52 protein-coding genes, 1 tRNA gene and 1 other RNA gene (2 of these 54 cut by a window edge) are annotated in these 55,750 nt (G+C 72.1%); 31 read left to right on the top strand and 23 right to left on the bottom strand.

Annotated elements, in window-relative coordinates; genetic code table 11:
- Positions 1 to 557 carry the 5' portion of a TOPRIM nucleotidyl transferase/hydrolase domain-containing protein gene (locus OG349_RS25810; protein WP_327236854.1) on the bottom strand. It extends 61 nt beyond the left edge of the window, so the window shows 557 of its 618 coding nt (coding positions 1–557); it begins with the start codon at positions 555 to 557; its stop codon lies off the left edge, out of view.
- Positions 558 to 737: 180 nt separating this feature from the next.
- An RNA gene (gene rnpB / locus OG349_RS25805) (RNase P RNA component class A) lies at positions 738 to 1,141 on the bottom strand.
- Positions 1,142 to 1,236: 95 nt separating this feature from the next.
- Here rnpB and OG349_RS25800 point away from each other — a divergent pair.
- The 4 genes from OG349_RS25800 to OG349_RS25785 all read left to right on the top strand — a co-directional run bounded on the left by OG349_RS25800 (position 1,237) and on the right by OG349_RS25785 (position 4,359).
- Positions 1,237 to 2,040 (top strand): MerR family transcriptional regulator, encoded by an 804-nt coding sequence (locus OG349_RS25800; RefSeq protein ID WP_327236853.1) that lies wholly within the window; start codon positions 1,237 to 1,239, stop codon positions 2,038 to 2,040.
- Between the two features lie 14 nt (positions 2,041 to 2,054).
- Positions 2,055 to 2,720 carry a hypothetical protein gene (locus OG349_RS25795; RefSeq protein WP_327236852.1) on the top strand — a complete coding sequence of 222 codons (666 nt, stop codon included), beginning with the start codon at positions 2,055 to 2,057 and terminating at the stop codon, positions 2,718 to 2,720.
- Positions 2,721 to 2,838: 118 nt separating this feature from the next.
- Positions 2,839 to 3,645, top strand: a complete 807-nt coding sequence (gene yaaA / locus OG349_RS25790; RefSeq protein WP_327236851.1) for a peroxide stress protein YaaA — start codon at positions 2,839 to 2,841, stop codon at positions 3,643 to 3,645.
- Between the two features lie 84 nt (positions 3,646 to 3,729).
- Positions 3,730 to 4,359 (top strand): bifunctional 4-hydroxy-2-oxoglutarate aldolase/2-dehydro-3-deoxy-phosphogluconate aldolase, encoded by a 630-nt coding sequence (locus OG349_RS25785; RefSeq protein WP_327236850.1) that lies wholly within the window; start codon positions 3,730 to 3,732, stop codon positions 4,357 to 4,359.
- Between the two features lie 89 nt (positions 4,360 to 4,448).
- On the opposite strand, the gene OG349_RS25780 is transcribed toward OG349_RS25785, so the two are convergent.
- The 6 genes from OG349_RS25780 to OG349_RS25755 form a co-directional block, all read right to left on the bottom strand.
- Positions 4,449 to 5,354 carry a GNAT family N-acetyltransferase gene (locus OG349_RS25780; RefSeq protein WP_327236849.1) on the bottom strand — a complete coding sequence of 302 codons (906 nt, stop codon included), beginning with the start codon at positions 5,352 to 5,354 and terminating at the stop codon, positions 4,449 to 4,451.
- 110 nt (positions 5,355 to 5,464) lie between these two features.
- A complete protein-coding gene (locus tag OG349_RS25775) occupies positions 5,465 to 6,196 on the bottom strand; it encodes an SDR family NAD(P)-dependent oxidoreductase (protein WP_327236848.1) in 732 nt (243 codons plus the stop codon).
- A gap of 136 nt (positions 6,197 to 6,332) precedes the next feature.
- Positions 6,333 to 7,607 carry a bifunctional RNase H/acid phosphatase gene (locus OG349_RS25770; protein ID WP_327236847.1) on the bottom strand — a complete coding sequence of 425 codons (1,275 nt, stop codon included), beginning with the start codon at positions 7,605 to 7,607 and terminating at the stop codon, positions 6,333 to 6,335.
- A gap of 3 nt (positions 7,608 to 7,610) precedes the next feature.
- Positions 7,611 to 8,354: a zinc ribbon domain-containing protein gene (locus tag OG349_RS25765; RefSeq protein WP_327238726.1), complete on the bottom strand. Its 744-nt coding sequence runs from the start codon at positions 8,352 to 8,354 to the stop codon at positions 7,611 to 7,613.
- A complete protein-coding gene (locus OG349_RS25760) occupies positions 8,351 to 9,187 on the bottom strand; it encodes a Nif3-like dinuclear metal center hexameric protein (protein WP_327236846.1) in 837 nt (278 codons plus the stop codon). Before OG349_RS25760 ends, OG349_RS25765 begins: the two co-directional genes overlap by 4 nt.
- A 293-nt stretch (positions 9,188 to 9,480) precedes the next feature.
- On the bottom strand, positions 9,481 to 10,533 hold the full coding sequence (locus OG349_RS25755) for an ABC transporter substrate-binding protein (RefSeq protein ID WP_327238725.1): 1,053 nt from the start codon (positions 10,531 to 10,533) through the stop codon (positions 9,481 to 9,483).
- A gap of 176 nt (positions 10,534 to 10,709) precedes the next feature.
- On the opposite strand from OG349_RS25755, the gene OG349_RS25750 reads away from it, so the two are divergent.
- The 6 genes from OG349_RS25750 (at position 10,710) to OG349_RS25725 (ending at position 16,143) form a co-directional block, all read left to right on the top strand.
- A complete protein-coding gene (locus OG349_RS25750; protein ID WP_327236845.1) occupies positions 10,710 to 11,936 on the top strand; it encodes a hypothetical protein in 1,227 nt (408 codons plus the stop codon).
- A gap of 220 nt (positions 11,937 to 12,156) precedes the next feature.
- Positions 12,157 to 12,336, top strand: a complete 180-nt coding sequence (locus OG349_RS25745) for a hypothetical protein (RefSeq protein ID WP_327236844.1) — start codon at positions 12,157 to 12,159, stop codon at positions 12,334 to 12,336.
- A gap of 163 nt (positions 12,337 to 12,499) precedes the next feature.
- A complete protein-coding gene (locus OG349_RS25740) occupies positions 12,500 to 13,471 on the top strand; it encodes an ABC transporter ATP-binding protein (protein WP_327236843.1) in 972 nt (323 codons plus the stop codon).
- Positions 13,471 to 14,199, top strand: a complete 729-nt coding sequence (locus tag OG349_RS25735) for an ABC transporter permease (protein WP_327236842.1) — start codon at positions 13,471 to 13,473, stop codon at positions 14,197 to 14,199. Before OG349_RS25740 ends, OG349_RS25735 begins: the two co-directional genes overlap by 1 nt.
- On the top strand, positions 14,196 to 15,470 hold the full coding sequence (locus OG349_RS25730) for a sensor histidine kinase (RefSeq protein WP_327236841.1): 1,275 nt from the start codon (positions 14,196 to 14,198) through the stop codon (positions 15,468 to 15,470). Before OG349_RS25735 ends, OG349_RS25730 begins: the two co-directional genes overlap by 4 nt.
- 40 nt (positions 15,471 to 15,510) lie before the next feature.
- Complete coding sequence (locus tag OG349_RS25725; protein ID WP_442806419.1) at positions 15,511 to 16,143, top strand: response regulator; 633 nt, start codon at positions 15,511 to 15,513, stop codon at positions 16,141 to 16,143.
- A gap of 19 nt (positions 16,144 to 16,162) precedes the next feature.
- Here the strand turns inward: OG349_RS25725 and OG349_RS25720 are convergent, their stop codons facing one another.
- On the bottom strand, positions 16,163 to 17,602 hold the full coding sequence (locus OG349_RS25720) for an MFS transporter (RefSeq protein WP_442806312.1): 1,440 nt from the start codon (positions 17,600 to 17,602) through the stop codon (positions 16,163 to 16,165).
- Positions 17,603 to 17,854: 252 nt separating this feature from the next.
- Between OG349_RS25720 and OG349_RS25715 the strand changes: the two genes are divergently transcribed.
- The 5 genes from OG349_RS25715 to OG349_RS25695 all read left to right on the top strand — a co-directional run bounded on the left by OG349_RS25715 (position 17,855) and on the right by OG349_RS25695 (position 22,866).
- Positions 17,855 to 19,627: an MFS transporter gene (locus tag OG349_RS25715; protein WP_327236838.1), complete on the top strand. Its 1,773-nt coding sequence runs from the start codon at positions 17,855 to 17,857 to the stop codon at positions 19,625 to 19,627.
- A gap of 118 nt (positions 19,628 to 19,745) precedes the next feature.
- Positions 19,746 to 20,405 (top strand): class I SAM-dependent methyltransferase, encoded by a 660-nt coding sequence (locus OG349_RS25710; RefSeq protein WP_327236837.1) that lies wholly within the window; start codon positions 19,746 to 19,748, stop codon positions 20,403 to 20,405.
- Between the two features lie 22 nt (positions 20,406 to 20,427).
- Complete coding sequence (locus OG349_RS25705) at positions 20,428 to 21,348, top strand: N-acetylmuramoyl-L-alanine amidase (protein WP_327236836.1); 921 nt, start codon at positions 20,428 to 20,430, stop codon at positions 21,346 to 21,348.
- Positions 21,349 to 21,544: 196 nt separating this feature from the next.
- Entirely contained in the window at positions 21,545 to 22,447 is a 903-nt protein-coding gene (locus tag OG349_RS25700) for a hypothetical protein (protein WP_327236835.1), read from the top strand.
- 125 nt (positions 22,448 to 22,572) lie between these two features.
- Entirely contained in the window at positions 22,573 to 22,866 is a 294-nt protein-coding gene (locus OG349_RS25695) for a hypothetical protein (protein WP_327236834.1), read from the top strand.
- A gap of 70 nt (positions 22,867 to 22,936) precedes the next feature.
- Here the strand turns inward: OG349_RS25695 and OG349_RS25690 are convergent, their stop codons facing one another.
- From OG349_RS25690 to OG349_RS25680, 3 genes are read right to left on the bottom strand one after another with little or no spacing between them, the layout of a single operon-like run.
- Entirely contained in the window at positions 22,937 to 24,034 is a 1,098-nt protein-coding gene (locus tag OG349_RS25690; RefSeq protein ID WP_327236833.1) for a prenyltransferase/squalene oxidase repeat-containing protein, read from the bottom strand.
- Positions 24,031 to 24,780, bottom strand: coding sequence for a class I SAM-dependent methyltransferase (locus OG349_RS25685; protein WP_327236832.1), 750 nt, complete (start codon positions 24,778 to 24,780; stop codon positions 24,031 to 24,033). Before OG349_RS25685 ends, OG349_RS25690 begins: the two co-directional genes overlap by 4 nt.
- A 58-nt stretch (positions 24,781 to 24,838) precedes the next feature.
- Positions 24,839 to 26,182, bottom strand: a complete 1,344-nt coding sequence (locus OG349_RS25680) for a glycosyltransferase family 4 protein (protein WP_327236831.1) — start codon at positions 26,180 to 26,182, stop codon at positions 24,839 to 24,841.
- Between the two features lie 276 nt (positions 26,183 to 26,458).
- On the opposite strand from OG349_RS25680, the gene OG349_RS25675 reads away from it, so the two are divergent.
- Positions 26,459 to 26,899, top strand: a complete 441-nt coding sequence (locus OG349_RS25675) for a carboxymuconolactone decarboxylase family protein (protein WP_327236830.1) — start codon at positions 26,459 to 26,461, stop codon at positions 26,897 to 26,899.
- A gap of 739 nt (positions 26,900 to 27,638) precedes the next feature.
- Here the strand turns inward: OG349_RS25675 and OG349_RS25670 are convergent.
- On the bottom strand, positions 27,639 to 30,053 hold the full coding sequence (locus tag OG349_RS25670; protein ID WP_442806418.1) for an endonuclease/exonuclease/phosphatase family protein: 2,415 nt from the start codon (positions 30,051 to 30,053) through the stop codon (positions 27,639 to 27,641).
- A 484-nt stretch (positions 30,054 to 30,537) separates the two neighbouring features.
- Between OG349_RS25670 and OG349_RS25665 the strand changes: the two genes are divergently transcribed.
- Entirely contained in the window at positions 30,538 to 31,974 is a 1,437-nt protein-coding gene (locus OG349_RS25665) for a prenyltransferase/squalene oxidase repeat-containing protein (RefSeq protein ID WP_327236829.1), read from the top strand.
- A gap of 30 nt (positions 31,975 to 32,004) precedes the next feature.
- Here OG349_RS25665 and OG349_RS25660 read toward each other — a convergent pair whose 3' ends face one another.
- The 3 genes from OG349_RS25660 to OG349_RS25650 form a co-directional block, all read right to left on the bottom strand.
- Entirely contained in the window at positions 32,005 to 34,062 is a 2,058-nt protein-coding gene (locus OG349_RS25660; protein ID WP_327238723.1) for a bifunctional glycosyltransferase 87/phosphatase PAP2 family protein, read from the bottom strand.
- 411 nt (positions 34,063 to 34,473) lie between these two features.
- Entirely contained in the window at positions 34,474 to 35,181 is a 708-nt protein-coding gene (locus tag OG349_RS25655) for a hypothetical protein (protein WP_327236828.1), read from the bottom strand.
- Complete coding sequence (locus OG349_RS25650) at positions 35,181 to 35,801, bottom strand: hypothetical protein (protein ID WP_327236827.1); 621 nt, start codon at positions 35,799 to 35,801, stop codon at positions 35,181 to 35,183. The genes OG349_RS25655 and OG349_RS25650 overlap by 1 nt, the downstream gene beginning before the upstream one ends.
- Positions 35,802 to 35,921: 120 nt before the next feature.
- Between OG349_RS25650 and OG349_RS25645 the strand changes: the two genes are divergently transcribed.
- The gene (locus tag OG349_RS25645) at positions 35,922 to 36,446 is read left to right on the top strand and encodes a GNAT family N-acetyltransferase (protein ID WP_327236826.1); all 525 of its coding nucleotides are present in this window, start codon (positions 35,922 to 35,924) and stop codon (positions 36,444 to 36,446) included.
- Positions 36,447 to 36,476: 30 nt separating this feature from the next.
- Here the strand turns inward: OG349_RS25645 and OG349_RS25640 are convergent, their stop codons facing one another.
- Positions 36,477 to 38,528, bottom strand: coding sequence for an MDR family MFS transporter (locus OG349_RS25640; RefSeq protein ID WP_327236825.1), 2,052 nt, complete (start codon positions 38,526 to 38,528; stop codon positions 36,477 to 36,479).
- Between the two features lie 422 nt (positions 38,529 to 38,950).
- Between OG349_RS25640 and OG349_RS25635 the strand changes: the two genes are divergently transcribed.
- From OG349_RS25635 to OG349_RS25605, 7 genes are all read left to right on the top strand, one after another.
- Positions 38,951 to 40,210: a peptidoglycan-binding protein gene (locus OG349_RS25635; RefSeq protein WP_327236824.1), complete on the top strand. Its 1,260-nt coding sequence runs from the start codon at positions 38,951 to 38,953 to the stop codon at positions 40,208 to 40,210.
- Between the two features lie 97 nt (positions 40,211 to 40,307).
- Positions 40,308 to 40,985: an HAD-IA family hydrolase gene (locus OG349_RS25630; protein WP_327236823.1), complete on the top strand. Its 678-nt coding sequence runs from the start codon at positions 40,308 to 40,310 to the stop codon at positions 40,983 to 40,985.
- A gap of 296 nt (positions 40,986 to 41,281) precedes the next feature.
- Positions 41,282 to 41,935 carry an HNH endonuclease family protein gene (locus OG349_RS25625; protein WP_327236822.1) on the top strand — a complete coding sequence of 218 codons (654 nt, stop codon included), beginning with the start codon at positions 41,282 to 41,284 and terminating at the stop codon, positions 41,933 to 41,935.
- 142 nt (positions 41,936 to 42,077) lie between these two features.
- Positions 42,078 to 43,790: an alkaline phosphatase D family protein gene (locus OG349_RS25620; RefSeq protein WP_327236821.1), complete on the top strand. Its 1,713-nt coding sequence runs from the start codon at positions 42,078 to 42,080 to the stop codon at positions 43,788 to 43,790.
- Positions 43,791 to 43,983: 193 nt separating this feature from the next.
- The gene (locus OG349_RS25615) at positions 43,984 to 46,128 is read left to right on the top strand and encodes an FAD/NAD(P)-binding protein (protein WP_442806417.1); all 2,145 of its coding nucleotides are present in this window, start codon (positions 43,984 to 43,986) and stop codon (positions 46,126 to 46,128) included.
- Positions 46,129 to 46,189: 61 nt separating this feature from the next.
- Positions 46,190 to 46,645 (top strand): DoxX family protein, encoded by a 456-nt coding sequence (locus OG349_RS25610; protein WP_327236819.1) that lies wholly within the window; start codon positions 46,190 to 46,192, stop codon positions 46,643 to 46,645.
- A 283-nt stretch (positions 46,646 to 46,928) separates the two neighbouring features.
- Positions 46,929 to 47,672 carry a DedA family protein gene (locus OG349_RS25605; protein ID WP_327236818.1) on the top strand — a complete coding sequence of 248 codons (744 nt, stop codon included), beginning with the start codon at positions 46,929 to 46,931 and terminating at the stop codon, positions 47,670 to 47,672.
- A 29-nt stretch (positions 47,673 to 47,701) separates the two neighbouring features.
- On the opposite strand, the gene OG349_RS25600 is transcribed toward OG349_RS25605, so the two are convergent.
- Positions 47,702 to 47,971 carry a DUF2277 domain-containing protein gene (locus OG349_RS25600; protein ID WP_327236817.1) on the bottom strand — a complete coding sequence of 90 codons (270 nt, stop codon included), beginning with the start codon at positions 47,969 to 47,971 and terminating at the stop codon, positions 47,702 to 47,704.
- 74 nt (positions 47,972 to 48,045) lie between these two features.
- Here OG349_RS25600 and OG349_RS25595 point away from each other — a divergent pair, with 74 nt between their 5' ends.
- Positions 48,046 to 48,537 (top strand): PaaI family thioesterase, encoded by a 492-nt coding sequence (locus OG349_RS25595; RefSeq protein WP_327236816.1) that lies wholly within the window; start codon positions 48,046 to 48,048, stop codon positions 48,535 to 48,537.
- Between the two features lie 33 nt (positions 48,538 to 48,570).
- On the opposite strand, the gene OG349_RS25590 is transcribed toward OG349_RS25595, so the two are convergent.
- Positions 48,571 to 49,014 carry a winged helix-turn-helix transcriptional regulator gene (locus OG349_RS25590; RefSeq protein ID WP_327236815.1) on the bottom strand — a complete coding sequence of 148 codons (444 nt, stop codon included), beginning with the start codon at positions 49,012 to 49,014 and terminating at the stop codon, positions 48,571 to 48,573.
- Between the two features lie 114 nt (positions 49,015 to 49,128).
- Here OG349_RS25590 and sigJ point away from each other — a divergent pair, with 114 nt between their 5' ends.
- Positions 49,129 to 50,157, top strand: a complete 1,029-nt coding sequence (sigJ, locus tag OG349_RS25585; RefSeq protein ID WP_327236814.1) for an RNA polymerase sigma factor SigJ — start codon at positions 49,129 to 49,131, stop codon at positions 50,155 to 50,157.
- Here sigJ and OG349_RS25580 read toward each other — a convergent pair.
- Both OG349_RS25580 and OG349_RS25575 read right to left on the bottom strand, forming a co-directional pair.
- Positions 50,154 to 50,426: a DUF4873 domain-containing protein gene (locus OG349_RS25580; RefSeq protein WP_327236813.1), complete on the bottom strand. Its 273-nt coding sequence runs from the start codon at positions 50,424 to 50,426 to the stop codon at positions 50,154 to 50,156. The genes sigJ and OG349_RS25580 overlap by 4 nt on opposite strands.
- A gap of 89 nt (positions 50,427 to 50,515) precedes the next feature.
- A tRNA-Val gene (locus tag OG349_RS25575) sits at positions 50,516 to 50,587 on the bottom strand.
- A gap of 207 nt (positions 50,588 to 50,794) precedes the next feature.
- Between OG349_RS25575 and OG349_RS25570 the strand changes: the two genes are divergently transcribed.
- The 4 genes from OG349_RS25570 (at position 50,795) to OG349_RS25555 (ending at position 54,154) form a co-directional block, all read left to right on the top strand.
- The gene (locus OG349_RS25570; RefSeq protein ID WP_327236812.1) at positions 50,795 to 51,595 is read left to right on the top strand and encodes a DUF4097 family beta strand repeat-containing protein; all 801 of its coding nucleotides are present in this window, start codon (positions 50,795 to 50,797) and stop codon (positions 51,593 to 51,595) included.
- A gap of 73 nt (positions 51,596 to 51,668) precedes the next feature.
- Positions 51,669 to 53,033 carry a hypothetical protein gene (locus OG349_RS25565; RefSeq protein WP_327236811.1) on the top strand — a complete coding sequence of 455 codons (1,365 nt, stop codon included), beginning with the start codon at positions 51,669 to 51,671 and terminating at the stop codon, positions 53,031 to 53,033.
- A gap of 365 nt (positions 53,034 to 53,398) precedes the next feature.
- Positions 53,399 to 53,914 carry a DUF4383 domain-containing protein gene (locus OG349_RS25560; RefSeq protein WP_327238722.1) on the top strand — a complete coding sequence of 172 codons (516 nt, stop codon included), beginning with the start codon at positions 53,399 to 53,401 and terminating at the stop codon, positions 53,912 to 53,914.
- Positions 53,915 to 53,932: 18 nt separating this feature from the next.
- Positions 53,933 to 54,154: an FmdB family zinc ribbon protein gene (locus OG349_RS25555; RefSeq protein ID WP_327236810.1), complete on the top strand. Its 222-nt coding sequence runs from the start codon at positions 53,933 to 53,935 to the stop codon at positions 54,152 to 54,154.
- Positions 54,155 to 54,223: 69 nt separating this feature from the next.
- Here the strand turns inward: OG349_RS25555 and OG349_RS25550 are convergent, their stop codons facing one another.
- Together OG349_RS25550 and OG349_RS25545 are read right to left on the bottom strand one after the other, a co-directional pair.
- Positions 54,224 to 54,994 carry an HAD family hydrolase gene (locus tag OG349_RS25550; protein WP_442806416.1) on the bottom strand — a complete coding sequence of 257 codons (771 nt, stop codon included), beginning with the start codon at positions 54,992 to 54,994 and terminating at the stop codon, positions 54,224 to 54,226.
- Positions 54,995 to 55,101: 107 nt separating this feature from the next.
- Positions 55,102 to 55,750, bottom strand: partial view of a phosphoribosyltransferase gene (locus OG349_RS25545; RefSeq protein WP_327236808.1) — the 3' end only. It continues 1,910 nt past the right edge of the window; only the last 649 of its 2,559 coding nucleotides appear in the window; its start codon lies beyond the right edge, outside the window; its stop codon occupies positions 55,102 to 55,104.

Here is a 55,750-nt window from a genome sequence, read left to right as displayed (position 1 = left end):
ACCAGAACCCGCCCATAATGGATCTTGCGCCCCTTCTTCGTACCGAGGAAGCGCCGCAACTGCTGCCGCGAGGTACGGCCCTGCTGCGCGGGCTGACGCAGAAACGTCTGGAGGGCGCGCAGATCGCCCTCGGCCTCGACCAGTTCCGCCACCCGGTCCGTACCCAGGGCACGGATCAACTCATCCTCCAGGTCAGCCACGCAGACAAAAAACCCTTCCCGCGCCGCACCGGCCCGCTCCAGCCCACGGGCATAGAAGGAGAACTCCGCCTCGTCACACAACCCCACGAGCCGCAGCCCAAGGCCGGGCGGCCCAAGAAGCTGAACGAACCGCCCCACACTCATCGCACCACCCATAGGCAGCACACAGACCCCTTCGGCGGCCAGATCCCTACCGCGCCGCGCAGCCAACGCACTTACCGCGGCGGCATCACTGGGCCCTTCCAACAGAACAACAACCCGCACGCCCACCCGCCCGGCCAACTCCCGCGCAAGCTCCCCGGAACCACCGGCAGCCCACGCGAGAACCACGTCCCGGAACACCCCCATGTCAGCCACGCCACGAGTCTCCGCCCTTACGGCCCCTCACGGTAGGCAATTTCAACCGACACGCTCCCGGCCACAGCCGCCGAGCCAGTACGCACGCGCCGAACGCACGACGCCACCGACAGGCGATCAGAGACGATCTACACAAAGGGCCCTTGACCAGCACTTTCGCTGGTCGCGGGCCCTGAGCGGCAGACGAGTCGGGCTGTACGCCGGGTTCTGTCTCCCGGTTGCCTCGCGGCGGCCGGGGAGACGGCCATCCATCTAGGACCGGCGTTGCCGCCGGCCTCGTGCGGTCTACCCGCGGACATCGGGCGGGCAGCCCTCAAGCGTCCGCGCAGGGTCTCGTTCTACGGAGGCCCCTCTTGACCTTGCTCCGGGTGGGGTTTACCTAGCTGCCCAGGTCGCCCTGGGCACTGGTGGTCTCTTACACCACCGTTTCACCCTTACCGGGGGCCGAAGCTCCCGGCGGTTTGTTTTCTGTGGCACTGTCCCGCGGGTCACCCCGGGTGGCCGTTAGCCATCACCCTGCCCTGTGGAGCCCGGACGTTCCTCGGCAAGATCGGAGATCTTGACGCGGCCGTCCGCCCGGCTCGTCTGCCGTGTTGACCATGTTACCCGCCGTGCGGGCGGCCCCCGCACGGCGTGAGCCGCTTGACCTTGTCGCGGCGTCAAGGTTTCTACTGGGCGTATGCGGATCGGAGAGATCGCCGCGCTGATCGGGGTCACCCCGCGGGCGGTACGGCACTACCACCACCGGGGCCTGTTGCCCGAGCCCGGGCGCCGGGCCAACGGTTACCGTGAGTATTCGGTACGGGACGCCGTCCTGCTCGCCCGGATCCGCCGGCTGACCGAGCTGGGGCTCGGTCTGGACGAGGTACGGGACGTGCTCGCCGACGACGCCGGGCGTGAGCTGGCCGAGGTGCTCGCGGAGCTGGACGCCGATCTGGCCCGGGAGGAGCGGGCGATCCAGGAGCGGCGCGCCAGGCTCGCCGAGCTGATGGCGGGCCCGCTGTCCGGGGGCGCCGTCCCGGTCTCCCCCGCGTTGACGCGGCTCCTCGGGACGCTCCCCGCCACGGACTCCCCCATGGCCGCCAAGGACCGGGAATTGCTGACTCTCTTTGACACCGCTCACGGCGACCGGCGCGTGTACGAGGCCCTGCGTCCGCTGGCTCACGACGCCGAAATGCTCGCGCTCTACCGGCGGTTGGACGACCTCGCAGAAGCGCCGCGCGACGATCCGCGCATCCCGCCACTGGCGGCGGCGATCGCGGCGGCCGTCCCCGACACGTTGATCGACGCGATCCCGGCGGAAGGACAGCCGATGGACGCGGGCTTCGGCGCCGCCCTGCTGGCCGACTTCGCCCCGGCGCAGGCGGAGGTCGTCCGCCGGCTCATGGAGACGTTGACCGAGCGAGTACGGGCGAGGGTGCGGGAACGGGAACGGGAACGCGCGCGAACAGGTGCTGTGGCGAGGGAGGTCGGGGACGCGTGAGGTGGGGGCATGGTGTGGCGGCGCCGCGTTTCGGGGGCGGGTTCGGCGGGGGTGTGCTGTCCGTACCGGTCTCCGTGCGGCGGCTGTTTCTGCATGAGGTACGGGGCGTGGGCAGCCTGGTCCGTTGGGTCGCACGCCGCATGCACGGGGTGCGTGGCGGCGACCGCGCTGTCCCGTACACCGGGCCGCAGACCGCGATGGTGTACGGGATCCTCTTCGTCTCGGTCGTCGAGACGGTGGCCCTGACCGTCCTGCTGACCCCGTGGCCCCTCGTACACCGCATCATGCTCGTCCTCGACCTCTACGCGGTGCTGACCGTGCTCGCACTGCACGCCGGGTGCGTGACGCGGCCCCATGTCGCGTGCGCGGACGGGTCGTTGAGGATCCGGTACGGCGTGCTCTTCGACCTCCTCGTCACCCGCGACCGGATCGCTTCGGTGCGGGTCGAGCGGCGCTATCCGAGCGGGGGGCTGATTCAGTTCGCCCCGGCGGCGGACGAAGGCGAGGGCGGTGGCGTCCTCGATCTGGTGGTCGGCAGCGAGACCTCCGTACGGGTGGAGCTGACCGAGCCGGTCACGTTCGTACGGCCCCTGGGGCGTACGGGCCGGGCCCGGGTGATCCGCTTCCACGCGGACGAGGCCGACGAGCTGGTACGTGCCTTGCGGGCGGCGCACACCTGAGGGCGCGGGGCGGGCAGGTCCGGGGCCGGGTCGGTCCATTGCCGCGCCGACCCCGCCCGTCGCCTACCCTGGCGCGCGGGGCACCCCCCGTCCCGTACGTCCCCGAAGGAGAACCACCGTGCTCGTGCTGCTCCCCCCGTCCGAAGGGAAGGCCGCCGCCGGGCGCGGCGCGCCGTTGAAGCCGGAGTCCCTGTCGCTGCCGGGTCTCGCCGGGGCCAGGGCCGCCGTACTGGACGAGCTGGTGGAGCTGTGCGCGGCCGACGAGGACAAGGCGCGTGACGTGCTCGGCCTCACCGAGGGGCTGCGTGGCGAGATCGCCAAGAACGTCGGGCTGCGGACGGCGGGCGCGCGTCCGGCCGGAGAGCTGTACACGGGCGTGCTGTACGACGCCCTCGGCCTCGCCTCCCTCGACACCGCAGCGAAGCGCCGCGCCGGGAAGTCGCTGCTGGTCTTCTCCGGGCTGTGGGGTGCCCTACGGATCGGCGACCGGATCCCCCCGTACCGCTGCGCGATGGGGGTCAGGCTGCCGGGACTCGGCGCGCTCGGGACGTACTGGCGGACCCCCATGCGGTCGGTCCTGCCCGAGGCGGCGGGCGACGGGATGGTGCTGGATCTGCGCTCGTCCGCGTACGCGGCGGCGTGGAAGCCGGAGGGCGCGCTCGCCGGGCGTACGGCGACGGTACGGGTCCTGCACGCGCAGGTCGACGAGGCGACCGGGGTCGAGAAGAGGTCCGTGGTCAGCCACTTCAACAAGGCGACGAAGGGCCGGCTGGTCAGGGACCTGCTGACGGCCGGGGCCCGGCCCAGGACGCCCGCGAAGCTGGTGGAGACGCTTCGGGACCTGGGGTACGTGGTGGAGGCGACGGCTCCGGCGGGGGCGGGGCGGACGTGGGCGCTGGATGTGGTGGTCAGGGAGATCCACTGAATCCCCTGAGGTGGTCCCCCGCCGTGCGTTGCGTCGTGCGCAACGCTCGTTGCGTGGTGTGTGTACGAGGGGCAGGATGACGCCATGACCTCCCTGCTCGACCTCGCTCCCGTCATCCCCGTGGTGGTCCTCCACGACGCCGCCGACGCCGTCCCTCTCGCCCGTGCGCTGGTCGCGGGCGGGCTGCCCGCGATCGAGGTGACGCTCAGGACACCGGCCGCCCTGGACGCGATCCGCGCGATAGCGGCGGAGGTGCCGGACGCGGTGATCGGGGCGGGCACGGTCATCACCCCCGCCGGTGTGGCCGGATCGGTGGCGGCGGGGGCGCGCTTCCTGGTCAGCCCCGGGTGGACGCCGACGCTGCTGGACGCGACGCGGGAGTTCGGTGTGCCGTTCCTGCCGGGGGTGTCGACGGCGTCGGAGGTGGTGGCGCTGCTGGAGTACGGGGTGACGGAGATGAAGTTCTTCCCTGCGGAGGCGGCGGGCGGCACCGCGTACCTCAAGTCGCTGAGCAGCCCGCTTCCGCAGGTCCGGTTCTGCCCGACGGGCGGCATCACGGCGGAGTCGGCGCCGGAGTATTTGGCGCTGCCGAATGTGGGGTGTGTCGGGGGTACGTGGATGATTCCGCCGGACGCTCTGGCGGCGAAGGATTGGGGGCGGGTGGAGGCGTTGGCCCGGGAGGCCTCTACGTTGGGGTTGACGCGGCGCGTCTGAGTGGTGTGTTCCGGGGGGCCTTGCGGGTGCGGCCGGGTGCGGGCCGGTGCTCGGTGCGGGCCGGTGCTCGGTGCGGGCCACTGATGTCCTCAATCGCCGGACGGGCTTGAATTGGCGCCCGACGGGCTGGGATCGGCGAAGTGCCGTACGGCGAAGTCCTCCAGGGGGCGGTAACCCAGGCGTTCGTACAGGGCGTTGCTCGTCGGGTTTGCCGTGTCCGTGAAGAGCAGGACCTCCTGCGCGCCCACCTCGCGTGCGGCCTCGCTGACGGCTGCCGTCGCCGCCGCCGCGTATCCGTGGCCGCGGTGTGCGGCCGGGGTGTAGACGGGGCCGACCCTGACCTGGCCCGCCACGAGGGGTGCGGTCGCCGCCAGGGACACCGGTTCGCCCGCGACCTCCCAGAACAACAGGCGGCCGTCCGCCACGCGTTGGGCCGTCGCGGCCGAGTGGTCCGTCCCGGTGGGCTCCCCGATCTCGTCCGCGAACGCGTTCACCCACTCCACCGCGAGCGGGAGATCCTTGTCCGTGGCGTACCGGGCCCGGCCCTCGGGCGCGGGGCTGGGCGGCGTCAACTCCCCCAGCCGGAACAGCCGGAGGCCGGTCGCGCTCTCCTCCGGACCCGCCGCCCACGCCTCGGCGAAGGCCCGCGCGGTCTCCGTACTGCCCTGGACACCGGTAACCGGGCCGCCGGTCGCACGCAACACGCGGGCCAACGCCGACGCGGCGCCCGGGCTCATGGGTCCAAGGACCGGCGGACGCGGCGGTGTCCGCACAAACGCGCCCGTCACTTCCGCCCCAGCCCGCTCCCGCCACCACCCGAAGCGGGCGGGCGCGGCGGGCGCGGCGGGCGCGGCGCCTGCCGCAGCGGCGGCCGAGCCGTTCCGCAGCAACTCGCTCACGGTCAGCAGCACGGTGTTACGCGCCGCGTCCCGCGCGAGGTACGCGCCCGCCGCGCGCCTGAACTCCTCGACGTCCTCTGTCAGTTCCCAGGCCATGGCCCCATGGTGGTACGCCCCCGGCCGCATCGGCACCTCGTTTTCACACCGGCCGGTGCAGGCCTGTCCTACGGCCTTGCCACAGCAACCTGCCAAGATGTTCACCACCTCTAGATGGCGAAGCCTCCGTCGACACTGATCGTCGTTCCGGTGATGTAGCGGGCGTCGACGCCGGTCAGGTAGGTGACAGTGGCAGCGATGTCGTCCGGCTCGGCGTAGTGCCCCAGTGCGGTCAGTCCGCGGATCATGTCGGCGTCGGGTCCGCCGGCGGGGTTGGCATCCGTATCGGTCGGCCCCGGGTGAACGAGGTTGACGGTGATGCCCCGCGGCCCCAGATCGCGCGCCAGGCCCTTGGTCATACCGATGAGCGCGGTCTTGCTCGTCGCGTACAGGCTGAACCCGGGGAACACCGTCCGCTCGGCCATGTTGCTGCCGATGCGTCCCCCGTTGCCCATGTGCCGCGCCGCGGCCTGCGAGGCCACGAACGGCGCCCGCACGTTCACTGCCATGGTTCGGTCGAACTCTGACGGCCCGAGATCCTCCGCAGGTCCGACCAGGAACACGCCCGCGTTGTTGACGAGTACATCGAGGCCACCGAACGTTGCCGCTGTCTCGTCCACGGCCCCGATCACAGCAGCGACGTCGGCGCTGTCAGCCAGGATCGCAAGGCCCCGACGACCCTCCGCCTTGATTTGATCGACCACCTTGGCCGCACTCTCCGAGTCTCGCTCATAGGTCAGCACCACATCGGCGCCTTCCCGCGCGAGCCGCAACGCCACCGCCGCGCCGATGCCACGGCTGCCGCCGGTGACCAGGGCTACTTTGCCTTCGCTCTTGTTCATGGCTCCAGCGTGATCGCCGGAAGGCAACCTGTCTGGCGGTAAACCGCCATGACGTTCGATCACCTCCCCGCAGCGGTAAGCGGTTTGGGCCCGCGGACCGGTGACGGAGCAGCGCCCCCACCGCCCCCCGTCAGCGTCAGCGCAAGTGCGACGTGTCGTTCAGGAGTCTCAACGACGCGTTGCCGTCCGCGTAGTACGCCACAACCGACACCGACGCCGCCGAGAGTTCCATCCGGAACAGTGACTCGGGCGGTGCTCCGAGCGCCAGCCGTACCAGTTCCTTCACCGGCGTCACGTGGGTGACGACCAGGACCGTACGACCCGCGTACCGGCCGAGGAGGCGGTCGCGGGCCGCCGCGACCCGGCGGCCTACCGTCGCGAAGCTCTCGCCGCCGCCCGTGGGGGCCACTTTCGGTGAGCTGAGCCAGGCGGCGAGGTCGTCGGGGTACCGCTCCCGTACCTCAGCGAACGACATCCCCTCCCACGCCCCGAAGTCCGTCTCGCGCAGGTCGTCCTCGATCACGACGTCCAGGCCCAGCCGGTCCGCCGCCGCCTGCGCGGTCTCGCGGCAGCGCAGCAGGGGCGACGAGACGATGTCCTGAATCGTGCCGCGCGCGGCGAACGCCGCGGCGGCGGCCTCCGCCTGCCGGCGGCCGACCGGCGACAGCTCCGGGTCCGTGCCCCCGCTGCCGGAGAAGCGCTTGCTCGGGGTGAGCGCCGTCTCGCCGTGCCGGAGGAGGACGAAGGTCGCGGGCGGTCCGAGGTCGGCGGATCCGCCCCAACCGGTCGACGTGTCGTCCTTCTCGGTCTTCTCGGTCTTCTCGGTCTTCTCTGCCTTCTCGGCGTTCTCGGCGTCCGCCGACGCGTCAACAAGTGCGACAGCAGGCGCACCCGTGGACGCGGGACCCCGCCCCGCCGCCCCCACATCCAGCGCCGCCGTCGACGCCGAGGCGTCCCACTGCCTGCCCTGCTTGCCCGCGTCCATCGCCTCGTTCGCCAGCCGGTCCGCGTGTTTGTTCTTCTCGCGCGGGATCCACTCGTACGTCACCCGGTCCGCCGGCAGGATGCGCGCCGCCTCCGCCGCCAGCGGCCTCATGTCCGGGTGCTTGATCTTCCAGCGGCCCGTCATCTGCTCCACGACCAGCTTGGAGTCCATCCGGACATGCACCCGGGCCTCCGGGTCGAGCGCCTTCGCCGCCGTGAGCCCCGCGATCAGGCCCTTGTACTCGGCGACGTTGTTCGTGGCGACCCCCACGTACTCGGCCGCCTCCGCGAGCGCCTCGCCGGTCCGGGGGTCGAGGACCACCGCACCGTACCCGGCCGGTCCCGGATTGCCCCGGGAGCCGCCGTCCGCCTCCACGTAGAAGGTGGGCGTGGGGGGCGGGGTCGTTCCTTCCGTGGGCACTGTCATCGGCTACAGGCCCGAGTCGGCTGTACGGACCAGGATCCGGCGGCAGTTCTCGCAGCGCCACACCGCGTCGCGCGGCGCCGCCTTGACCTCGTTCACCTCGGTGATGTTCAGCTCCAGCTGGCAGCCCTCGCACCGCCGCCGGTAGAGGCGGGCCGCGCCCACCCCGCCCTGCTGGGTGCGCAGCTTCTCGTACAGCTTGAGGAGGTCGGCGGGAAGGGTCCCGGCCACGACCTCACGCTCCTTGGTGACCGTCGCCGCCTCGGCGTCCAGCCCCTCCGTGGCCGCGTCGCGGCGCACGATCGCGTCGTCGGTCTTCGCCTGGACGGAGGAGACACGTTCCGTCAGCTCGGTGACCCGCTCCTGCGCGGACTCGCGGCGCTCCATCACTTCGAGGACGACGTCCTCCAGGTCTCCCTGGCGCTTCGCGAGCGAGACGATCTCCCGCTGGAGGCTCTCCAGGTCCTTGGACGAGCTGACCGTGCCGGAGTCGAGGCGCTGCTGGTCGCGTACGGCGCGCTGGCGCACCTGGTCGACGTCCTGCTCGGCCTTCGTCTGCTCGCGGGCGGTGTCGCTCTCCTCGGTCTGCGAGGCGACGAGCAGGTCCTTCAGCTGGGCGAGGTCTTTGGTGAGCGACTCGATCTCGGCGTGCTCGGGCAGCGAGCCACGCTTGTGGTCGAGCTGCGACAGCCGCAGGTCGAGGGCCTGGACGTCGAGGAGGCGGATCTGGTCGGCGGGGTCGGCGTTCAGTTGGGGGCTCCTGAGGAGAGGTGGGCGGACCAGGGGTCGGTGACCGTCTTCGAAACGTGGACCCGCAGGTCCCAGCCGTGGCGGTCGGAGATCTCGTCGAGCTGGGCGGCGGCCTGCTCGCACCAGGGCCATTCGGTGGCCCAGTGCGCGGCGTCGACCAGTCCCAGCGGCGAGTGGTGGGTGGCCTCCGAGACCGGGTGGTGGCGCAGGTCGGCGGTGAGGAAGACGTCCACACCCGCGGCTCTGACCTGGTCGAAGAGGCTGTCGCCCGAGCCGCCGCTGACGGCGACGGTACGGACGAGCGCGGCCGGGTCGCCGGCGATCCTGATGCCCTGCGCGGTGGCGGGCAGCCGGTGGGCGACGCGGGCGGCGAAGTCGCGCAGGGTGGCGGGCCGGTCGAGTTCGCAGATACGGCCGAGGCCGCGGCGCCCCGCCGGGTCGGTCGGGTCCGGTACGAGGGGTCGTACGATCCGCAGGTCCAGCGCGCCCGCGAGGGCGTCGGAGACGCCGGGGTCGGCGCTGTCGGCGTTGGTGTGCGCGACGTGCAGGGCGATGTCGTGCTTGATGAGGGTGTGCACGACACGGCCCTTGAAGGTGGACGCCGCGACCGTCGTCGTACCGCGCAGATAGAGCGGGTGGTGCGTGACGATCAGCTCGGCGCCGAGCTGCACGGCCTCTTCGACGATGTCCTGGACGGGGTCGACGGCGAACAGGACCCGGGTCACGGACGCGTCGGGATCACCGCAGACCGTGCCGACGGCATCCCACTGCTCGGCACGCTCGGGGGGCCAGAGGGTGTCGAGCGAGGCGAGGACTTCGGACAGTCGGGGCACGGGGAAAGGCTACCTGCCCGCCGTGCCCCGCCGACCATGCCGTGGGGGCCCCGCCGACCATGCCGTGGGAGGGCCCGGCAACCAGGCCGTACTAGGGCGTGTCCGCAAAGTGGGGCCTGGCTCGCGACGCCTGGCACGCGCGCTCGCGGCGTTGTCGGACCCACCCCGTACATCCAGTACGGGGTGGGTCCTCCGCCTTGCGATCGCACGCACCAGACCCCGCGAGCCCCGCCCTCCGGGCGGACGACCCCACTTTGCGGACACGCCCTAGGGCCGGGAAGAGTCACCCGCGATCACTTCGCGAGGTAGCCCCGCAGGTCGTCCAGGACCAGGTCCGCCGCCGTGACGCCGAGGCCCAGGTACCACGTCTCGTCGTCGACGTTCTCGACATGGCCGCTCTTGACCGCGGCGAGGTTCTTCCACAGCGGGCTGGAGGTGGCCGCCGCCTCGTCGGTCTTCGACGGGTCGCCGAAGGTGGCCCAGAAGATCCAGTCGGCGTCGGCGTCGTCGATCTTCTCGGGGCTGATCTCGACCGCGAGGTCCTGGATCTGCTGGTTCTCGGGCCGCGGCAGCCCGGCGTCCTTGAGGATCGTGCCGATGAACGAGCTCTCCGCGTACAACCGCAGCTGTCCCGGGCGGAAGCGGACCATCGAGATCGTCGGCTTGTCGGTGCCGAGGGCCGTGTCCAGCGCCGCGACCCTCTTCTGGTAGTCGGCGAGCTTGGCCTGGGCCTCGGCCAGTTTGTCGAGCGCCTTGGCGTTGAGGAGGTAGTTCTCCTTCCAGGTGAAGCCGGGCCGGATGGAGAAGACCGTCGGGGCGATCTTGGCCAGTTCGTTGTACTTGTCCGCCGCGCGCAGCTGGCTGCCCAGGATGAGATCGGGCTTGAGGGCCGCGATGGCCTCCAGGTTGAGGCCGCTGATCGTGCCGACGCTCTTGGGGTTGCCTGCCTGCTTCGCCAGATAGGCGGGCAGGTGGTCGCCGGGCTGGGTGGCCGCCCAGCCGACCGGCTTGACGCCGAGCGAGACAACGTTGTCGAATTCGCCTACGTCCAGCACGACCACCCGCTGGGGGCGCGCCTCGATCACGGTCCTGCCCATGGCGTGGGTGATCGTGCGCGGGAACTCGCCCGGCTTCGCGTCCGTCCCGAAGGCCGCGGTCTTCTTCGCCGCACCGGCGAAGTCCTCACCACCGGTGGCGACGGCGGCCTTGCCGGCGGCGTCGGCCTTGGCGCCGGCGCCGGAGCTGTTGTCCGAGGACGTGTCGGAGGAACCGCTGCCGCACGCCGCGAGGGTGAGGGCGGCGGCGAGAGCGACCACGGCGGCTGTGCCACGGCGTCGCACGGACAGTCGTACGGACATCTGTGTGCTCCTGGGGGGAGAGAAAAACGATTCGCTTAGGCGAGCCTTACCTTATCCACGACGACCGCCGACAGCACAACCACCCCCTCGATCTCAGGCGAATCCCCCCATCGCCACCCTTATGTATGAAGAGACCGTTCTCGCGTTGTTCGGCAGGAAGTGCGATGGCTAGCTTCGTCGCCGGAGGTGACCAACCGATGACGGTCTGTGCCATCGAGAAGGCGACGGAGGACGGAGCGGTACGGCGCAACCCGTTCGCGATCACGGCGGACGGCACCTACGCCGCCCGGCTGGCGCTCGGGAAGGGCGGGGCCGACGCGTGGTTCGCGGAACGCTGGACGCTGGACGGGCACGAGCCCTACGCCGTGCCGCTCCCCCTCGGCCAGCCGGAGGAGCCGGACACGGACGTGGTCCCGCTGACCGACGGACGGGTGCTGGTACGGCGGCGGGTGGCGGACCGGCACGACTTCTCGCTGCTGTACCCGACGGGCCCCGGAACGGGTCAACTGCCCCTGGGCTCCCTTGAATACGGCGAGGGCCCGGACGCCGGGGAGCTGACGGTCCTGCCGCCGTCGCCGGACGGCCGCCGTGTCCACGCCCTGCGGGCGGGGGCCCGTACGACCACGGTCTGGCAGGTGGCGGGCGGCGCGTCCGGTCCCGAGCGGGTCGCGGAGGTGGCCGGCCACTGCTCCGGGGGCGTCTGGCTGGACCGTACGGGACGGTTCCTCGCCCTCGACCGTGAGCGGGACGGCATGGTGAAGGCCGTGGCCGTCGACCTCGACCGGGGCGGCGAGGTCACGGAGTTGCTCCGGATCACGGAGGAGAGCAACGACCGGCTGGTACTGGCGGACCCCGACAGCGGCCTGCTGCTGATCCGGTCGGACGCGGCGGGCCACGACCGGCTGGGCTGGGGCGTGTGGGGCAGCGAGCGGCCGGTGCGCTTCCCCGACTGCCTGCGGCTGGCGGACTGCGCGGTGACCCCGTTCGCCGTACAGCCGGGGCAGGTGCTGATGCCCGAGAACTGCGCGGTGGCACTGCGGATCGACGGGGCGGCGGGCAGTTGGCTGGGCGTGTGGCGCCCGGCGGGCCGTCAGCTGCATCAACGGGCCGCCCCCGAGGGGTGGTTGGCGGGGGCCGGGCTGTGGACCCCGGAGGGCGGGCTCCGACTGCCGTACGCGACGGCGGCGGTGCCGTGCGGGGTGGCACGACTGACGGCGCCGATGGATGCCCCCCGGTCGCCCGGGTCGGGGCCTCGGTCGGGGTCGATCACAGAACCGGCACAAACGGAAGGCTCCGACGGGGAACCATCCGGCGCCTCCGGCACTCCTGTGATGTGCAGGCCGGTGCCGTTGCAACAGGCACCGCTCACCGGCCGCGGGGCACCTGGCTGAGTCCGGTCCTGGGGGCGGGCCTAGACTTTTGCCGGGGCTACGCAGCCGTACCGACCGAACGCTGTCGGTGACCGTGGTGTGCGCGCGTGGTGGGGAATGTGACCACGCGGTGTGGACAGGGACCACGACTCCGCCGGGGGCGGTGCGGGGGCGGCCGGCCCCTGCGCGTACCCAGCGGAACGACCTGACCAGCAGCGATCACGACGGGGTGACTTCCCACATGTCTGAAGCCCGAACCGACACGACCCAGGGGCGGCCGGTCCCGCACGGAGCGGCCGACCGCCGGGGCGACGACGGCGGCATCGGAAAACACCGAGGGGGCGCGGCTCCGACGGAGGACTCGGCGTCTCCGGCGTACGGACGGCACCGCCGCCCGGAGGAGAACAGCAGGGCGGCCTGAACGGGCGTCCTGGGAGGGGCCGTCGCACACCGACAGCGGTGAGCGGCGGCCCCTGCGTGTGTTCAGTCGGTGTGGGCCGGACCCGCCAAGTGACATATGTACTGCCCGAGTCCGTACATGCGCCTCTGCCGGGGCCGTACCCGTGCTCCGTAGCGTCGTCACCATGACGCGGACAGCAGAACGAGCGGCTCCGGGGACTCTCCCCGACTCGCCCTCCATCGCCGTGAGTTTCACCGGCGTGGTGAAGAGCTTCGGTACGGTACGGGCCGTCGACGCGGCCGATCTCACGATTCCGCGCGGCGAGACCGTCGCGCTGCTCGGCCGCAACGGCGCGGGCAAGTCCACCGCCATCGCGCTGCTCCTCGGCCTGGACGAGCCGGACGCGGGGACGATACGGCTCTTCGGGGAGACGCCCGCGCGGGCCGTCGCCGCCGGGCGGGTCGGGGCGATGCTCCAGGACGGCCGGCCCATCCGCCGGGTGACCGTACGGGAGTTGGTGTCGTTCGTCGCGAGCACCTTCCCCCGTCCCCTCCCGGTGGACGAGGTGCTCGCCCTCGCCGGGCTCACCGGCCTCGCGGGGCGGCGCGTCGACAAGCTGTCAGGCGGCCAGGCACAGCGGGTCCGGTTCGCCGTCGCGCTCGCCGGAGGACCCGAGTTGATCGTCCTGGACGAGCCGACCGCCGCCCTCGACGTGGAGGCCAGGCGGGCCTTCTGGGACTCCATGCGGGCGTACGCCGACCGGGGCAACACCGTTCTCTTCTCCACGCACTACCTGGAGGAGGCCGACCGGAACGCGGACCGGATCATCGTGATCGACCACGGCAGGGTGGTCGCCGACGGGACCGGCGAGCGGATCAGGAGCGCGGCCGGCGGCCACTTGGTGTCGTTCGACCTGACGGAAGGAAGTTCTCAAGGCGCCCACGAGCTGGGGCGGTTGCCCGGCGTGGTGTCCGTCGAGGTACGCGGGGGCCGGGCCCAGCTCCGTACCGACAACTCGGACGCGACGGTGGTCGCCCTCGCCGCCCGGGGGCAGATCCGCCGGCTCGAAGTGACCCCGGCCACGCTCGAAGACGCCTTTGTCGCCCTGACCGACAGCCCCCTCACCGACACCAACCCCACGAAGGAGAAGGTGTGATGCGCGCCTACATCGCGCTCGAAGTGCGCAGGACCCTGCGCGACCCCGGCTTCCTGATCTTCGGCGCGGGCGGCCCCGTCCTGATGTATCTGCTGTTCACCAACATCGGTGTGGACAACGACGCGGCCGCCATGGAGTGGAAGATCTCCTCGATGGTCGGCATGGCGGCGTACGGCGCGCTCGGCGCGGCGGTGTCGACCGGCACGGGGATCGCCGAGGACAAGTCCCAAGGCTGGCTGCGGCAGTTGCGTGTCACACCGATGTCGCCGCGCGGTGTGGTGACCGGCCGGGCGCTGAGCGCGTCGGTGACCGTCCTGCCCACACTGCTGGCCGTGCTCGCGGCGGGCGGTCTGGTCAACGGCGTACGCCTGGACCTGTGGCAGTGGGCCGCGCTGGTCGTGCTGCTGTGGGCGGGCGCGCTGCCCTTCACCCTGCTCGGCATCGGCAACGGCTACCGCCTGACCGCCCAGACCACGGGGGCGGTGAGCATGGGCTCGCTGATGCTGCTGGCCGTGATCGGCGGGCTCTGGTTCCCGATCGACGCGTTCCCGGACTGGCTGCGGTCGGTCGCCGCGTACACCCCGGCCAACCGCTTCGCCGACCTGGGCTGGTCCACGGCGGCGGGCCACGCCCCGGGCGCTGTCACGATCATGGTGCTGCTCGGGTGGCTGGCCGTGTTCGGTTCATACGCTGTGCTCTCGTACCGCAGGTCAGCGAGGACAGCATGAGGCCGACGCACAGGAAACGAGACCGGACCTCCGCCGAACCATGCGAGGAGAAGCACGACAAGCAGGGCAGGCCCGGCCCTCCCAGCGGGTACACCCTGCTGCCCTGGCTGCTGCTCGGCCTCGGCTCCTTCTCCAACCTCGTCCAGGGAAAGACCTCCAACGCCTGGATCGCCGGCGCCGGGCTGCTGGTCTTCAACTCCCTCTACATCTCGGTGGTATTCCGGTCCTTCGTCCCGTCCCGGCGGAACACCCCCACCACTTGGTGGCTGCTCGGCGCGATGGCGGTGCCGACCTTCGGCCTCGCCGCCGGGTACGGCGACAACTGGCTGATGTTCTTCCCGCTCTTCGGACTGGCCTGCGGGAGTGTGCTGCGGGGCCGGCTCCTCGGCTTCGTGGGTTTCCCGCTGACCGCGGCGGCGGCGGTCGTCTCGGCGTACTACGAGGGCTGGGACGCGATCACCATCGCGTACGGCACGTTCATCTCGATGATGGTGACCGCCGCGATCCTCACCCTCGCCGAGACGGTGGGGGAACTGCGCGCCACCCGGCAGGAGTTGGCCCGCTCGGCGGTGGAGCAGGAGCGGCTGCGGTTCTCCCGTGACCTGCACGACCTGCTGGGCCACACGCTCTCCGTGATCGTGGTGAAGGCGGAGGCCGCCCGCCGGCTCGCGCGGCGTGACCTGGAATCGGCGCTGACGCAGGTCGCCGACATCGAGTCGGTGGGCAGGCAGGCCCTGACGGAGATCCGCGAAGCCGTCAGCGGTTATCGCGAGGGCAGCCTCTCCGCCGACCTGGACCGGGCGCGCTCCGCCCTGACGGCGGCGGGGATCGAGCCGCTCGTACGGATGTCGGGGCCGCCGCTGGAGCCGCAGACCGAGGTGCTGCTGGGGTGGGTGGTACGGGAAGCGGTGACCAACGCCGTACGCCACAGCTCCGCGACCCACTGCGTGATCACGCTCGACGGCTCGGCGGAACAGGTCCGGCTGGAGATCACGGACGACGGAGTGGGCCCCCTCCCCGACCTCGCCGTCGTTTCGGATCGGCCGGAGGACGGGCCGGAGGACGGGCCGGTCGGCGGCCCGGTCGGCGGCCCGGTGTCCCGCGGCGGTACGGGCATCCGCGGCCTGACCGAACGCCTCGCGGCGGCGGGCGGCTCGCTGGAGGCCGGCCCGGCGGGCGCCCGTGACGCCCCGGCGCGCGGCTTCCGCGTGACGGCCGTACTCCCGGTGGACACCTCGGCGAGAGCCACCGCCCGCTCCCGGGACTGCTGACCGACGCCGCCTTCGCCCTACCCTGTTGGCCGTGACGGACTTGCCGCAGGACCACGGCCCGGCCCCGAAGGTACGGCTGCTCCTCGCCGAGGACCAGGGGATGATGCGCGGCGCCCTCGCGCTGCTGCTCGGGATGGAGGAGGACATGGAGGTCGTCGCCCAGGTGGCCACCGGGGACGCCATCCTGGAGGCCGCGCTCACGTCCCGCCCCGACGTGGCCCTGCTCGACATCGAACTGCCCGGCCTCAGCGGGCTGGACGCCGCCGCCGAGCTGCGGGACCGGGTGCCCGGCTGTCGCGTACTCATCCTGACCACCTTCGGCCGGCCCGGGTATCTGCGCCGGGCCATGGAGGCGGGGGCGGCGGGTTTCCTGGTCAAGGACGGTCCGGTGGAGGAGTTGGCGGGTGCGGTCCGCCGGGTGCTCGCGGGCGAGACCGTCATCGATCCGGCGCTGGCCGCCGCCGCCCTGAGCGCGGGGCCGAGCCCGCTCACGGCGCGCGAGCGGGACGCGCTGAACGCGTCGGCCGACGGCGCGACGGTCGCCGACATCGCGGCGAAGCTGCACCTGTCCGAGTCGACCGTACGGAACTACCTCTCGTCGGCCATCGGCAAGACGAGCACCCGCAACCGCATGGAGGCGGTACGGGCGGCCCGCCGCCAGGGCTGGCTCTGAGAGAGCGGACGGGCGCCCGTCACGTCTCCGTGCGCCTCGGCAGCCACACCAGCATCAGCACGACCCCCGCGAGCAGCACCCCCGTACCCGTCCGAAACGCCAGCGCGTACCCCGCCGTCAACGCCTCCGGCGTGGTGCCGCCCGCCGTCCGCGCCGCCGCCACCGTCGACAGGACGGCGAGACCCAGCGCGCCCCCCATCGTGCGCGAGGTATTGATCAGGCCGGAGACCAGGCCCGCCTCCCCCGGCGCGGCGCCCGCCGTGGCCAGCGCCGCCAGCGGGGTCGCGGCCAGGCCCATGCCCACCATCATCAGGATGCCGGGGCCGAGGACGACGGTGAGGTACGTCCCGTCGGCCGTCATCGTCGACTGCCAGCCGAACCCGGCCGCGGCGATCAGCGCCCCCAGCACCGCCAGGTCGCGCGCGTCGATCCGGGCCATCAGCCGGGGCGCCAGCTTGGAGCCGAGGACGATGCTCAGCGAGCTGGGTATCAGGGCCAGTCCGGCGTCCAGGGGCGTGTAGCCCAGGACGTTTTGGATGTACACCGTCATGAAGAACCACGTACTGAACGAGGCCGCGCCGCAGACGAACATCGCCGCGTTGGCCGCCGACACGGCCCGGACCCGGAACAGCCCGAGCGGCATCAGCGGCGCCTTCGTCCGCGCCTCCACCCCCACGAACAGCCCGAGCAGCAGGGCCCCGGCGGCGAGCGGCAGCAGGGTCGGCGCCGCGCCCCACCCCTCCTCCTCGGTCTGCACGATGCCGTACGCGACCAGGGCGAGGCCGGCCGTCACCAGGACCGCGCCGGGCAGGTCGAGCCGCCGCCGCTGTTCCGTACGGCTCTCGGCCAGCCACACCACGGCGCCGACCAGGACCAGCGCGCCGATCGGCACGTTGATCAGCAGCACCCAGCGCCAGGACAACAGATCGGTGAGGACCCCGCCGACCAGTCCGCCGGCCGCCCCGCCGCCCGCCCCGACGGCCGACCACGTACCTATGGCCCGGGTCCTGGCGACACCCGACGGCACGGCGGCGGTCAGGATCGTGAGCGTCGCGGGCGCCAGGACCGCCGCGCCGAGCCCCTGCACGGCGCGGGCGGCGAGCAGTTGCCAGCCCTCCTGGGCGAGCCCGCCCGCGAGGGAGGCCAGGGTGAAGACCGTGAGGCCCGTCAGGAACATCAGCTTGCGGCCGAAGAGGTCCGCCGCCCGGCCGCCGAGCAGCATGAATCCGGCGAAGGCGATCGCGTACGCGTTGAGGACCCATTGCAGGCCCGCGGCGGACAGCCCCAGGTCGGCGCGCATCGAGGGCAGCGCCACATTGACCACGGACACGTCGAGGACGACGAGGAACTGGCCGGCGCAGGCGGCGAGGACCACCGGCCAGGTGCGGGGGGACGCGGGGGTGCGGGCGGACAGGGGGGCGCTGTCGGTTTCCGTGGAGGGTCGGGGCATGGCGGTCATGGTCCCAGGCGTCCGGCGGTCCGTACATCGGGATTTCGATGTACGACCTCCCCACCGCGCGGGGACGGTGACATCGCGTCAGGACCACCGGCCCGAGGAGGGTGACATTCAGGGGCATTCACTCCCCAAATCACCCACCGGGAAATTACCGGATGCCGGTCCGGAATAACGGGGCGCCGAGAGAAGGTTCACACTGCATCCACTTCGCCGGCACACCCATGCCCGCACTCTTCCCTGCCGGAGGCCGCCCGAATGCCGCAGACGACGCACGATCAGTTCGCCGGGACTCCCCCGGTCACCCGGGAGCGCAGAGCCGGCGCCATCGTCCCCGTCCTCGCCTTCGCGGGTATCACCGTCGCGGTGATGCAGACACTCCTCGTCCCGGTCATCAAGGACCTGCCCACCCTGCTGCACACGGCACCGGCCAACGCCACCTGGGTCCTGACCGCCACCCTTCTCGCCGGTGCCATCTCCACCCCGATCATGGGCCGCCTCGGCGATCTCTTCGGCAAGCGGCGCATGCTCCTCGCGAGCCTCGCCGTCATGGTCGTCGGCTCCCTGGTCTGCGGCTTCACCGACGACCTCATCGTGATGATCGCCGGGCGGGCCCTCCAGGGCTTCGCCATGGGCGCCATCCCGCTCGGCATCGGCATCATGCGCGACGAGCTGCCGCGCGAGAAGCTCGGCTCGGCCATGGCCCTGATGAGCTCCTCCATCGGCGTGGGCGGCGGACTCGCCCTGCCCGCCGCCGCGGTGGTGGCCCAGAACACCGACTGGCACACCCTGTTCTTCGGCTCGGCCGGGCTCGGCGTGCTCTCGATGGGGCTCGCCTTCTTCCTCGTACCGGAGTCCTCGGTACGGGCCAAGGGCACGTTCGACTGGCTCGGCGCGATCGGCCTCTCCGCCGGGCTGGTCGCCCTGCTGCTTCCGATCACCAAGGGCAGCGACTGGGGCTGGGGTTCCGGCACGACGCTCGGACTCTTCGCCCTGGCCGCCGTCATCCTGCTGCTCTGGGGCGTGATGGAACTGCGGATCGCCGCCCCGCTGGTCGACCTGCGCACCACGGCCCGCCGTGAGGTGCTGCTCACCAACCTCACCTCGATCATGGTCGGGGTGGCGTTCTACGCCATCACGCTCGTCCTGCCGCAACTGCTCCAGCTCCCCACCTCCAACGGATACGGCCTCGGCCAGTCCATGGTGGTCGCGGGCCTGTGCGTGGCGCCGCTCGGCCTGACGATGATGCTGACCGCTCCCCTCTACGCCCGGATCTCCGCCCAGTACGGGCCCAAGGTGTCCCTGATGCTCGGCATGCTGGTCATCGGTGTCGGGTACGGCGCGGGGCTCGGCCTGATGAGCGCCGTCTGGCAGACGGTCGTCATCTCCGTCGTCGTGGGCGCCGGGATCGGACTGGCCTACTCCTCGCTGCCCGCGCTGATCATCGGCGCGGTCGACCCGTCGGAGACGGGCGCGGCCAACGGGCTCAACACCCTGATGCGGTCCGTCGGCACGTCCATGTCGAGCGCCGTCATCGGGATGGTCCTCGCGCACACGTCCGTCCAGGTGGGCGGGGTCGCTGTGCCGACCCTGCACGGCTTCCGTATCTCGTTCGTCATCGCGACGGGTGCGGTGGTCGGCGGGCTGGTGCTGGCGTCGTTCCTGCCGTCCCAGGCGGCGGGGCGCCGGGCGGCCAAGGACGCGGCGGGCGGCGGGGAACTGCTCGGGTCCGCCACGCTGGTCGCCGGGTCCGGCGGATTCCGGGGGCGGGTACTGGACGCGTACGGCGCTCCCGTCGCGCGGGCGAACGTCACCCTGATCGACCGGGGCGGGCGGCAGGCCGGGCTGACCGTCGCGGACGAGGACGGCGGCTACACGCTGCTGCCGCCCGCCGAGGGCCACTTCGTCCTGGCGGGGACGGCCACGGGATACGCGCCGTTCGCGTGCCCGGCCGTGTACCCCGGGGGCGGGGTGCCGGTGGAGGTCGACCTGGTGCTGGCGGAGGGGGCGCAGGAGCGGGTGCCGTCCTAAGAGGGCGATGCGGTACGGGGGCCGGGGTGCGGGCGGAGAGTCCGGGACCGTACGGCACCATGAACACCCGCACCCCCCGTCCGTACCCGCACCAGCCGCACCACCATGAGGAGAGCCCATGCCCGCCGGGACCCAGGCGATCGCCCCGGAGCCGGAGGTCCTCGCGGCCTTCGAGTCCGCCAAGGGGTTCATGCCCGTCCACGAAGGGCTCGCCCTCCACGCGGCGGCGGTCGACGCGGGAGCGCTCGGTCTGCCGCTCCTGGAGGTCGGTACGTACTGCGGGCGTTCGACGATCCTGCTGGCCGCCGCGGCGCGCGCGGCCGACACGGTGGCCGTCACCGTCGACCACCACCGCGGCAGCGAGGAGCAGCAGCCGGGGTGGGAGTACCACGACCCGGCGGTGGTCGACCCCGGCCTCGGCCTGATGGACACCCTGCCCACCTTCCGCCGTACGCTCCACCGCGCCGGCCTGGAGGACCACGTGATCGCGGTCGTGGGCCGTTCCCCGCAGGTGGCGGCGGTGTGGGGCCGGCCGCTCGGGCTGGTCTTCATCGACGGCGGTCACACCGACGCGCACGCGAACGGCGACTACGAGGGCTGGGCCCCGCACCTCGCCGAGGGCGGCCTGCTGGTGATCCACGACGTGTTCCCCGACCCGGCGGACGGCGGCCAGGCTCCGTACCGTGTCCACCGCCGCGCCCTGTCCTCCGGCGCCTTCACCGAGGTCTCGGTGACGGACTCGCTGCGTGTCCTGCGGCGTACGGCGGCGGGACTCTGACGCCGCGGTCTACGATCACGGCGTGTCGTACGACGAGAGCCAGCCCGCCCCCCGCCGCCGCTTCGGCCGGACCCCTCTCACCCTCACGGTCGCCGCGCTGGTGCCGGCCGCCGTGGTGGGAGTGCTCGTCTGGCAGGGTGTGGGAGGAGCCGACAGCCACGGTGGCACCGCCGCGGCGGTCACCCCCGGTGCCTCGCCGACCGGTCGCTCCGGCACCCTGCTCGACGACGGCGTCCCCGGCGACACCGATCCCGCCGCCCCTGCCCCCGGCCCCCTCGCGGGCAAGGTCGTGGTCATCGACCCGGGGCACAACACCCGTAACCACCTGCACACCGGCGAGATCAACAAGCAGGTGCAGATCGGACCGACCAGCAAGGAGTGCGACACCACCGGCACCGCCACCAACGCCGGTTACGCGGAAGCCCAGTTCACGCTCGACGTGTCGCACCGGCTGCGCGACCTCCTGAAGAAGGAGGGCGCGACGGTGACCCTCACCCAGGACGACGACCGCCCGTTCGGCCCGTGTGTGGACGAGCGCGCCCGGATCGGCAACAAGGCGAAGGCCGACGCCGTCGTCTCCGTCCACGCGGACGGCTCGGCGGTGGGCAACCGCGGCTTCCACGTGATCCTGCCCGCCGTGGTGAAGGGCGGCGGCGCGGACACCACCCCCATCGTCGGCCCCTCGCGCGATCTCGGCGAGCACATCGCCGGCCGGTTCGCGGCCGTGACGGGCAGTGCCCCCTCCAACTACATCGGTGACGGAACGGGGTTGGACGTCCGCAAGGATCTCGGCGGACTCAACCTCTCGACCGTGCCGAAGGTCTTCGTCGAGTGCGGCAACATGCGCGACCCGAAGGACGCGGCGCTCCTCACCAGCGCGGACTGGCGGCAGAAGGCGGCGCGCGGGCTCGCCGAGGGCATCAGCGGCTATCTGGCGCGCTAGGGCGTGTCCGCGAAGTGGCGTCTCGGGCGGTCCTGCCAACGGGCCCCGGGCGTCCGGGCACCGGGCAGACGCCCCGCTCGGGCAGGCGATAGATTCATCCGTACGATGGGGAGCCGCCCCCGAGCTTCGCACCGCGCACCGCCTGACGGCGGCCCACGAGACCGCCCCGACGAGACGACTGACGAAGGACTTTCACGTGAACTTCCGCTCCCTCACACGAGGCGACGGCGTGGTGATCGGAGCAGCGGTGTTGCTGTTCATCGCCTCGTTCCTCAACACGATCGGCTGCGACGGCAGTGGGTGCGACAACGCGCCGACCGCCTGGGACAACGGCGTCCTGATCCTGGGGATCTACCTGGCGGGCCTCATCGGCGCGGCACTGATCGTCGTGTCCCGCGCGCTGCCCCGGCCGCTCAAGGTCGCGGGGATCGAACTGGCCCCGTTCGGCGTCGCGTTCACGGTGTTCGCGGCGTGGACCGCGCTCGGCGCGCTCTTCGACCCGGCGGGTTCCGCGATTCTTCCCGACGGGTTCAGCGTCGACGCGGGGGCCGGGCTCATCCTCGGTTTCATCGCGGCGCTGATCCTGGCGGGCGCCGCGGTGGCGACCCCGCTCGTCCCGCCGCTCAAGGCCCCGCTCCTCGGCGCCCCGAGGCCGCCGGCCCCGCAGCCGTACGCCGGACAGCCCGGCGGTCCCGGCGCTCCCGGCCAGGGGTACGGCTACCCGGGCGGCCAGCAGCCGTACGGCGCGCAGCCGGGTCAGTCCCAGCCGTACGGCGCGCAGTCCGGCCAGTCCGGGGCGGGCCAGCCCTTCGGCGGGCAGGCCCAGGGCCAGTCCCCGGCGGGGCGGCCGCAGGGCCAGCAGTCCCCGTCGCAGGGCGGCGCGGCCGGTCCCGGCGCGGGTGACTTCGCGCCGTTCTGGTTCGCGGTCCCGGTGGCCCGGCCGCTGTACGGGGAGGACGGCTCGCCCAGCCCGATCGCCGAACTGGCGCCCGGCACCTGGTACCTCGCGGTGGAACAGCGCGGTGGAGGCCTGGTGGCGCAGACGCAGGACGGCCGCCGGGGTGTCCTCCAGGACACCAGCGGCATCCAGCGCGGCTGACCTTCCAAGCCCTTTTTGTACGTGTGTGGCCCCCCGCCCGGTCAGGGCGGGGGGCCACACGTGTGTACGGGGGATCCGGGCGGCCCAGCGGGTTTCACGCCCGAACAATCGGCAACACGTTCGACATGTCCTCAACGACGCGCAGTGGAAGCGGCTCCGCGGCGACGATCATCGTCGTCATCGCGGACATCATGGCCTTCATCCTGGGCCTCTGGATCCTGATGTACCTGCTGGACGCCAACCGTGCCAACGAACTGGTCGACTTCATCCAGGACGCGGCACGCTGGCTGGCCGGCTGGTCCTACGACCTGTTCACCTTCGACGAGGCATGGGCCCGCGTCGTGTGTGGCTACGGTCTTGCCGCCATCGTCTACCTGTTCATCGGCCACGCGCTGGCCAGCCGGCTGCGCCGCCACTGACCCGGCACCCCGGCCGGCGCCCACCGGCCTCCAGGACGTGTCCCGCAAGTGGCCCTTCGCACGCGCCGGTTCAACCGCAGCAGTCCGGTTCCAGTCCGGACGGCAGCCGTTCGCCGCTGAACACCGCGGTGGTCGCCTCGTCCCCACCGAGCGCGGCCGCCGCGAGCAGCAGCGCCCCCGCCGTCCAGGTGGTCCGTTCCTCGGGCCAGACGGCGCGGTTGCCCTCGAAGACGTACCCCGTCCAGTACATTCCGTCCTCGGCACGCAGGTGCTGGACGGACTGGAGGATCTCCAGCGCCCGGTCGGACTCCCCCACCACCCAGAGCGCCAGGGCGAGTTCACAGCTCTCGCCGCCGGTCACCCACGGGTTGGGCAGGACACAGCGCACCCCCAGGTCCGGGACGACGAAGCGGTCCCAGCCCTCCTCGATCCGGGCCTTGGCCTGGGTCCCCGTCATCGCGCCGCCGAGGACCGGGTAGTACCAGTCCATCGAATAGCGGCTCTTGTCGAGGAAACGTTCCGGGTGGTCGCGGATCGCGTGCCCGAGCGCGCCGGCCGCCAACTCCCAGTCCGGCTGCGGCTCCTCACGTTCCTCTGCGATCGCGAGTGCGCAGCGCAGCGCCTGGTAGATGGACGAACTGCCGGTCAGCAGAGCATCCTTGACGGGAGTGCCGTCCGCCTCGCGCTTCCAGCCGATCTCGCCGCCCGGCTGCTGGAGCGCCAGGACGAACTCGACAGCGGCGTGTACGACCGGCCACATGCCGTCGAGGAACCCGTCGTCGCCGGTGGCCAGGTAGTGGTGCCAGATGCCGACGGCCGCGTAGGCGCAGAAGTTGGTCTCCCGGCTCAGGTCGTCGTGGCCCCACGTCCGTCCGGTCCCGTCGGTGTCGGCGTAGGCCGCGTACCAGGACCCGTCCTCGTTCTGCCGCGCCGCCAGCCACGTGTAGGCCCGGGCGGCCGCCTCGGGTTCCCCCGCCGCGTCCAGGGCCATGGCCGCCTCGACGTGGTCCCAGGGGTCGAGGTGGTGGCCGCGGAACCACGGGATCGCCCCGTCGGGCCGCTGGGCGGCGAGGATTCCGGCGACGGTCTCGGCGGCCTCCTCGTCGGTGAGGACTCCCGGCAGGACGAGGTGTTCCGTACGGCCGGGTCCGGCTCCGGGGAGGGTCACGCGGCGTCCGTCGTGGACAGGCCGGACACCGGCAGGTGCGGCTTGGTCGCGTAGGCCACGAAGCTCTTGCCGACCACCGGGTTGAGGAGCCGCTCGGTGAACCGGGTGGCGAAAGGCTTCTTCATGATGTCCCAGACGAGCAGCTGATGGTACGCGCGGACGGGCAGCGCCTTGTCGTTGTCCACGCCGAAGGCGCACTTGAGCCACCAGTACGGCGCGTGGAGCGCGTGCGCGTGGTGGGTACCGTACGGCTTGAGCCCCGACTCCCGCATCTTGCCGAGGAGTTCGTCGGCCTTGTAGATGCGGATGTGCCCGCCCTCGACCTCGTGGTACGCGTCCGACAGGGCCCAGCACACCTTCTCGGGGCCGTACCTCGGCACGGTCACGGCGATCCGGCCGCCGGGGCGCAGGACCCGGACCATCTCCGCGAGCACACCCTTGTCGTCGGGTATGTGTTCCATCACCTCGGAGATGATGACCACGTCGAACGACGCGTCGGGAAAAGGCAGGTTGAGCGCGTCGCCCTCCATGGCGGTGGCGGTGGCGCCCTCCGGTGCCTCGCCCTCCTGCTTCATCGCGGCGAACCACTTGGCGACTTCGCGGATCTCCTCGCCGTTCCGGTCGAGCGCCACGACCTGGGCGCCGCGCCGGTAGCACTCGAAGGCGTGACGGCCCGCGCCGCACCCCAGGTCGAGCACGCGGTCGCCCGGGGCGAGCGGGAAACGGGTGAAGTCCACGGTCAGCACAGGGTCCTGCTTTCGCGGTCGGGGCGATGATGATGACGAGGGGAGTCCGGGCGTGGCATCAGCGGGAGCCGCCCCCGGCCACCGTGGCGGCTCCCCCGCGTGTACGGTCGCGCCGCTCGGCGATCGCCGCGCGGTACAGCTCGGCGGTGCCCTGCGCGGCCCTGGCCCAGGTGAACCGGGCCAGCACGCGCTCCCGGCCCGCGGCGCCGAGCCGTACCCTCAACTCCCGGTCCTCCAGCAGCCGTCCGAGCGCGGCGGCCAGCGCGCCCGCGTCGCCGGGCGGCACGGCCAGGCAGGTCTCGCCGTCGGCGCCCGCGACCTCGGGGATCGCGCCTCCGGTGGTGGCGACCAGCGGGGTGCCGGTGGCCATCGCCTCGGCGGCCGGCAGGGAGAAGCCCTCGTAGAGGGACGGCACGCAGGCGATCTGCGCGCCACGGACCAGGTCGACGAGTTCCGCGTCGGAGATGCCCTTGACGAACTCGACCGCGTCTTCGAGCCCGTACCGCTCCAGGGCCCGCGCGACCGGCCCGTCCTCGGCCCGGCGGCCGACCACGACCAGGTGGGCGGCGGGGTGTTCGGTCCTGAGTTTGGCGAGCGCCTCGACCAGGTGCACGAGGCCCTTGAGCGGGACGTCGGCGCTGGAGGTGGTGACGATCCGGCCCGGGATCTCGGGCACGGCGGGGTCGGGCGAGAACAACTGCGCGTCCGCGCCGATGGGGACGACGTGGATACGGTCCGCCCGTACCCCGAGGTCGTCGCCTATCTCCTGCTTGGACGAACCGGACACGGTCACGACGGACGGCAGCCGGCCCGCGACGCGCTTCTGCATGCGCGTGAAGCCGTACCAGCGGCGTACGGAGGCGCGGCGCCGCCAGTCCGTTGCCGCGGCGAGGTCCAACCGCCGGTCCACGGTGATGGGGTGGTGGATGGTCGTGACGAGCGGCGCGCCCAGGTCGCCCAAGAGCCCGTATCCCAAAGTCTGGTTGTCGTGGACGACGTCGAACTCGCCCCGGCGGGCCAGGAGATGGCGCCGGGCCCGGAGCGAGAAGGTGAGCGGCTCGGGAAACCCGCCGGTCCACATGGTGGCGACCTCCAGGGCGTCGACCCAGTCCCGGAACTCGCCGCGCTTCGGCGTACGGAACGGGTCGGGCTGCCGGTAGAGGTCGAGGCTGGGCAACTCGGTGAGGGTCACTCCGGCGTCGAGTACGGGGTAGGGCTGGGCGCCTATCACCTCGACGGTGTGCCCGAGGAGGGCGAGTTCGCGGGACAGGTGCCGGACGTAGACGCCCTGACCGCCGCAGAAGGGGTTGCCCTTGTAGCTGAGCAGGGCGATCCGTAGGGGGCCGCTTTTTCTGTTGGACGCTGCGGCCCCGGTGTCCGCCGCGATGGCCTCAGCGGTCACACTTGGCCCCCTTCTTCACTGCGCTTGCGGACGTGATCGTCCGCAGGGTCCGAATCTACCGGCAGGTAGCGGGGGTGGAGTGGCCGGATCGGGTGATTCGCACCACGGTGCTCGCGCGGGCGGGTCGTGCTCGGTGTCGTGCTTGGTGTCGTGCTTGGTGTCGTGCTTGGTGTCGTGCTTGGTGTCGTGCTTGACCTGGAGCGCGCTCGAAGTTTTACGGTTCGTGCTGGACCGGCGCGCACGTCGACGTGCCGGCAGACCGTATCCGGAGGGCGTATGACCACCGACCACACCGGCGGCGAGAGTGAGCCCGCCGAGACCCGTCAGGACCGGTTCGACCGGGGCATGGACGTGCTCGGGAGGGTCGACGGCGAGGGCGGCCGGAAGGTGATCGACTCCCTCGCCGACGTGTCCCCGGAGCTGGGCCACCAGGTCGTCGCCTGGGCCTTCGGCGAAATCTACGACCGCCCCGGGCTGGCGCCGCGCGACCGTCAACTGGTCACGCTCGGCATCCTGACGGCGCTGGGGGGCTGTGAACCCCAACTTGAGGTGCACGTCAACGCGGCGCTGAATGTGGGGCTGACGCCGGAGGAGATCGTGGAGGCGTTGTTGCACGCGGCGGTGTATTGCGGGATGCCGCGGGCGCTGAACGCGACGTTTGCCGCGAAGCGGGTCTTTGCGGCGAGGGGGGTGCTTCCGGTGCCGCCTTCCGCGTAGGCGCCGCGGTCGCGCTTTTGTCCTCAATCGCCGGACGGGCTTGATTGTGCCCGCGCGCCCGGTGCGGGTTACTGATTGTCCTCAATCGCCGGACGGGCTTGATGGTGCCGCTGCGGGCCGGTGGTTTGGGTGCGGGTTGTTGCCGGGGGCCGGGCAGGGGTCGTGTCCTGCACTGCATGTTTTACGTCGCGTTCGGGGACTTCGGACATTCACGGTAGTCACGCGACACAAAACACGCTTTACGTTCCGGACACGACCCCTGCCCGTCCCCCTTCCACGCCCGCGCCAAGACAAATCAAGCCCGTCCGGCGTTTGAGGACGCGGTAACCCGCACCCGGCACCGGGCAGAGGCCAAAATCCAGCCTGTCCGGCGATTGAGGACATCGGTAACCCGCGCCCGCGCACCGGGCAGGGGCACACTCCAGCCCGTCCGGCGATTGAGGACGTTGGTAAGCGGCACCGTCCACCGGGCGGAGGCGAGGCGCCCCGGACCGGCGGGGCCGTTCACTTCACCCTCGGCGTGAGGGGGGTGGGGTCGGAGGAGGTGCGTGTGTCCGGACGTAAAGCGTGTTTTGTGGCGCATGGCGAACGTGAATGTCCGGGGTCCCCGAACGCGCCGTAAAACATGCAGTCCGGACATACGCACCTCCGCAGGCCCCACCCCCCGCCACCACGACAAACCCAAGCCCGTCCGGCGATTGAGGACAATCAGTGACCCGCGCCGCCCACGGGGCGAAGGTCAGCCGATACGGACCACCTGCGGATCATGGTCGCTCGCCTGGTCCGCGAACTCCGCGTTCACATGCACCACGTCGTACGACAGCCTCCGCACCCCCGGACTCACCAGAATGTGATCCAGCGTCTGCGAGTTGCCGTCGTACACATAGCTGTACCGCTCGTCACGAGGCAGCGTCGACATCAGATCCGTCAGCACCCGCCCCCGCGTAAGCGCCTCGACCGGCGGCGAGAACGGGAAGTCGTTCAGGTCGCCGAGGACGACGACCTTCGCCTTGCGGTCCTTCGCCAGCAGGCCGGACACGAACGTGTTGACCTCCTTCGCCTGGGCCAGGCGCTGCGTCTCCGAGCTGAGCACCGGCGGCTGGAAGCGGCCGTACATCGGCTGGTCCCCGCCCTTGGAGTTGAAGTGGTTGCCGATGACGAAGTACTGGTCGCCGCGGAAGGTGAACTCGCCGACCAGCGGCTTCCGGCTGCTCTTCCACGCGTCCGACGTCGGGTTGATCCGGCCCGGCGACACGGACAGCGTGATGTCCTTGCCGTGCCTGCCCGCGGGGACGACCTTCACGGCCGTCGTCGCGTCGCCGCCCGGGTGGTCGACGAAGCCGACGCGCTTGGGGTTGAAGAGGAAGACGTTGCGGATGTTGCCGCCGGGCTCCCCGCCGTCGGTCTTGTCCTGCGGGTCGACGGACCGCCAGGAGTACGTGGGACCGCCCGCGGCACGGATCGCCGCCGTGAACTGCGCGAGCGTCTTGTCCGCGCTGAGCGTCCCGTCGTCCGTCGCGCCGTTGTCGTCCTGGATCTCCTCCAGGCTGACGATGTCCGGCGTGGCGAGGTTCTTGACGATGCCGACGGCCAGCCGGTCGAACTTGGCCTGCGGGTCGCTCGGGTCGAGGTTCTCGACGTTGTACGTGGCCACGGCCAGCTCGTCGGACTTCGCCTTCTTCGCGACCTCCGGCCGGAGCCCGCCGGACTTCACCGTGCCGAGCGTGGTCGCCTGGAGGGAGTACCCGCCGAAGCTGCCGTAGTCGAGCGGCCCCGAGGTGACGCCCTTGAGCGTGTCACCGACGTTGGCCGTGACGCTCGCGCCGGTCAGCGAGGCGACGAGCAGGCGGCCCGAGTTCTGCTGGTCGTACGCGCCGTACAACGTGCCGCCGCGCTCGGTCGGGTTCTGGCGGGGCTTGGTGGTGATCCAGGTCTCGCCGTACTGGTTGGACGCGCCCACGACGCGGCTGTCGCCGGCCTGGACGAGCATGCCCTCGCGGGACTCCAGCCAGTCCAGCGCGTACGTACGGGGGAGCAGGGTGAGGGGCTCGATGTTGCCGCCCTGCGCGTCCGGGGCGTACCGCTCGGGCACGGTGCGCGAGCCGATCACCTCGGTGGCGGGCAGCGGGTTGCCCGAGGAGAGGACGACGGTCGTGGGGGCGGTCAGCTCGGTGACGGACTGGCCGCCCGCGGCCGCGCCACCCGGGTAGTACTCGCTGACCTTGCCGCTGACCAGGACCGCGTCACCGGGCTTCACCTGCGGGGTGACAGAGCCGGTGAAGACGAAGACGGCCTCGCTGGTCGCCGCGTCCTGGTCGGGCTGCGGGTCCTGGAACCAGAAGCCGCGCGACGAGCCGGTGGCGCGTACGGCGGTGACCACACCGGGGACGTTGCCGACAGTCGCCCCGGACTGCGGGGAGATCCGGGTGGCGCCCTGGATGTCGTGGATCCGGAGGTCGCCGGGGGTGGTGTTGGTGGGCTCGGGGGTCGGCGTCGGGGTGGGCTCGCCACCGCCGCCGGTGCCCGTGCTGTTCCGGGGGGCCGGGGCGGTCGCGGTCAGGTCGGCCGCGTTGTCGTCCGTGTCGGTCAGCGTGGCGTTCCTGCTGACGGAGGTGGTGTTGCCGGCGCCGGTGACCGGGGAGGTCTCCCGTACGGTCGCCGTACCGAAGCCCACGAGGTCCTTGATGCTGGTGTCCGCGGCGCAGTCGGCGGCGGTCAGGCAGGTCAGCGGAGTGGTGGACCGCACCAGGGCGACCGTGCCGCTCGTCGCGGACAGCGGGATCGTGCCGGTCGCGTCGGGGGCGGGCAGGGCGGTGTCGCCGCCGGTGCCCTTGGCCTCCTGGATCAGGTAGCTGCCACCGGCGGGAACGGCCCCGGTCAGCGGGGTGGCCTGCCACTTGGAGGTGGGGCCCGGCGCGCCGCTGAGGTACTGGACGGACCAGCCGGTCAGGTCGAAGGGACCGTCACCGGCGTTGCCCAGCTCGATGAAGTCGTGGGTCAGGCTGGCGCCGCTGTTCCCGCCGCCGCCGTACACCTCGGCGATCACGGCGTCCGGTGAAGGGCTCGCCTCGGCGGTGAACGGGAGCGCCATGAGCGAGCCGACCAGGCCGACGGGGACCGTCAGAGCGACCAGTCTGGCCCGTCTGCCGCGCAGGGCCGGGGGTATGGATGAGGGCACGAGGAGCCCTTTCTCTGCTGTGAGAAGGCCGAAAGTCGGCTCAAGATACGCGCGTAGACAGACTCCCAACAAGACCTCTTTCCGCCCAAAGGCCAAGTGTTTCCCGAGTGTTCGCCGGATTTAACCTGGTTGTCGGGCGGGACGGCGGGGCGTGTCCGTGGGGGGCGCGCGTGATCCGCCCCGCGCGTGGGGGGTTCGGACCGCTCCACGGGACCGCGCCGGGAGGCCCCTCCGCTCGGGGGCAGTTGGGCCGGGGCCGGTACAGTGTGCGAGTCGTCATCTGTCCGTACGGGGAGAAGCCGGGGCAATACCGGCGGTAGCCGGAATGTCCCGCCTACGGTCGTGACCGGCTCGCGCCACCGGAAACCGCCGGTGGACGGCATCGTCGAGGTTTACGGGGCCGGAGCCTGGTGCCTGAGTGTGCCTGAGCCCGGCTCCCGCAGGAGAGGCCCAGCCCGCCATGACCACCGTTCGCCGCAGTGCGGCCGTACTCGCCGCATCCGCCGTGCTGTGCGTGACTCTCGCTCAGACGGCCGTCGCGGGCGGCGATGTACGGGCACCGTCCCCGGACGCGCCCTCCTCGACGCCGGCCCCCTCGACCGCGAACCCCTCGACGCCGGCTCCCTCCTCCCCCGCCCCTTCCTCCCCTCCCGCGGGCACCGCCCCGACCACGTCCTCCACCTCGACGCCCGCCACGCCCGCCGGTCTGACGGCGCCCAGGCCCGCCGCGCTGCCGCCCGGCCTGTACGGCACGGCGGACCCGACACGGGACGGGGTGTGGCGCCAGTCGCTGGCGATGCTGGGGCAGTACGCGGCAGGCCAGCGGCCCGCCAACAGCGCCATCCTGTGGTTGAAGGGGCAGCAGTGCGCGAGCGGCGCGTTCCCCACGTACCGCGCCGATCCCGCCGCCCCGTGCGACGCGGACACGGTCACCGACCCCAACGCCACGGCGGCGGCGGTGCAGGCGCTCTCCACCCTGGGCGGCCAGCGGCCCGTCATGCTCAGCGCCCTGAACTGGCTGCGGAGCGTGCAGAACGCGGACGGCGGCTGGGGCCACACGCCCGGCGGCCCGAGCGACGCGAACTCCACCTCGCTGGTGATCGGCGCCCTGAGCGCCACCGGCATCCGGCCCAGCTCGTTCCGGTCGTCGGAGGACCATCACGCCTACGACGCCCTGCTCGGTCTCGCGGTGCCGTGCGACAAGAGGACGGGTCGCACGGGCGGATTCGCCTACCAGCAGGGCGGTACGTCCGGTACGGGGCGACTGGTCGCCGACAACGACGCCACGGCCGCGGCCGTGCTCGCCGGGGTCGGCAAGCGCATGGTGGTCGCGCCGGTGAAGGCGGGCCCCGCGCCGGTCTGCCGGGGGACCTCCGGCCTCACCCCGGAACGCGCGGCGCGCAACGGCGCCGCCTACCTCGCGTCCGCGCTGGCCAGGACCGGGCACCTCGACCGGCCGCCGCTGCCCGGCACGTCGGACAGCACCCCGCTGGCCGACCCGGGGAGCACCGCCGACGCGGTCGCCGCCCTGGCCTCGTCCGGTTACGCGAACCAGGCGGCGGGCGCCCTGGAGTGGCTCAAGAAGAACGCGGGCCCCTGGGCCGCCGAGAACGGCCCGGCCGCCTACGCCCAGCTGATCTTCGCCGCCCACACGACGGGCACGGACCCGAGGAACTTCGGCGGTCTCGACCTGGTGCGGCTCCTGAACGCCACCGGTCCCGCGCCCATCCCCGTACCGAGCATCACCGCGCAGCCGGTGGCCGAGATCCGGAGCGGCGGCCTCGGCGGCACGGGCTTCGGCATCCTGTGGGTCATCGGCATCGGCCTGGCGGCGGGGGTCGCGATCGGCTATCTGCTGAGCAACCGGGGCAGGACGGGCCAGCACCAGCAGCTCTGACCCGTCGCCACAGGCGTCAGGCGTCAGGCGTCAGGACGACGGTTCGCGCGCCGAGTCGGCCGTATCCGTCGTCCCGGCCGTATCCGTGGTCCCGTCGCTCGCCCTGGCCGACCTCGTCGCCTTCCCCGCCGGGAACGGATCCGGCTTCACCAGCGAGGCCGCCTTCGGCAGCAGCTCGCGCCGCCCCGCCAGCAGGTACGTCAGCGCGAATCCCGTACCGACGACCGTCGCCCCGCCCACCGCGTCCAGCACCCAGTGGTTCGCGGTGCCGACGATCGCCGAGACCGTGAACAGCGGATGCAGCAGCCCCAGCGGCTTCATCCACTTCGGCGCCAGGATCAGGATGATCAGCCCGCACCACAGCGACCAGCCGAAGTGCAGCGACGGCATCGCGGCGTACTGGTTGGTGAGCTGCGTCAGCGCGCCGTAGTCCGGGCTCGCGAGGTCCTGCGGGCCGTGCACGGTGTCGATGAAGCCCATGCCGGGCATCAGCCTCGGCGGGGCCAGCGGGTAGAACCAGAAGCCGACCAGCGCGAGGATCGTCGCGAAGCCCAGGGAGGAGCGCGCCCAGCGGTACTGCGCGGGGCGCCGCACGTACAGGATGCCGAGGATCGTGAGCGGCACGATGAAGTGGAAGGTCGAGTAGTAGAAGTTGAAGAAGTCCTCGGCCCACCCCGCCTTCACCGTCGCGCGGTTGGCCCAGTGCTCGATGTCGATGCCCAGCGCCCGCTCGACGGAGTGCACCTGCCGGCCGTGCTCCTCGGCCTCCGCCCGGCCCCCGGCCGCGGCGAGCCGGATCTTCGCGTAGACCGAGTAGCCGACCCGGATGACCAGCAGTTCGAGGAGCAGGTTCGGGCGGCTGACGACCCGCCGCCAGAACGGCGCGAACGGGATACGGCTCCAGCGCGACGGCACCGGCCGCGCGTACTCGGTCGGCACGGGCCGGTAGAAGTACGGAGACGTAAGGGACAGGAAGGGCACCCCGCACGCCGCCGCGAGCGCCGCGACGAGCAGCACGTTGTCCCGTACGGGATGGAGCACCGCCATGTTCGGCAGCAGCATCTTCCCCGGCAGGGTCATCACCAGGACCACCACCGCCGGCCACACGAGCCGGTCCCTGGCCTTCTTGCCGACCCGCCCGACCACGGCCAGCAGCACCCACAGGAGCTGGTGCTGCCACGCGGTCGGGGAGACCGCGACGGCCACACAGCCCGTCAGCGCGACGGCGAGCAGCAGTTGTCCGTCGCGCGCGTAGCGCACCGCGCGCCGCAGGCCCAGGAAGACGACACCGGCGGCCAGGAGGAGGAAGAGGACGATCTCCAGGGGCCCTTCGAGGCCCGCGCGCAGGAGGGCGCCGTGCAGGGACTGGTTGGCGAGGGAGTCGGCGGGCTCGCCGAGGCCGACGCCGCCCACATGGTGTATCCAGTACGTCCAGGAGTCGGCCGGCATGGCGGCCCAGGCCAGGGCCGTGGAGAGCGCGAAGGTGGACACCGACGTGACGGCGGCCTTCTTGCGGCCGGTGAACCAGAGCAGGGGCGCGAACAGCAGGACGGCCGGCTGGAGGGCGGCTCCGACGCCGATGAGGATCCCGGAGCCCCGCTCGCCGCGTACGACGAAGCAGCCGAGCAGGACGAGCAGCACGGGAAGGATGCTGGTCTGGCCGAGGCTGAAACTGTTGCGTACGGGCAGGGACAGCATGAGGAGACTGATCGCCAGAGGCGCGGCCAGCAGGCCCGTACGGCGCGAGGCGCGGCCCGGCAGGGCGCGGGCGACGACGAGGCCGAGCGCGACGACGAGCAGCAGCGTGCCGAACGTCCAGGCGATGCCGAGGCTCTCCTGCGCCGCGCGGGTCAGCGGCTTGAGCACCAGACCGGAGAACGGGGTGCCGGTGAAGGCCTTGGTGTCGTACAACGAACCTGTCACGTGCAGGACGCCGTTGTCGCCGACCCAGGTCTCCAGGTCGGTCAGCCGTTCACCGGGCGGCCGTCTCAGGACCGCCGCCGCCTGTCTCACCGCGAGCACGGCGGCCACGAGCCAGAGCACCACGCGTACGGTGCCGAGCCTCGCCCCCGCCGAGCCCGCCGCCATGCCGCCGTTCACGCTGTGCTCCGCATTCGCCACGCCGCGCCGACCCTCCGTCCGAAAACGCCATCCCTGGGGCATAGAGCCTCGCACCACCCTTCCGGGAAGACTCAGGCAACCCCCTCTTCGCCTGACTGTCATCCCTGTTTTGTCTCGATGCCCATGTCGTCGGCATGCACGTCGGCAGAGACGGACCCGGCGGGACCCGGATCACTCCAGAAAGGAATCCTGCACCCCGGCGCGCCCCGGCCCGAACCACGACGCGCCCGCGAGCGGTACGCGGGCATGCGGATGTACGGACCCGCGGAAGGGAGGCGATGTGCGGACATGCGGAAGGGAGGCGGCGGGCCGTCCCTTGCCCGCCGCCTCCTGGTCTGTCACGGCCGCGCCCCTGGGGGCGCGTGCCTCAGCCGCGCGTCAGATGCGCAACAGCCGTTCCGTGACCTCGCGGTAGCTCTGGAGAGCGAGCCGGAGGTCCTCGGTGTCCTTGCCGCCGTCCTTGTCCTGACCGGTGGTGTCCCAGTCGGCGCGGAGGGAACGGGGGCGCTCGGCGAGCACCTTGCTCAGCCGCTCGGCGGTCTCCTCCAGCACGCCCGCGGCCTCCTCGACGGAGCGCCTGGGCCCGTCGACGAAGGAGCTGAGCGCGTCCTGGAGACGCTGGTTCAGCTTGTCGCTCTCGTCCTGCGGGAAGAACCGGGCCTTGGTGTGGTCGGCCTTGCCGGAGGTGGGGGCCTTGCCGGTGTCGGTGGCGGTGGTGCCGGCGGACGGGCGGGTGGCGGTGCCGGTCGCCGTACGGTCCGTGCCGGCCGTCGTACGGTCCGTGGCGTCCCTGTCGGTGTCCGCGGTGGTGCCGCGGGACGGGGTCTCCGGCGTACGGACGGAGCGCTTCACCTCGCGGCTGTCCCGCACCTCGGGGGTGGCGGGAGGCCCGGTCGGCCGGTCCGCGGCGGTGGTGCCGGTGGTGCCGGTGGTGCCCGTGTCGGTCGCGGTCGTACGGTCCGGTGTGCTCGTACGGTCCGCGGTGTTCGCCCTGTCGGCGCCGCGCGTGCCGTTCGCGCTGTTCATGCCGTCGTTGTTGTCGGTCTTGTTGTCGGTCTTATCGGTGGTGTTCGGGTCGTACGTCATCACGCACCACTCCCTTTGGGTCGCAGTGAAAGGTTCCGGTTCCGGCCGGCGCTCCCGTGGCGGACGCCACCGTTCTCGTCGGGACGGGCCAGGATCAGCTGTTCGAAGAGCCGGCGCGCGCCGACCATGGCCTCGCGCAGCTCTTCCGTGCTCGCGCCGCTCCCGGCGTCGGAGGCCGCGTGGTGGACCGTCCGGTAGCCGTCCACCTCGTGCGCGTGGTGGACGGAGAGGGCGTCGAGCTGGTCGTCGTACGCCGTGTCGGGGTAGCCGCGCTCCGCCGCGAGCCGGGCCAACAGTTGGTCGGCCTGGGCGACGGCCTCCTGGGGTGCGTCGACAAAACGCTCCTGGAGTCCGGCCCAGGCGGCCACGTACTGCTCGCGCTGCTCGGCGGAGAGGGGCTGGGTCCGCAGGTCGCCGTGGCGGCTGACCCGCTCGGCCAGCTCGTGCTCGGCGGCCTTGGTGTCACCGTCGTGCCGCGCCACGGCGCGGTCGTACTCCGGGCCGAACCGGCGCTTGAGCCCGCCCCGCCCGTTTCCCTTGCCGGGTCCGGCGTACAGGACGGCGCCGACAATGATCACGAAGACCACGATCAGACCGATGACGATCAGGACTGTGGACATGGTTGCCTTCCTGTTTCTCTACTCGTCCCGGCTCGTAAGCTCGTAAGTAAGTGCTTCTGGCATTCGGGTTGCCCGTAATCCGTTGGCCAAACAGTCCGGGCCGCCGATAGGGAAAGGACCATGAACTGGTCCGTACGTCCCGAGTCGTTCGCCACCCCGGAGGCGACGCGCCTGCGCCGCGCCTACTACGCCGAGGTGGCGAGCCGTTACTGGCACCGGCCGGCGACGGAGGCGGAGACCGACGCGGGGCTCGCGGACGACCCGCCGGACGGGCTCGTACCGCCGACCGGGGAGTTCGTGGTGGGGAGATACGGCGGCGAGGCGGCGGCGTGCGGCGGGCTGCGGCTGCTCGCGCGGGAGTTCGAAGGGCCGGCCGACCTCCCGACGACCGGCCTCCTGACGGCCGAACTGACGCGCGTGTACGTCACCCCCGCCGCACGCGGCACCGGCGGTGGCGGCGCGCTGCTCGCGGCCCTGGAGGCCGCCGCGCGGCGGCTCGGGGCGCGGCGGATCGTGCTCGACACCCGGCTCGACCTGGTGGAGGCGCGGGGGCTGTACGGGAAGCACGGGTACGGGGAGATCCCGGCGTACGGGGAGCCGGGCCCGTACAGCGAGATCTGGTACGGCAAGCAGTTGACGGACTGACCCGGCAACACCCCCCACCGGCCGCTCCGTTCAGGCGGCGTGATCCCTCGGCGCGTCCGGGCCGCGCGGGCGTTCGCCGTCGGAGCCGCACAGTTCCGCCGTGAGTTCCCGTACCAACTGCACGAGGTCTGTTGGCCGTTCGGGGGTCCACCAGTCCCCCAGCAGTTCCGCCAGGGACTCCGAGCGGGCGTCCGCGAGCACCTCGCCCGCGTCAACTCCCCGGGCGGTGAGCGTCAGTTGGATCCCCTCGCGGCGGACGAGCGCGCGTTCCTCCAGCTGGCGGGCGGCGTCGGTGATGACCGTGACCGGGAGGGGGACGGAGTCGGCGAGCAGGCCGGGCTCGACCGCGCCCTGGCGCCGGATCCGCAGCAGCAGCCAACTCGCCGCGGGGAGCAGGTCGTAGCCCGCTTTCGCGGTGATGTCCTCGTAGATCCGGCGGCGGCCCTCGCGCGTCCCGAGGACGGACAGGGCGCGGGCGACCTCGTCGTGGGAGGAGCGTTCTACGGGGTTGGCGGCCAGGGTCTGGCTGGCCTCCGGCGCGGTCACCGAGCCGCGCAGCTTGTCCTCCTTGAGGAACCACGCGACGACGAAGGCGACCAGGACGACCGGCACGGCGTACAGGAAGACGTCGGTGATGGAGGAGGCGTACGCGTGCAGGACGTCGGGGCGCAGGGCGGCGGGCAGCCGGGTGACGGCGCGCGGGTCCTCGGCGAGGCTGTCGGGGCTGACGCCGGGGGGCAGCGGGCGGCGGGCGAGGGTGTCGGCGAGCTTGCTGTGGAGGAGGTTGCTGAAGATCGTGCCGAAGATGGCGACGCCGAAGGAGGAGCCGATGGACCGGAAGAAGGTGGCGCCGGAGGTGGCGACGCCGAGGTCCTGGTAGCTGACGGAGTTCTGCACGACCACGATGAGGACCTGCATGACCATGCCGAGGCCCGCGCCGAAGACGAAGAAGTAGGCGCTCATCTCCCAGGTGCCGCTGGTCTCCTTGAGCTGGTGGAGCAGGAGGAGCCCGACGGCGGTGACGCCGGTGCCGAGGATCGGGAAGACCTTCCAGCGGCCGGTACGGCTGACGATCTGGCCGGATCCGGTGGAGGTGATGAGCAGCCCGGCGACGAGCGGCAGCATGTGCACGCCGGAGAGGGTGGGGGTGACGCCCTGCACGACCTGGAGGAACGTGGGGAGGAAGGTCAGCGCGCCGAACATGGCGAAGCCGACGACGAAGCTGATGACCGCGACGAGCGTGAAGGTCCTGATGCGGAAGAGGCGCAGCGGCAGGACGGGCTCGGCGGCGCGGCGCTCGACGCGGAGGAAGACGGCGAGCAGGACGAGGCCGACGGCGGCGAGCGTGATGATCTGCGGGGAGCCCCAGGGCCAGGTGGAGCCGCCGAGTGAGGCGACGAGGACGAGGCTGGTGGCGACGGAGGCGATGAGGAGCGTGCCGAGGTAGTCGATCGTGTGCTTGGTCCGGCGTACGGGGATGTGCAGGACGGCGGAGATGACGAGCAGCGCGACGATCCCGATCGGGAGGTTGATGTAGAAGACCCAGCGCCAGCTGAGGTGCTGGGTGAAGAACCCGCCGAGGAGGGGGCCGAGGACGCTGGTCGTACCGAAGACGGCGCCGAAGAGGCCCTGGTACTTGCCGCGTTCGCGCGGCGAGACGATGTCGCCGACGATCGCCATGGAGAGCACGATCAGCCCGCCGCCGCCGAGGCCCTGGAGGGCGCGGAAGGCGATGAGCTGAGGCAGGTTCTGGGAGATCCCGCACAGGACGGACCCGACAAGAAAGATGACGATGGCGGTCTGGAAGAGCTTCTTGCGGCCGTACTGGTCGCCGAGCTTGCCCCAGAGGGGGGTGGCGGCGGTGGAGGCGAGCAGGTAGGCGGTGACGACCCAGGAGAGGTGGTCGAGGCCGCCGAGCTCGCTGACGATGGTGGGGAGGGCGGTGGAGACGATGGTCTGGTCGAGCGCGGCGAGGAGGAGGCCCATGAGGAGGGCGCTGATGGCGGCGAGTACGGTACGCGGGCTCTGCCCCTCGCCGGGCACGGGACTCGCGACCCGCTCCCCCGCGTCCTGAGCTGCCATGCGCCGCCTCCTCCGCTTCCCCCGCACCACCCGGCCCCCCGCCGGCCCTCCCCACCCCTCGCGCCTCTCCCACCCATCCTGCCCATCTTGACCGCTGCGTCCCGTTATGCCCCGCCGAACCCCCGTCAGGTCACCCGGCCGCCGACACGGCCCGGGGAGGGGGCCTGCATAATCGCCGGTTCAAGGGGAGGGGATCCACTTTGAACAACAAACGGAACGGTTACGGGCCGGGGCCCGGCGTTGCCGGACTCGGACCGGGACCGGGCGCGGCGTCGGCCGCCGGGCCCGGGGTCGAGCCGACCGCCGGGCCGGGGACGGACTCGGCCGCCGGGCCCGGCACGCGGCCAGGTGCGGCAGCGGAGGCCGGGTCAGGTGCCGGAGCGACCGGCGAGCCGGGTGTCGGTACGGCCCAGGGGCCGACCGTGGGGTCCACCGCCGGCGCCGGTGCGGAGCCGGCCGCGGAGACGAACGCGGCGCCGGGCGCGACGCCGGGCGCCGGGCCGGCGGCCGCCGGAGCGGAATCGGGGCTGGGCGCCGGGCCGGGCCCGGGGACGGGCGCAGGCGCGGAAGCGGGCGCCGGACCCGGAGCCGCACCCGATTCCGAACCCGAGGCGGGGCCGGGCGCGGAAGCGGGCGCCGGACCCGGCAGGGGAGTTGATGGCGGGCCCTGGGTCGGGGCGGGTGCGGTGGCACGGGAGAGTGGGGCCCACCGGGCGCACGCCGGTGGTGACGTCGCGGCTCGGGTCTGTCCTGAGTGTGGGACCGCCACCGCCGTCGGTGGCGGGCCCGGGTGTTTCTGTGCCGGGCGGGTCGCCCGGGCCCATCGGGCCGGGCGGAGCCAGGAGATCGCCGCCGCCGAGGTCTTCGACGAGCGGCGCGTTCGGCCGTACGTGTCCCTGCCTACCGGGAGCGACGAGACACGCGCGCCGTTTGTCACGGCCGGTCCGCTGCCTCCCCTGGCGGCGCCCGTACCGTACGGCGCCCCGCCGCGTCCCGCACCGCCGCGCGACATCCTCGCGCCACGTCGCCGGCGGCCCCTCAAGGCCGTGGTGCTGGGTGCGGCCGCCGTCGCCGTGGTCGGGACGGCGGCGTTCGCCGGGGGGTTGTTCTCCGCCGACGACGCCGACCCGGCGCACGTGGACGAGAGCCTCGCGGGCTCCCGGCCCACCGCGTCCGCCCCCGACGTCGCGTTGTCGGAACAGCCGAGCGAGACCCCGGCACCCTCCGCGTCCCCGGACGCGACGATCAGCGCAGGCTCCGTGCCCACAGCGTCCGCCTCGGAGTCGGCGAAGCTCTCCGCGCCGCCGAAGGCCGTACCGTCGGAGCGGCCTTCGGCCACCGCCTCCCCCACCGCCCGCCCGGCCGACGCGTCGCCCCGGACCTCCACGCCTCCCGCCGCCCTCACGGGCGGTGCGCTGCGTCTCGGCGACTCCGGCCCGGAGGTCGTCGAGCTCCAGCAGCGGCTGGCCGGGATACGGCTCTACCAGGGCGCCCCGGACGGCCAGTTCGACCAGCGCGTGCAGGTGGCGGTCGCGGCGTACCAGATCTACCGGAAGATCGGCGGCGACCCGCGCGGCGTCTACGGCCCGGACACGCGCCGGTCCCTGGAAGGCGAGGCAGGGGGGCAAGGCCAGGGAAACGGGCCCGGACGCGATCACCAGGGCCCCGGACGGCGCCACTGACCCAGTTTGTATGATGACTGAACAAAGCGGCTCCGCCCGTACTCCCTGACCGGCGGTCGGAGCCGCTTGCCTCTTCTCCCGTCCCTGGAGCGCCCCGATGCCGGCCACCACCCCGCCCGCCGCGACCGTCCTGACGACCCGTGGCCTCCTCCTGGACATGGACGGCACCCTCGTCAACTCCGACGCCGTGGTGGAGCGCTGGTGGCGGCGCTGGGCGGTCGGGCACGGCCTGGACCCGGACGAGGCCCTCAAGGTCGTCCACGGACGCCAGGGGCACGCCTCCATGGCCGTCCTGCTCCCGGACCGCCCGGTGGAACAGAACCTCGCCGACAACCGCGTGATGCTCGCCCAGGAGACCGCCGACACGGACGGCGTGGTCCCCGTCCCCGGCGCCCCCGCCTTCATGGCGTCCCTCGCCGGCCTGCCCCACGCGCTGGTCACCTCGGCGGACGAGACCCTGGCCACGACCCGTATGAAGGCCGCCGCCCTCCCCCTCCCCGCCCTCCGCGTCACGGCGGAGTCGGTCACCTCCAGCAAGCCCCACCCGGAGGGCTTCCTCAAGGGCGCGGCGGCCCTCGGCCTGGCCCCGGCGGACTGCATGGCGTTCGAGGACTCGGAAGCGGGCATCACGGCGGCCCTCGCGGCGGGCACGCGCGTGGTCGGCATCGGCCCCCGCGCCCTGCCCCACTCCCCCACGGTCCACGCGGAAGACCTCACCCACGTCCGCGTGGAAGCACTCCGGGACGGCGGGATCCGCCTCCACATCACGGCCTGACGGTACGGAGGGCACGGGGCCTCACCGGCGAACTCACGGCCCGCCGCCCGACGGTGACCGGCACGCACCGCCCCCGCGCGGGCCCCCTCCCCGTGGCGCCCCGCGCCCCCTCACGCCCCCCACCACACGCAACAACCCCCACACCACCCCGAATCAACGCGCGTCCACCTCTTGATATGACGTGCACATGTCGTCACGCTGTTACCTGACGCCCACCCCCACGAAACCCGCCACCGCAACGATGGCGGGCGGTCGTCGTACAGCTCTCTCCACACCCCCACCACAAGGGAGTTCGCATGTCTGGTGTCTACGCGCGTGGAATTCGCCGCACCGCCGTCCTCGCCGTCTCCGCCGCCCTCGCCGCGGCCGCCACCCTGCTCACCGCACCCACCGCCCAGGCCGCGCTCCCCACGCCGGTCAGCGCCGCCACCGCCCGTACGTACCTCACGCAGTTGACGGTGAAGGCGGAAGGTTCCTCCAGCGGTTACAGCCGCGACCTGTTCCCGCACTGGATCACCCAGTCCGGCGCCTGCAACACCCGCGAGGTCGTGCTCAAGCGCGACGGTACGAACGTCGTCCAGGACTCCAGCTGCGCCGCCACCAGCGGCCGGTGGTTCTCGGTGTACGACGGCGCCACCTGGTCGGCCGCCGCCGACGTGGACATCGACCACATGGTGCCGCTCGCCGAGGCCTGGCGTTCCGGCGCGAGCAGCTGGACCACCTCCCAGCGGCAGTCCTTCGCCAACGACCTGACGCGGCCGCAGCTCATCGCGGTCACGGACAACGTCAACCAGGCCAAGGGCGACCAGGACCCGGCCACCTGGCTGCCGTCCGTCACCTCGTACCGCTGCACGTACGTCCGCGCCTGGGTGCAGGTGAAGTACTACTGGAAGCTGTCGGTCGACTCGGCGGAGAAGAGCGCGCTCCAGTCGATCCTGAACGGCTGCTGACCGACGGCGAACGGGCCACGAACAGGCCACGGACCGGAGAACGTTTCCCGATCCGCGCCCCGATCCGCGTCCTGATCACCCGCCCCACTCGCCACGTCCCTCCGTCGTTCCGTACCGTACGGAACGACGGAGGAGGGCATACATGACCGGGCTGCGCCTGGGACCACTGCTGCGGTACGTCGACTGGGACGGCCGCGGCACCGCGACCGTCTGGGTCGAGACCGACCGGCCGTGCACCGCCGAAGTGCGGTGCGAGGACGGGGCGTACGGCACCTCCCGTACGTTCACCGTCGCCGGCCACCACTACGCCCTGATCCCGGTGACCGGGCTGACCCCCGGCACCGCCACCCCCTACGAGGTGGTGCTCGACGACCACCGCGTCTGGCCGCCCGAGGAGTCCCGCTTCCCGCCGAGTGTGATCCGCAGCCCCGCCGCGGACGCCACCGACCTGCGGGTCTCCTTCGGCTCCTGCCGCTGGGCGTCCCCGCCGCACGGCGAGCCCGACCCGGTCGGCCCCGACGCCCTCGACACCCTCGCGCTGCGCATCGCCGCCGAGACCACCGCGACCGGCGAGACCCTCGCGACGGGCCCGGACAGCCGTGGGCGGGAACGCCCCGACGTCCTCCTCCTCATAGGGGACCAGGTCTACGCGGACGAGACCTCGAAGGCGACCCAGAGCTGGCTGGCCAAACGCCGTGACCTGAGCGAGCCGCCCGGCGAACAGGTCGCCGACTACCAGGAGTACAGCCATCTGTACGACGAGTCCTGGGGCGACCCCGACGTCCGCTGGCTCCTCTCCACCGTCCCCAGCTGTATGATCTTCGACGACCACGACCTGATCGACGACTGGAACACCAGCGACGCCTGGGTCGCCGACATGCGCGAGAAGCCCTGGTGGCAGGAGCGCGTCCTCAGCGGGCTGATGTCGTACTGGGTCTACCAGCACCTCGGCAACCTCTCCCCCGCCGAACTGGAGACGGACGAGGTGTACGCGGAGGTCCGCGCCGCGTCCGACGGTACGGACCGGCTCCGGGAGTTCGCCTCCGAGGCAGACCGCGATCCGGCGGGGGTGCGCTGGAGCTACCGGCGCGACTTCGGCCGTACACGGCTGGTCATGGTCGACTCCCGGGCCGCGCGTGTCCTGGAGGAGAGCGAGCGCGCGATGCTCGACGAGGGCGAGGAGCGGTGGGTCCGCGAACAGGTCCTCGACGGGCAGGGACCGCCCGACGAGCGGGGATCGTACGACCATCTCCTCGTCGGTACGTCCCTGCCCTGGCTGCTCCCGCCCTTCATCCACGACGTCGAGTCCTGGGACTCCGCCCTCTGCGGCGGTGAACGCGGGCCGCGCTGGGCGCGGTTCGGCGAATGGCTGCGCCGGGCGGCCGACCTGGAGCACTGGGCGGCCTTCCCCAAGTCGTTCGAGAAACTGACCGCGTTGATCGCGGAGGCCGGCCGCGGACCGGGAGCGCCGGCGACGGTATGTGTGCTGTCGGGCGACGTGCACCACGCGTACATCGCGGAACCGCGTTGGACGGACGCCTCGGGCGGACCGGACGCGCGTGTCCTCCAGTTGACCTGTTCGCCGGTGCACAACTCCATCCCCGCGTCGATGAAGATCGGTTTCCGGTTCGGCTGGAGCGGGCTCGGGCGGGGGCTGGGCCGCGCGCTCAAGCGGCACGGCCGGGTGGGCCGTTCGTCGGTCGCGTGGCGCAGGACGGGCGGGCCCTGGTTCGGCAATCAGCTGATGACGCTGACGCTGCGTGGCCGGTCCGCCGATCTGAGGCTGGATCACGCGCTCGCGAAGGAGGGGGGCGCGGAGTTGGTGACCGTACAGGAGCGGTCCCTGACTCCGTGACCGTCTGACTCCCCGACGCAGAGGGCGGCCCGGGCAGTGAGCGACTGTCCGGCCGCCCGGGGCGCCGAATGGGTGATCCGCACAAACTCTTTCCCGAACCCCCTTGATTTCCTTGCCCCAACCCCTCCGTGATCCTTCCCACAGAGGGTGATCCCCCGCCCAAGGGTTCGACTCCCGGCGGACCAGCGGCATGATGAGCGGACGATCCGCTTCCAGTGGCGGCCTTCCCTTCCTCCACCCCCCATGTCCCGGGAGCCACAGCTTGTCCGATGTACGGCAGCCCCTGCCCCACTCCCTCGCCGTCGTCGGCGCCGGCCCCCGCGGCACCTCGGTTCTCGAAAGACTCTGCGCGTCCGTGCCCGAACTCGCCCCGGACGTCCCGCTGACGGTGCACGTGGTCGACCCGGAGCCGCCGGGTCCCGGCCGCGTCTGGCGCACCGACCAGCCCGCCGAGCTGCTGATGAACACGGTCGCCTCGCAGGTCACCGTGTTCACCGACCCGACCGTGGCGTGCGAGGGGCCGATACGGCCGGGCCCGAGTCTGTACGAGTGGGCCGTGGACCGGCCCGGCGAGCGCCTCGGCCCGGACGACTACCCGAGCCGGGCGTCGTACGGCCGCTATCTGGAGTGGGCGTTCCGGCGTACGGCCGACCACGCCCCGGAGAACGTGACGGTGGTGGTCCACCGGGCGCGGGCGATCCGTCTGGATGACGACCTCACGGATCTGACGGACGCGGCGGACGTGACCGACATGTCCGCTCCGGAGAACCCGGACGCGAACGACCCGGGCGGCCCAGGACGCCCCATCCTCCGCCGTCCCCGCTCCCGCCCCCGCCAGATCCTCACCCTCGACGACGGAACGACGCTCTCCGGGCTCTCCGCCGTGGTGCTCGCCCAAGGTCACCTACCGGTGATTTTCGGTCAGACCCAGGCTGTACTCGCGGAGTATGCGGAGCGTCACCGTCTGCGCTACGTCCCGCCCTCGAATCCCGCCGATGTCGACCTTTCCGGGATCGCTCCCGGCGAACCGGTCCTCCTGCGCGGGCTCGGCCTCAACTTCTTCGACCACATGGCGCTGCTGACGGCGGGCCGTGGCGGGATCTTTGCTCGTGACACCGAGGGGGTCCTCGTATACCACCCGTCGGGCCGCGAGCCCGAGTTGTACGCGGGATCGCGGCGCGGGATCCCGTACCAGGCGCGCGGGGACAACGCGAAGGGCCCCTCCGAGCGGCACCGCCCGCTGGTGCTGACGCCGGACGTGATCGCGGGGTTCCGCAAGCGCGCGGACGACGGCGACCGGCCGGACTTCCTGACGGAGATATGGCCGCTGGTCGCGAAGGAGGTGGAGGCGGTCTTCTACGCCACGGTCCTGGCCGCGGCCGCCGGCCCCTCCTCCCCCGCCCCCTTGTCCTCCTCCCTGTCCTCCACCCTGTCCTCCTCCCTGTCCTCCTTCCTGGACCGCTTCCTCGTGACGCCGCACGGCAGCCCGCAGGAGTCCGCCGTCCTGGACGACGCCGGGTTCGAGGCCGCCGCACGCTGGTCCTGGGACCGGATCTCCCGCCCGTACGGCGGCCGGGTCTTCCTCGATCCCGCCGATCACCGCGCCTGGTTGCTGACCCATCTGCGCCAGGACGCCGCCGAGGCCGCGCTCGGCAATGTCGCGGGCCCGGTCAAGGCGGCCCTGGACGTCCTGCGCGACCTGCGCAACGAACTGCGGCTGATCGTGGACCACGCCGGCCTGTCCGGTTCCTCCCGGCGCGACCATCTCGACCGCTGGTACACGCCGTTGAACGCGTTCCTCTCCATCGGGCCGCCCCGCCGCCGCATCGAGGAGATGACCGCCCTGATCGAGGCGGGCGTGCTCGACGTGATCGGGCCGCGGATGAACGTACGGGTGCAGGACGGGGTGTTCGTGGCCGAGTCCCCCGAGGTGCCGGGATCGGCCGTACGGGCCACGACCCTCGTGGAGGCCAGGCTGCCGGAACCGGATCTGCGGCGCGGCTGCGACCCGTTGCTCTCGCGACTGCTGAAGACGGGTCAGTGCCGGCCGCACACCGTCGGTGGTTACGAGACGGGTGGCCTGGATGTAACACGTCGCCCGTATCACCTGATCGACCGTCAGGGAGAGCCCCACCCGCGGAGGTTCGCGCTCGGCGTGCCGACCGAGGGAGTGCACTGGGTGACGGCCGCGGGCGCGCGGCCGGGTGTCGACTCCGTGATGCTCTCGGAGACCGACGCAGTGGCACGTGCCACCTTGGACATCCTGGTCAGAGGCGTGAAACAGGACGCGGCGCGAATTGATCGCCGCCCAAATGTTGAACTTGCAAGCATTGATTAGGGATACCTAACGTGAGGGAGCCTCATCGGTCCAGACCATTGATCGAAGGAGTACACCCCCCATGAATGCTCGCCTCAACCACGCACAGCCCTACGCGCTCGGACTGTTCCGGGTGGTCGTCGGACTCCTCTTCGCGTTCCACGGAGCGTCCTCGGTCTTCGGACTCTTCGGTAAGGACGCCACCTCGGCCGGTACGTGGCCGGGTTGGTACGCCGCCGTCATCGAACTGGTCGGCGGCGCGCTCATCCTGCTCGGCCTCGGGACCAGGACCGCCGCCTTCATCTCCTCGGGCTCGATGGCGTACGCGTACTTCACCGTGCACCAGCCGGAGGCGCTCCTCCCCATCCAGAACCAGGGCGAGGGCGCGGCCATATTCTGCTGGGCGTTCCTGCTGATCGTCTTCACCGGCCCGGGCGCCTTCGCCCTGGACCAGCTCTTCACCTCACGCGGGTCCGGCGGCGCGGGCCGCGGGTCCGGTGAGGAGCGGAAGGAACAGCCGGAGCCGGTGGCCGCCTGATCTCGTACCGCCCTGTCCCTTTCCTTGGCTTTCTCGGCTTTCCTCGGCTTTCCTTGGCTTTGACTGGCTTTCACTGGCTTTTGACGGCGCCCCGGCCTCCCTTGGCGGCCGGGGCGCCGTCAAGCCGTAAGGGCACGGCCCCGGGAAAGGCTGGAAATTCCCGGCACCCCGGCGCGTCGGCCCGTACCCTTCAGGCGTACGCTGTATGGCTGGCAAGCTGCTCCTGTCTGCACTCCTGCGACTACGCGGCGTTGTTCACAGGATCGGGCGGGGAGTCGGAAAAGTGTTGGACAGTTTGGGGTCGCTGACGGGCAGCCCGTGGATCTACGCCGTCGTGGCTCTTTCCGTGCTTCTGGACGTGTTTCTGCCCGTCCTGCCCAGCGGCGTGCTGGTGATCACCGCCGCGACGGCGGCGGCCGCCGGTACGAGCACGGTCGTCAACGCGGCCGACCAGGTGGCCCGCGTACCGCGCGAGGTGCCCTCGCTCCTCATCCTGATGTTCTGCGCGGCCGGCGCGTCCGTCCTCGGTGACCTGGCGGCCTTCCGGCTCGCGTGGCGCGGCGGCGACCGGCTGGACCGGGCCATCGCGCGCTCCCGCCGGCTGACCACCGCCCAGGCACGCCTCGGCGGCGCGCTCAGCGCGGGCGGCGGCGCCCTGGTCGTCATCGCGCGCTTCGCGCCGGCGGGCCGCTCGGTGGTGTCCCTCGGCGCGGGCGCGGCACACGGCAAGGTGAAGGAGTTCCTGCCCTGGTCGGCGCTGGCGGCGGTCGCGTGGACGGGGTACAGCGTGGGCCTCGGCTACTTCGGCGGCCAGTGGCTGGGCGCGAGCTGGGTGGGCGCGGCGCTGTCCGTCCTGGCGCTGTTCGCGGCGGGCTCCCTGGCGGCGTACCTCATGCGGCGCCCCGCGCAGGAGGCGGCGGAGGCAGGCCCGGCGAAGGCGGGCCTGGCGAAGGCGGGCCCGGCGGAAACCGCGCAAGGACCGGCCCAGGTGCGGCCCACGACGTCCGAGCCGGTACCGGCGTCCTAGGACGGGCGCGGGGTGCGGGCCCGGATCGCTCAGGCGTCCACGCCTTCCTTGACGGCGTCCACGGCGGCCTCGGTGTCCGCCCGCTTGGCGCCGCCCCGGACCTCGATGCCCTGGAGCAGCCTTGCCGTGGCCTCCGCGATCTCGTCGACGGCCCGCGCGAAGACCTCGCGGTTGTGGGCGGCGGGCTCACGGAAGCCGGACACCTTGCGTACGTACTGGAGGGCGGCGGCCCTGATGTCGTCCTCGGTGGCCTCTTCGGGGAGGACGGGCGGACGGAGGGTCTTGATGCTGCGGCACATGCTTCCAGTGTGCCGCGTTCGGCGGCCGGGCAGAACCTGGTCAGTCACAAAACTGAACTGATAAATTCGCCCGCATGACTCTCCTTGATCCAGTCGATCCGGTCGACGGCCCCGCTCCGGCCGATCCGGTTGATCTGTCCACCCTGACCGGACTCGAATTCCTCCGCCGGGCGCAGAAGCAGCCCGGCGACGTGCCGTCCATCGGGCGGCTGCTGGGAATGACGTTCGACGAGGTCGAGGAGGGACGGGTGGTCATGTCCCTCAGCACGCGCCCGGACTTCTCCAACCCGCTCGGCTCGGTGCACGGGGGTATCGCCGCGGCCCTGCTCGACTCGGTCGTGGGCTGCGCGGTGCACTCGACGCTGCCCGCCGGTGTCGGTTTCACGACGCTGGAGCTGAAGGTGAACTACATCCGTACGGTCGCCCTGGACGCGGGCCGGCTGACCGCGGAGGGCACCACGATCCACGTGGGCCGGCGCACCGCGACCGCGGAGGGCCGGGTCACGGACAAGCGCGGCAAGCTGGTCGCCCACGCGACGACGACCTGCCTCATCCTGCGCCCGTAGGGCGGGGCGCGCCAGGCCCGTGCCGGCGAGTCGTCAGGCCCGTACCGAAGGAGTCATCCGGCGCGGGTCGATGGCCTCGCCGCAGTTAGGGCAGGACAGTTCGGGCGCGATGGTGTGCCCGCAGGTCTCGTGACGCAGCCGTACGGGCGGGCCGTCGTCGCCCGCCATCCACCGGTCGCCCCAGGTGAGGAGCGAGACGATCACGGGATAGAGGCCGACGCCCTTCTCGGTCAGCCGGTACTCGTACCGCTCCGGCCGTTCCTGGTACCGCACCCGCCGCAGCACCCCGTGCTCCACGAGCGTGCCGAGCCGCTCCGTGAGCACCGGCCGCGAGGCGCCCGTACGGCTCCGGAAGTCCTCGAACCGCCGTACCCCCGCGAACGCGTCCCGCAGCACGAGCAGCGTCCAGCGGTCCCCCACCACGGACAACGCCCGGGCGATCGAACAGTCCACCTCGCCGATCTCGCTCCACCGCATCCCCCGAGTGTAGAAGGACTGCACGCGCGGTCGGCCGCTCGCGCACGGCCGGGATGTCACACTCCGGGGCGCCGGCGGCTCTCAGGGCGGGAACGGCGCGAAGAGGAGGCCACGATGCCCGACACGACCGGCACGACCGGCACGACCGGCAAAGAGACGGCGGAGAACACCGCCACCGTTCCCCCCACCCCGAGCACTCCCCCTACTCCCCACACCCCCACACAGGTGTTCACCGACCACCGCGAACTGCTCTTCTCCCTCGTCTACAACATGCTCGGCAGCGTGGCCGACACCGAGGACGTCCTCCAGGAGACCTGGCTCGCGTGGGCCGCCAGGAACGCGGCGGCGGACGCGGCGCCCGTGGACCACCCGAGGGCCTATCTCGTACGGATCGCGGTGAACGGGGCCGTGGCCCGCCGCGCGGCCATCACCCGGCGCCGTGAGACGTACGTGGGCTCCTGGCTGCCGGAACCGCTCGTCACCGCGCCCGCGGGCACCCTCGGTCCGGCGGCGGAGGCCGGGGACGCCGCCGAGGCGGCCGAGCGCGCCGAATCCGTCTCGCTGGCGATGATGGTGGTGCTGGAGACGCTCACCCCGCTGGAACGCGCGGTGTTCGTCCTGCACGAGGTGTTCGGCTACGCGCACACGGAGACCGCCGGCATCCTGGGCCGTACCCCCGCCGCCGTACGCCAACTCGCCCACCGCGCACGGGAACACGTCCACGCCCGGCGCCCCCGCTACCGCGCCGACCCGAAACTGCGGCAGCAGGTCACCGAACGTTTTGTGGCCGCGGCCTTCGGCGGCGACCTGGAGGCGCTGCTGCGCCTCCTCGCCCCGGACGTCACGCTCTGGAGCGACGGCGGAGGCAAGTCCAAGGCCGCGGGCCCCCGCCCGATCCACGGCAGCGACAACGTGGCGCGCCTGCTGGTCGCCCGCGCCACCCACGCGCCCAAGGACCTCAGCATCCGCTACCGGCGGGTCAACGGGGACCCGTCGGCGGTGCTCTTCAGCGGGGAGTCCCCGTTCGCGGTGCTGGTGGTGGACCTGACCCCGGAGGGCGACCGGGTGAGCGACATCTACAACATTACAAACCCAGACAAACTGACGACCCTGACCGACCGAACTCCTGAACAACCGAACTAGAAAGGAATGGCACCATTCCCAGAGATCCGCAGCCGCCCACTGCCGATGGCGGTGGTCGTGGCGACGACGACCCCCTCCTGCCCGTCGGGCAGCCGGATCGTCACGTCCCCGCTCTCCATGGCGGCGAGAAAACCCTCCGCCATCTCCCCGGTCTGCGCACTGCCGCCCCACTGCCTGACGTCACCGCTCCGACTGCCGCTCAACGTCGCGACGACCTCGATCGTGGAGTCCCCGGCGATGAGGGTCGCGGGCCCCTGATAGTTACTCATCCCCCCAGTGTGCGCCCCACCGCGCCCACGTCCCGCCACCGCACGCACAAAAGCCCCCCGGCCTGTTCGGCCGGGGAGCTTCCCACCGGTGGGCGCGGACGGGTTCGAACCGCCGACATCTGCTTTGTAAGAGCAGCGCTCTACCCCTGAGCTACGCACCCGTGGATGAGGCAACAGCGTACATGGACAAGGGGGCCGGGCCGCAAACCAGTAGGGGTGGGGGCGCGAAGCGGGTGGGGGGTGCGGGGGTTAGCCCCACCCCTAAGACGGTGGGCGGCCGGATCGGCTGGGGTGGGGTCGCGTTCGTACGGTGGGAGGGCCGGTGGGGCCTACGTACGAGTTACGCGATTTATTGGGGGACGATCACTGTGGACGTATTTCATGACCGCGCCAACCGCCGCGGCCGCAGCGGTGTGCGCGCGCTGCTCGCTCTCGGGGGTGCGGCGCTGCTCGCGCTCGCCGTCACCGGGTGCGGCAGTGGGTCGGACGCGTCCGACGCGCCCGTCGAGCACCGGTCGTTCGCCTTCTCCGGCAAGAAACTGACCATCGACGCGGGGAACTCGTCGGTCACGCTCGTCCCCGCCGACGTGAAGACCGTGGACGTGACCCGGCAGGTCGACGGCTGGGTGTTCATGGGGAGCGGGCCCGACGCCGAGTGGCGGATGTCGGGCGGCACGCTCACGCTCCGCGTGAAGTGCGACGCCGTCGCGAGTGACTGCGAGGGGCAGCACCGCGTGAAGGTGCCGCGCGGCGTGGCCGTGAGTGTCGAGGCGGACAGCGGCAAGGTCCTCGCGACCGGGTTCGACACCGCGCTGAGCCTGGTGGCGCGGAACGGGTCCGTGACCGTCAGGGATTCCAGCGGAACGCTCGACCTGGGGAGCGACAACGGCAAGATCGTCGCCGAGGACGTCAGCGCCAGGACCGTCAGCGCCAAGGCGGACAACGGGTCCATCCACCTCGCCCTCACCACCGTGCCCGACTCCGTGGACACCTCCAGCGACAACGGCAAGATCGTCATCGACCTGCCCAGGTCGAAGGCGTCGTACGCGGTGACGGCCGACAGCGACAACGGCAAGGCCGACGTCGACGTACCGACCGACAGGAACAGCACGCACGTGGTGAAGGCGCGCAGCGACAACGGACAAGTCACGGTCCGAAGCGCGAACTAACGGACCCGTGTGTTCGTCCTTACCTGGTGGGAGAATGGACCAGGGCAGGGCGAACTCGGCACGGGAGAGGGATGTGACGGCGACACACGCGCAGCCGCACGTAAGAGCGAAGGCGAGTGCCGTCCGTGATGTCCTCACGGTGCTGCTGCTGCCTGTGCCCCTGGCGATCGCGATCCTGCCGGGGGCGTTCGCCGGCGGGGGTACGCGGCGCTGGTTCGGGGGCCGCGGCGAGAGCCAGCGGGCCGACGCGCAGGCGGCGAAGGACGCCGCCGCGGCCGCTTTCTACGAGCTGGACACCGCCCAGCGCGATCTGCGGATCTCGATCGAGACGATCACGGCCGTGGACAGCTCGCCCAGCGCCCAGCGCGCCGTGAGCGACTTCACCGCCCTCGGGCACCGGATCGACGAGGTCAGCAGCGGCTACATCAGCGCGGTCGACGCCCACGACCTGGACCGGGACGACCTGGACCCGTCGAGCGTCGCCAAGGCGCGTACGGAGCTGACGAAGGCCAAGGACGAGCTGGACCGGGTCAAGGGCGACCTCGACCGGTTCGAACAGGGGCTCGGGCCCCTGCTGGACAAGGCCGAGACCCAGCTCGCCCGCCTCGCGCCCGCCGTGGAGCGGGCCCGGCAGGGGCTCCTGGCCGCCAGCGACGCGCTCGACGCCGTCCGGGCCTCGGGGCTGCGGGCGGACGACCTCGCCGCCCGGCTCGCCCAGCTCGGCCCCGAGCTGACGAAGCTGAACCAGGGCGCCGGGCAGCACGGCGTGACCGAGACCCTCCAGCGCGCGGACCGGGTGCTCCGGGACGCCGAGGCGGTACGGGCCGAGGCGGACCGCCTCCCCGAGCGGGCCAGGGAGATAGACCGCCGGCTGGTGTCGCTCCGTACCCGCGCCCAGGCGCTCACCACCCGCGCGGGCTCCGTGGAGCCGATCCTGAGCGAGCTGCGCCGCCGTTTCACCGCCGAGTGCTGGCAGGACCTCCAGCACGTGCCCGAGCACGCGGCCACCACCGTCCGCCAGGCCGAGGAGAAGCTCAAGGAGGCGGGCAAGGCGCGCGAGGACCAGCGGTGGCCGGACGCGACGGCCCTGCTCGGTACGGTCAGGGCGCTGCTGAACAGTACGGACGAGGCGGTCTCCGCGGCCGGTGACCGGTTGCAGCGGCTGAACGCCGTGTCGAAGGACCCGCAGCACGAGATCGACCGCACCCGGTTCGCGATCCGTGACGCGCAGCGGCTGGCGATGGCCGGCCGCAGCGTGCCGGAGCCGCGCCACGCCCGGCCGCTGGACGAGTCGGTGGCCCGGCTGGACCGGGCGGTGGCGGGCCTGGAGGGCCGGCATCCCGACTACTGGCACTTCCTGACCGAGACCGAGGCGGTACGGCAGTCGGTGGCGCATGTGGTGTCCGACATCCGCGAGGAGCGCGGGGCGGGGGCCTGACGGGCGCGAGCACCCGGACGCCGCCCGACTTGTGGGGAAGGTGGGGTGGGCGGATCGTGGAGGTGGAAGAGACACCGTCCTCTGGGGTACGTACGGCCTGAAGGAGATCTCCCATGACTCTCTCCTCGCTCCGGTCCCTGCGTTCGCACGCGCCTCCGAGATCCCGGCAGCCGAGGTCGAGGCCGCCCGGATCCCCACAGCCCGGGTCCGAACAGCCGAGGTCCGTACAGCCGACGTCCGAACAGCCGAGGTCCGGGCCCCCGAGGTCCGAACAGCCGAGGTCCGGGCCGCCCGAATCCCGGCAGCCCAGGACGGGGCCGCTCAAGACGGGGCCGCTCCGGTCCCGGCCACGGCGGCGCGTACGGATCGACGAGGCCCTCCCCCTGGATCACAAGCTCAACCAGGTCTACCGCGTCGGCGCCGGACTCATCGGCCTGGCGCTGCTGGTCTTCGGGATCCTCGGCCTCATCGACCAGATCGGCTTCTTCACCACGGGCAGCGACAGGGTCGCGGGCCTCAACACCAACGGCACGCTCAGCGTCATCTCCCTCTGCGTGGGTCTGATCCTCTTCGCGGGGATGGTGGTCGGCGGGAACGTCGCCTCGACCCTGAACGCGTTCTTCGGCGTGGTCTTCATCGGCAGCGGCTTCGTCAATCTCGCCCTGCTCGACAGCGGCCACAACTTCCTCGCGTTCCGCATGCAGAACGTGCTGTTCAGCTTTGTGGTCGGCATCTTGCTGATGTTCTTCGGGATGTACGGAAGAGTCAGCGGCGGCCTCCCCCACGACAACCCGTACTGGCGGGCCCGCCACCCGGAACAGGCCGAGCGTGAACAGCGCCGGCGGGCCAGGGGCGGCCGGAACCGGGTGGGCGTGGGTTGACACCGATACCCTGGGCGCATGCCTCGCTACGAGTACCGCTGCCGCTCCTGTGGGAACACCTTCGAACTCCGCCGGCCGATGTCCCAGTCCGCCGCCCCCGCGATGTGCCCCGCGGGGCACGACGACACCGTGAAGCTGCTCTCCACGGTGGCCGTCGGTGGAGCCGCCAAGGGCAGCGACGCCCCCGCGCCCTCGGCGGGCGGCGGAGGCGGCTGCTGCGGGGGCGGCTGCTGCGCCTGATGCCGTAGGGCGGGAGCCGGGAGCCGTACCAGCGCCGTACCACCTAAGGCGTGCCCGCTCGGCGCCCGCTCAGCCCGCCCGGTCCAGCACCGGCCGTGGCCCGGCCTCCGCCGCCGTGAGCAGGCGGCGGAGGATCTCCTCGCCCGCCGCCACCCCCGCCTGCGGAAGATTCTCGACGTGCGGGGCCGTCCAGCCGGAGTCGGCCAGTTCGCCGTGGCCCGGGCGCCAGCCGTGGTCGGCCGCCAGCAGCAGGTCCGCGTCGAGCAGCGAGTCCCCCGCCGCCAGGGTCAGTTCGGCCCCGGTACGGCGCGCCACCTCGCGCATAGCGGCGCTCTTGGTGAGCGGCCGCGGTACGGCGTAGATCTTGCGGCCCTGGAGGGACACCGACCAGCCGCGCGGCCCGGCCCACTCCGCCAGCGCCTTCACCCAGCCCTCCGGCAGCAGCGTCCGGTCCACGACGAGATAGGCGAACAGGTCTTCCGCGACACGCTCCTTGAGGAGCCAGGCGGGATCGGACACGGCGAGGAGATGCGCGCGCACCTCGGCCAGGGACGCGCACTCGTCGGCGAGCCGGCCCGCGACCCGCGCCTGCCAGTCGGGGTCGGACACCCCGTCGACCAAGAGATGCCCTCCGTTGGCGCAGATGGCGAACCTCGGTGCGGGTCCCGGCAGTTGGACCCGGCCGTACTGCTCGCGAGTACGGGTCGTGGTCGGTACGAACACGGTCGTACGGGCCAGTTGGTCCAGCAGCCCGGCGGCCGTCTCCGTCATGTACGACAGCGGCTTGCTCCCGTAGACCTCGACGCACAGCAGCCGGGGAGCCAGCGCGTCGGGCATCATGAGCTGGAGGGCCCCGGTCGAGTAGATCAGGGTCCTGTCGAGGTCGCTGGCGACCAACGTGGTCGCGTTGCCGGGCGAGTTCACCACGGGGGACGTCACCGGGGCGTTCACCGCGCCGCCACCGCCTTGCCGTCCGCACCCGTCGCGCCCCGCGTGAAGTGCGGGTGGATCAGACCGACACAGGTGTACGGCAGCCCCTCCACCTCCTCCACCGGCACCCCGCGCTGCTCGGCGAGCAGCCGGACATGGTGGAGGTCCGCCCCCGCGCCGGTCCTGGCCAGGATCTTCCAGGGAACGCGGCGCAGCAGCACCCGGGTTGTCTCCCCGACGCCAGGCTTCACCAGGTTCACGTCGTGGATGCCGTACTCCTCGCTGATGCGCTCGACGGCCGCCCAGCCCTCCCAGGTGGGGGCGCGGTCCGCCGAGAGCAGTTCCTTGACCTCCGCGTCCACGGCGGGCACGACCTCGTCGAAGCGGGCCGCGACGCTGTCCAGGAAGAACCCGGAGACGTCGGCGCCGGCGAGTTCGCGGTAGTACTTCGCGCCGTGGAAGTCGTCCGGGCCGACCAGGTCGGAGCGGAGGACCGTACGGGAAATCAGGCCGGAGACCGTCGAGTTGAGGCACGCGGAGGGGATGAGGAAGTCCTCCCGGGTGCCGTACGTCCGTACGCACCCGCCCGGGTCCGCGAGGACGGCGATCTCGGGGTCGAAGCCCTCGAACGCGCCCAGCGCGTCTACCAGTTCGCGCGTGATGGCG

Source organism: Streptomyces sp. NBC_01317, from assembly GCF_035961655.1.
Classification (GTDB): Bacteria; Actinomycetota; Actinomycetes; order Streptomycetales; family Streptomycetaceae; genus Streptomyces.
This window is presented reverse-complemented; position numbering and strand designations above follow the sequence as displayed.

Excerpts from the sequence above, each read along its gene's own strand:
- OG349_RS25630 (WP_327236823.1), top strand. The coding sequence starts at position 40,308 with ATGCCGGCCACCACCCCGCCCGCCGCGACCGTCCTGACGACCCGTGGC.
- OG349_RS25775 (WP_327236848.1), bottom strand. The coding sequence starts at position 6,196 with ATGAACAAGAGCGAAGGCAAAGTAGCCCTGGTCACCGGCGGCAGCCGT.
- OG349_RS25695 (WP_327236834.1), top strand. The coding sequence starts at position 22,573 with ATGTCCTCAACGACGCGCAGTGGAAGCGGCTCCGCGGCGACGATCATC.
- OG349_RS25780 (WP_327236849.1), bottom strand. The coding sequence starts at position 5,354 with ATGGCCTGGGAACTGACAGAGGACGTCGAGGAGTTCAGGCGCGCGGCG.
- OG349_RS25800 (WP_327236853.1), top strand. The coding sequence starts at position 1,237 with ATGCGGATCGGAGAGATCGCCGCGCTGATCGGGGTCACCCCGCGGGCG.
- OG349_RS25715 (WP_327236838.1), top strand. The coding sequence starts at position 17,855 with ATGCCGCAGACGACGCACGATCAGTTCGCCGGGACTCCCCCGGTCACC.
- OG349_RS25730 (WP_327236841.1), top strand. The coding sequence starts at position 14,196 with ATGAGGCCGACGCACAGGAAACGAGACCGGACCTCCGCCGAACCATGC.
- OG349_RS25645 (WP_327236826.1), top strand. The coding sequence starts at position 35,922 with ATGAACTGGTCCGTACGTCCCGAGTCGTTCGCCACCCCGGAGGCGACG.
- OG349_RS25770 (WP_327236847.1), bottom strand. The coding sequence starts at position 7,607 with ATGACAGTGCCCACGGAAGGAACGACCCCGCCCCCCACGCCCACCTTC.
- OG349_RS25735 (WP_327236842.1), top strand. The coding sequence starts at position 13,471 with ATGCGCGCCTACATCGCGCTCGAAGTGCGCAGGACCCTGCGCGACCCC.
- OG349_RS25600 (WP_327236817.1), bottom strand. The coding sequence starts at position 47,971 with ATGTGCCGCAGCATCAAGACCCTCCGTCCGCCCGTCCTCCCCGAAGAG.
- OG349_RS25555 (WP_327236810.1), top strand. The coding sequence starts at position 53,933 with ATGCCTCGCTACGAGTACCGCTGCCGCTCCTGTGGGAACACCTTCGAA.
- OG349_RS25550 (WP_442806416.1), bottom strand. The coding sequence starts at position 54,994 with ATGATGCCCGACGCGCTGGCTCCCCGGCTGCTGTGCGTCGAGGTCTAC.
- OG349_RS25590 (WP_327236815.1), bottom strand. The coding sequence starts at position 49,014 with ATGCGGTGGAGCGAGATCGGCGAGGTGGACTGTTCGATCGCCCGGGCG.
- OG349_RS25615 (WP_442806417.1), top strand. The coding sequence starts at position 43,984 with ATGAGCGGACGATCCGCTTCCAGTGGCGGCCTTCCCTTCCTCCACCCC.
- OG349_RS25710 (WP_327236837.1), top strand. The coding sequence starts at position 19,746 with ATGCCCGCCGGGACCCAGGCGATCGCCCCGGAGCCGGAGGTCCTCGCG.
- OG349_RS25750 (WP_327236845.1), top strand. The coding sequence starts at position 10,710 with ATGGCTAGCTTCGTCGCCGGAGGTGACCAACCGATGACGGTCTGTGCC.
- OG349_RS25610 (WP_327236819.1), top strand. The coding sequence starts at position 46,190 with ATGAATGCTCGCCTCAACCACGCACAGCCCTACGCGCTCGGACTGTTC.
- OG349_RS25740 (WP_327236843.1), top strand. The coding sequence starts at position 12,500 with ATGACGCGGACAGCAGAACGAGCGGCTCCGGGGACTCTCCCCGACTCG.
- OG349_RS25640 (WP_327236825.1), bottom strand. The coding sequence starts at position 38,528 with ATGGCAGCTCAGGACGCGGGGGAGCGGGTCGCGAGTCCCGTGCCCGGC.
- OG349_RS25650 (WP_327236827.1), bottom strand. The coding sequence starts at position 35,801 with ATGTCCACAGTCCTGATCGTCATCGGTCTGATCGTGGTCTTCGTGATC.
- OG349_RS25595 (WP_327236816.1), top strand. The coding sequence starts at position 48,046 with ATGACTCTCCTTGATCCAGTCGATCCGGTCGACGGCCCCGCTCCGGCC.
- OG349_RS25785 (WP_327236850.1), top strand. The coding sequence starts at position 3,730 with ATGACCTCCCTGCTCGACCTCGCTCCCGTCATCCCCGTGGTGGTCCTC.
- OG349_RS25580 (WP_327236813.1), bottom strand. The coding sequence starts at position 50,426 with ATGAGTAACTATCAGGGGCCCGCGACCCTCATCGCCGGGGACTCCACG.
- OG349_RS25675 (WP_327236830.1), top strand. The coding sequence starts at position 26,459 with ATGACCACCGACCACACCGGCGGCGAGAGTGAGCCCGCCGAGACCCGT.
- OG349_RS25660 (WP_327238723.1), bottom strand. The coding sequence starts at position 34,062 with ATGGCGGCGGGCTCGGCGGGGGCGAGGCTCGGCACCGTACGCGTGGTG.
- OG349_RS25625 (WP_327236822.1), top strand. The coding sequence starts at position 41,282 with ATGTCTGGTGTCTACGCGCGTGGAATTCGCCGCACCGCCGTCCTCGCC.
- OG349_RS25655 (WP_327236828.1), bottom strand. The coding sequence starts at position 35,181 with ATGACGTACGACCCGAACACCACCGATAAGACCGACAACAAGACCGAC.
- sigJ (WP_327236814.1), top strand. The coding sequence starts at position 49,129 with ATGCCCGACACGACCGGCACGACCGGCACGACCGGCAAAGAGACGGCG.
- OG349_RS25620 (WP_327236821.1), top strand. The coding sequence starts at position 42,078 with ATGACCGGGCTGCGCCTGGGACCACTGCTGCGGTACGTCGACTGGGAC.
- OG349_RS25745 (WP_327236844.1), top strand. The coding sequence starts at position 12,157 with ATGTCTGAAGCCCGAACCGACACGACCCAGGGGCGGCCGGTCCCGCAC.
- OG349_RS25665 (WP_327236829.1), top strand. The coding sequence starts at position 30,538 with ATGACCACCGTTCGCCGCAGTGCGGCCGTACTCGCCGCATCCGCCGTG.
- OG349_RS25720 (WP_442806312.1), bottom strand. The coding sequence starts at position 17,602 with ATGACCGCCATGCCCCGACCCTCCACGGAAACCGACAGCGCCCCCCTG.